This window comes from Grimontia marina (assembly GCF_900060185.1).
Classification (GTDB): Bacteria; Pseudomonadota; Gammaproteobacteria; order Enterobacterales; family Vibrionaceae; genus Enterovibrio; species Enterovibrio marinus.
Map to the genome: position 1 here is coordinate 1 of NZ_FIZY01000041.1, position 43,640 is coordinate 43,640.

The 43,640-nt window shown below is 48.4% G+C and carries 36 protein-coding genes, 2 pseudogenes and 1 riboswitch; of the genes and pseudogenes, 12 read left to right on the forward strand and 26 right to left on the reverse strand.

What is annotated here, in order from left to right; genetic code table 11:
* A partial coding sequence (locus tag GMA8713_RS18260; RefSeq protein WP_157515568.1) for an IS630 family transposase occupies window positions 1-634 on the reverse strand: 634 nt, incomplete at its 3' end.
* A 622-nt stretch (window positions 635-1,256) separates the two neighbouring features.
* Here GMA8713_RS18260 and GMA8713_RS18265 point away from each other — a divergent pair.
* Window positions 1,257-2,993 carry a hypothetical protein gene (locus tag GMA8713_RS18265; protein ID WP_062712937.1) on the forward strand — a complete coding sequence of 579 codons (1,737 nt, stop codon included), beginning with the start codon at window positions 1,257-1,259 and terminating at the stop codon, window positions 2,991-2,993.
* Between the two features lie 206 nt (window positions 2,994-3,199).
* Here the strand turns inward: GMA8713_RS18265 and GMA8713_RS18270 are convergent, their stop codons facing one another.
* On the reverse strand, window positions 3,200-3,517 hold the full coding sequence (locus GMA8713_RS18270) for a hypothetical protein (RefSeq protein WP_232314484.1): 318 nt from the start codon (window positions 3,515-3,517) through the stop codon (window positions 3,200-3,202).
* 334 nt (window positions 3,518-3,851) lie between these two features.
* On the opposite strand from GMA8713_RS18270, the gene GMA8713_RS18275 reads away from it, so the two are divergent.
* The 3 genes and pseudogenes from GMA8713_RS18275 (at window position 3,852) to GMA8713_RS28605 (ending at window position 5,858) form a co-directional block, all read left to right on the forward strand.
* Window positions 3,852-4,736 carry an FG-GAP repeat protein gene (locus GMA8713_RS18275; RefSeq protein WP_062712938.1) on the forward strand — a complete coding sequence of 295 codons (885 nt, stop codon included), beginning with the start codon at window positions 3,852-3,854 and terminating at the stop codon, window positions 4,734-4,736.
* A 12-nt stretch (window positions 4,737-4,748) separates the two neighbouring features.
* A pseudogene (locus GMA8713_RS28600) lies at window positions 4,749-5,072 on the forward strand (hypothetical protein); the annotation flags it as partial.
* Window positions 5,073-5,078: 6 nt separating this feature from the next.
* Window positions 5,079-5,858, forward strand: a complete 780-nt coding sequence (locus GMA8713_RS28605) for an FG-GAP repeat protein (protein WP_339385756.1) — start codon at window positions 5,079-5,081, stop codon at window positions 5,856-5,858.
* Window positions 5,859-6,114: 256 nt separating this feature from the next.
* Here the strand turns inward: GMA8713_RS28605 and GMA8713_RS18285 are convergent, their stop codons facing one another.
* Window positions 6,115-9,165 carry an efflux RND transporter permease subunit gene (locus GMA8713_RS18285; RefSeq protein ID WP_062712940.1) on the reverse strand — a complete coding sequence of 1,017 codons (3,051 nt, stop codon included), beginning with the start codon at window positions 9,163-9,165 and terminating at the stop codon, window positions 6,115-6,117.
* Window positions 9,166-9,167: 2 nt separating this feature from the next.
* A complete protein-coding gene (locus GMA8713_RS18290) occupies window positions 9,168-10,259 on the reverse strand; it encodes an efflux RND transporter periplasmic adaptor subunit (RefSeq protein WP_062712942.1) in 1,092 nt (363 codons plus the stop codon).
* Between the two features lie 187 nt (window positions 10,260-10,446).
* Between GMA8713_RS18290 and GMA8713_RS18295 the strand changes: the two genes are divergently transcribed.
* Complete coding sequence (locus GMA8713_RS18295; protein WP_062712943.1) at window positions 10,447-11,040, forward strand: TetR/AcrR family transcriptional regulator; 594 nt, start codon at window positions 10,447-10,449, stop codon at window positions 11,038-11,040.
* Between the two features lie 18 nt (window positions 11,041-11,058).
* On the opposite strand, the gene GMA8713_RS18300 is transcribed toward GMA8713_RS18295, so the two are convergent.
* The gene (locus tag GMA8713_RS18300; protein ID WP_198159541.1) at window positions 11,059-11,757 is read right to left on the reverse strand and encodes a class I SAM-dependent methyltransferase; all 699 of its coding nucleotides are present in this window, start codon (window positions 11,755-11,757) and stop codon (window positions 11,059-11,061) included.
* 303 nt (window positions 11,758-12,060) lie between these two features.
* Between GMA8713_RS18300 and bfr (GMA8713_RS18305) the strand changes: the two genes are divergently transcribed.
* The 4 genes from bfr (GMA8713_RS18305) to GMA8713_RS18320 all read left to right on the forward strand — a co-directional run bounded on the left by bfr (GMA8713_RS18305) (window position 12,061) and on the right by GMA8713_RS18320 (window position 15,331).
* Complete coding sequence (gene bfr, locus GMA8713_RS18305; protein WP_062712947.1) at window positions 12,061-12,531, forward strand: bacterioferritin; 471 nt, start codon at window positions 12,061-12,063, stop codon at window positions 12,529-12,531.
* Window positions 12,532-12,533: 2 nt separating this feature from the next.
* Window positions 12,534-13,007, forward strand: coding sequence for a bacterioferritin (gene bfr, locus GMA8713_RS18310; RefSeq protein ID WP_062712950.1), 474 nt, complete (start codon window positions 12,534-12,536; stop codon window positions 13,005-13,007).
* A gap of 289 nt (window positions 13,008-13,296) precedes the next feature.
* A complete protein-coding gene (locus GMA8713_RS18315; RefSeq protein ID WP_062712952.1) occupies window positions 13,297-14,670 on the forward strand; it encodes a tetratricopeptide repeat protein in 1,374 nt (457 codons plus the stop codon).
* A 28-nt stretch (window positions 14,671-14,698) separates the two neighbouring features.
* On the forward strand, window positions 14,699-15,331 hold the full coding sequence (locus GMA8713_RS18320) for a DsbA family oxidoreductase (RefSeq protein ID WP_062712954.1): 633 nt from the start codon (window positions 14,699-14,701) through the stop codon (window positions 15,329-15,331).
* Here the strand turns inward: GMA8713_RS18320 and GMA8713_RS18325 are convergent, their stop codons facing one another.
* The 11 genes from GMA8713_RS18325 to torC form a co-directional block, all read right to left on the reverse strand.
* Window positions 15,332-15,964 carry a CDP-alcohol phosphatidyltransferase family protein gene (locus GMA8713_RS18325; protein ID WP_062712956.1) on the reverse strand — a complete coding sequence of 211 codons (633 nt, stop codon included), beginning with the start codon at window positions 15,962-15,964 and terminating at the stop codon, window positions 15,332-15,334.
* Window positions 15,957-16,643 (reverse strand): ATP-binding cassette domain-containing protein, encoded by a 687-nt coding sequence (locus GMA8713_RS18330; protein WP_062712957.1) that lies wholly within the window; start codon window positions 16,641-16,643, stop codon window positions 15,957-15,959. Before GMA8713_RS18330 ends, GMA8713_RS18325 begins: the two co-directional genes overlap by 8 nt.
* Complete coding sequence (locus GMA8713_RS18335; protein WP_062712959.1) at window positions 16,606-18,312, reverse strand: ABC transporter permease; 1,707 nt, start codon at window positions 18,310-18,312, stop codon at window positions 16,606-16,608. The genes GMA8713_RS18330 and GMA8713_RS18335 overlap by 38 nt, the downstream gene beginning before the upstream one ends.
* Before the next feature lie 49 nt (window positions 18,313-18,361).
* On the reverse strand, window positions 18,362-19,495 hold the full coding sequence (locus GMA8713_RS18340) for an ABC transporter substrate-binding protein (RefSeq protein WP_062712961.1): 1,134 nt from the start codon (window positions 19,493-19,495) through the stop codon (window positions 18,362-18,364).
* A gap of 5 nt (window positions 19,496-19,500) precedes the next feature.
* Window positions 19,501-21,678 (reverse strand): dihydrolipoyl dehydrogenase family protein, encoded by a 2,178-nt coding sequence (locus GMA8713_RS18345; RefSeq protein WP_062712964.1) that lies wholly within the window; start codon window positions 21,676-21,678, stop codon window positions 19,501-19,503.
* Between the two features lie 435 nt (window positions 21,679-22,113).
* On the reverse strand, window positions 22,114-22,455 hold the full coding sequence (locus GMA8713_RS18350) for a hypothetical protein (protein ID WP_062712966.1): 342 nt from the start codon (window positions 22,453-22,455) through the stop codon (window positions 22,114-22,116).
* Window positions 22,456-22,832: 377 nt separating this feature from the next.
* Window positions 22,833-23,426 carry a TfoX/Sxy family DNA transformation protein gene (locus tag GMA8713_RS18355; protein WP_062712968.1) on the reverse strand — a complete coding sequence of 198 codons (594 nt, stop codon included), beginning with the start codon at window positions 23,424-23,426 and terminating at the stop codon, window positions 22,833-22,835.
* 115 nt (window positions 23,427-23,541) lie between these two features.
* Window positions 23,542-23,637: riboswitch (cyclic di-GMP riboswitch) on the reverse strand.
* A gap of 309 nt (window positions 23,638-23,946) precedes the next feature.
* Window positions 23,947-24,954, reverse strand: coding sequence for an HTH-type transcriptional repressor PurR (purR, locus tag GMA8713_RS18360; RefSeq protein ID WP_062712969.1), 1,008 nt, complete (start codon window positions 24,952-24,954; stop codon window positions 23,947-23,949).
* Between the two features lie 479 nt (window positions 24,955-25,433).
* Window positions 25,434-26,081, reverse strand: a complete 648-nt coding sequence (gene torD / locus GMA8713_RS18365) for a molecular chaperone TorD (protein ID WP_062712971.1) — start codon at window positions 26,079-26,081, stop codon at window positions 25,434-25,436.
* Between the two features lie 93 nt (window positions 26,082-26,174).
* Window positions 26,175-28,703: a trimethylamine-N-oxide reductase TorA gene (gene torA / locus GMA8713_RS18370; RefSeq protein ID WP_062712973.1), complete on the reverse strand. Its 2,529-nt coding sequence runs from the start codon at window positions 28,701-28,703 to the stop codon at window positions 26,175-26,177.
* Window positions 28,704-28,781: 78 nt separating this feature from the next.
* A complete protein-coding gene (gene torC / locus GMA8713_RS18375) occupies window positions 28,782-29,945 on the reverse strand; it encodes a pentaheme c-type cytochrome TorC (RefSeq protein ID WP_422615205.1) in 1,164 nt (387 codons plus the stop codon).
* Window positions 29,946-30,359: 414 nt separating this feature from the next.
* Between torC and torR the strand changes: the two genes are divergently transcribed.
* The 3 genes from torR (at window position 30,360) to GMA8713_RS18390 (ending at window position 32,118) form a co-directional block, all read left to right on the forward strand.
* Complete coding sequence (torR, locus tag GMA8713_RS18380; protein WP_062713001.1) at window positions 30,360-31,073, forward strand: two-component system response regulator TorR; 714 nt, start codon at window positions 30,360-30,362, stop codon at window positions 31,071-31,073.
* Window positions 31,074-31,096: 23 nt separating this feature from the next.
* On the forward strand, window positions 31,097-31,567 hold the full coding sequence (locus GMA8713_RS18385; RefSeq protein WP_062712976.1) for a DUF2947 domain-containing protein: 471 nt from the start codon (window positions 31,097-31,099) through the stop codon (window positions 31,565-31,567).
* Window positions 31,568-31,716: 149 nt separating this feature from the next.
* Window positions 31,717-32,118 carry a hypothetical protein gene (locus GMA8713_RS18390; protein WP_062712978.1) on the forward strand — a complete coding sequence of 134 codons (402 nt, stop codon included), beginning with the start codon at window positions 31,717-31,719 and terminating at the stop codon, window positions 32,116-32,118.
* Window positions 32,119-32,507: 389 nt separating this feature from the next.
* Here the strand turns inward: GMA8713_RS18390 and GMA8713_RS18395 are convergent, their stop codons facing one another.
* From GMA8713_RS18395 to GMA8713_RS28190, 10 genes and pseudogenes are all read right to left on the reverse strand, one after another.
* Window positions 32,508-33,563 carry a TRAP transporter substrate-binding protein gene (locus GMA8713_RS18395; RefSeq protein WP_062712980.1) on the reverse strand — a complete coding sequence of 352 codons (1,056 nt, stop codon included), beginning with the start codon at window positions 33,561-33,563 and terminating at the stop codon, window positions 32,508-32,510.
* 98 nt (window positions 33,564-33,661) lie between these two features.
* Window positions 33,662-34,984, reverse strand: coding sequence for a TRAP transporter large permease (locus tag GMA8713_RS18400; protein WP_062712982.1), 1,323 nt, complete (start codon window positions 34,982-34,984; stop codon window positions 33,662-33,664).
* Window positions 34,981-35,559, reverse strand: coding sequence for a TRAP transporter small permease subunit (locus GMA8713_RS18405; RefSeq protein ID WP_062712984.1), 579 nt, complete (start codon window positions 35,557-35,559; stop codon window positions 34,981-34,983). Before GMA8713_RS18405 ends, GMA8713_RS18400 begins: the two co-directional genes overlap by 4 nt.
* A 28-nt stretch (window positions 35,560-35,587) precedes the next feature.
* Window positions 35,588-36,343, reverse strand: coding sequence for a glutamine amidotransferase-related protein (locus GMA8713_RS18410; protein WP_062712987.1), 756 nt, complete (start codon window positions 36,341-36,343; stop codon window positions 35,588-35,590).
* Between the two features lie 8 nt (window positions 36,344-36,351).
* On the reverse strand, window positions 36,352-37,512 hold the full coding sequence (locus tag GMA8713_RS18415) for an iron-containing alcohol dehydrogenase (RefSeq protein ID WP_062712989.1): 1,161 nt from the start codon (window positions 37,510-37,512) through the stop codon (window positions 36,352-36,354).
* 8 nt (window positions 37,513-37,520) lie between these two features.
* Window positions 37,521-38,906 (reverse strand): aldehyde dehydrogenase family protein, encoded by a 1,386-nt coding sequence (locus tag GMA8713_RS18420; protein ID WP_062712993.1) that lies wholly within the window; start codon window positions 38,904-38,906, stop codon window positions 37,521-37,523.
* Window positions 38,907-38,914: 8 nt separating this feature from the next.
* On the reverse strand, window positions 38,915-40,285 hold the full coding sequence (locus GMA8713_RS18425; protein ID WP_062712995.1) for a glutamine synthetase family protein: 1,371 nt from the start codon (window positions 40,283-40,285) through the stop codon (window positions 38,915-38,917).
* A 257-nt stretch (window positions 40,286-40,542) separates the two neighbouring features.
* The gene (locus GMA8713_RS18430) at window positions 40,543-41,520 is read right to left on the reverse strand and encodes a LysR family transcriptional regulator (protein WP_002540225.1); all 978 of its coding nucleotides are present in this window, start codon (window positions 41,518-41,520) and stop codon (window positions 40,543-40,545) included.
* A gap of 123 nt (window positions 41,521-41,643) precedes the next feature.
* Window positions 41,644-43,287 (reverse strand): pyridoxal-dependent aspartate 1-decarboxylase PanP, encoded by a 1,644-nt coding sequence (panP, locus tag GMA8713_RS18435; RefSeq protein ID WP_062712997.1) that lies wholly within the window; start codon window positions 43,285-43,287, stop codon window positions 41,644-41,646.
* 148 nt (window positions 43,288-43,435) lie between these two features.
* A pseudogene (locus tag GMA8713_RS28190) lies at window positions 43,436-43,640 on the reverse strand (IS4 family transposase); the annotation flags it as partial.

Genomic DNA, 43,640 nt, shown 5'->3' on the forward strand with positions numbered 1-43,640 from the left:
TGCAGTTCTGTCCCGGTGTGACCACTTTTTTCTGCTGGCCTTTTACCGTCCAGTCAGCCCCAATTTTGGGGTTAAGGTCGATATCAACTTCGTCTTCATAAAACACCGGATGGTCAACACTGCATTTGTCCAGCGCCTCACTTATCTGAGCGAGCTTTTCTTCCTTGTCAGGGTCTCGAATATTGAGGGTAGGTGCCGCCCTACGCCAGACGATCCCGATTTTCGGTAACCAACGCCTGACCGTAGAAGCCGCCACTGTACTTTGGAATACATCATTGAGCTGCATCGTTAAAAGCTCTGTACTCCAGCGGCTTCGCTGATAACCGAAATCCTGCGGGGAAAACTGAACCAGAATAGTCAGCATCGCACACATTTCGCTAACGGGAAGCGTTGGCGGTCTGCCAACAGGCAAAGCGTGCAGGGCATCCATACCACCTTGAGTAAACCAGTCAATCCACCTACCCACTGAGGAGCGGGCTGCACTGATAATACGGCAGACATCGACAATCGTTTTGCCTTCGTGGAGTTGCATGAGAGCAATAAGTCTGCGGGCATAATCCTTGTCCTTGGTAGTCTGTATCGCTTTTTTCATCCTACGACGTTCGCCACGAGGTATCGGTGCTATGATGGCCATCACTCAGTCCTTTTGTCGGTATGTTTCGGTTTGGCGATTGATCAGATCGCACAAAGCGGACTGAGTTTCTCTTATCTTTGAGATCTACTATTAGGAACAGCTATTTAGGGAGCGTTGGCTCCCTTTTGGTTGCCACCCTCCTCAAAGAGATGCCCAATCATCGTATTTTGTATGGGCCTCTAAGTAATTGCGTCACAATCAAAAATTCCCAATCTCAATAGAATTTCTCCATCTCAATATGCAAAATATTGCGCAACATCTTTCGATGTGATCGTGTGCTGAATATCGGCGTTGTTCTATTCAAAATCGCCATATTCCAATTTATGAAGCGCGAAATATTTATGGATTTCCTATATTAAGAATAGGTGGATAGGAGTGAATGGAAACTCACATCTTCCTTTAATAAGCCGTGACATGGTCATTGAATTTCAACAATAATATTAAAATAACTTAAATAAGTTACCTTGATTTTTCTTGTGTCTATATCAGGCTTATTAGCTGATTTTCAGTTATCTAGGCTGATTTTAGAATTATTAACCAAAGGTCTCTTGTTCGATGGATAAGAACCATTCGGCATACAGATCACAAGTTCATTCAGTAATTAGCTTATTAGGACGCTGATATGAAAAATAAGTTATTAAGCATTGCTTGTTTCTCCATAGCATTTCTCGCGACTTCAATTGTTAACGCAAAAGATGGTTATGAGGTATGGGCATCAGATCAATCCAATTCAATTTCCGATGCTGCTGGCGTTGGTGTGAAAGGTAGTTATTTGTGGATCTGGGATTCAAAAGATATTGAAGCACAACTTTCTGGATATGGTGATGCAAAACCAATTGGTTGTGGAAAAAATAATAATGGTCAATCAGTAAATAATGCCGGACCGTGTGATTTATTAGATATATTCCCTCAAGATCTCATGGAATTTAACGCTTTCGGTAATCCTACTGGTAATCGCTTGTCAGATCTTAATGGATTTGGACGACTGCATGGTGTAATCGCTGATCCGCAAAACCGGTATGTAACGGCGAATATTTTCGCGCCTAGCGGTGGCTATGTTGGCATTATTGATACACGTACCAAAGGTGCGGTGGCGTTGTTTCGCGTAACAGGGACAAATGACGGTGGTAATGTCGGCACTCGCTCAGTGCATATGTCATTTTGGGATGCCTCTGGCTCTGCGATCATCATTGCCAATCTTAATGGTAAGGTATTGGAAAGAATAAATATTATTCGTAATGAATCAGGTAAGATTAAACAAGCTTTGTTTAATCGTTCTGCTAGTTTGGGTGTGGGTAAGTCAATGTCAGTGACGGTGCCTGCTACCTATTTTTCTGGCAAAAATCAGCAAGGGAATAAGTTGATTGGTGGTATTGTAGGGGATTATTCGGAAGCTGATTTTGGTGATTTAACGCCAAATGGCTATTGTAAAGAAAATGGTTGTTTATCTGGCTTTGATGGCACATTTGGAGGCAGGCCGAATAACGTCATTATTTGCCCGATAACTTCAAAGAATAACAATCTATATATTACATTGGGCGGGGGTGGATTATTAATAGCAAAAGCTAACACGACGCCAATGATGATTGTTGGTGAGTACGGCAATGAAGCCGTTAATGGTGCTGGTTGCGGTGGAGTAGGAGTGGGTACCGATATGTGGATCAACGGTGGGGTGTCTGCATCAAATGCTGGAGCGACTCAATCAACATTTTCGATGTACACCATTGATGATACTGAATTTAGTGCTTCGGCTAACTCTGAAAATACACCAATGCCTACTGAGGTATTTAAAGATCCTACTAACACCAAAACCAATGGCAATGTAAATGGCATTAATTTGGTTAATCAAACGGGTCAGTTGCCTGATGTAACTACACGAAGAGACGCACACGGCGCTGTGGCGACAACGGATGGAAATTATGTTCATAACGTTGACCGTATTCAAAATGTGGTCGAGGTTTTTAACGCAACGACTTTTGAGCGGACGACCTATGATTTGACCTCTTACGATGGCCAAGGGTCTGGCATTGGCCCATGTGCAGCTAAATCTGTTGATGATGACGAAGGACTTCCAATTAACGACCCAACACCAGATCTTTTAGATGCGACGCCGGATGGAAAATACTTAATGGTAGCCCTAAGAGGTCCTAGACCTGTCTCGGTGGGGCACTCTGCTCAGGGCTCTTGTCCAGGAGTGGGTATTATTGAAGTGCTCAATGATGGAGAAAGCGGCAGATTACTTGGCGTGCTGCGTTCAACGAATACCGTCGATAACTCGATGGCTCCGGCTCCGGGGGGATATCCTTATTCAGGCAGAGAGCATTCTGATGTTCATGGGGCAATCGTAGTGAGAAAGTAACCTTAGCTAATTCGTGCTTGCAGAATCGGCGAGTATTTGCGGTTTGTAAGCATGAAACTGACAAATTTGACCTACCCTCAGGTGTTTGCCCTGTATAACGCTACCAATCATCACTCAAGTGTTTCAAAGTAAAACTTGTATTCACTGACACCATCTATGCGAACGCCTTTTTCTCTTAACTCAAGGTACTGCTTCATTTTAATGGTTCAGAAGTCCATTGCCTTCAGCGCAAGGATGATCCGCAGTTCATCCATTGAATGTGATTTTGCCTCAGAGCTGCACGTACCGCAGACAACATGGGTCTTCGGCTTAAAACCAATCTGATTAAGCCAGTGCAAGTCTTTGGGTTCTTTACGTGTACCGCAGAAGTTGCATTGATTCTCTTGTTTCAATGCCGCTTTTTCCCTCAATTCCTTCGGACTAGGTGAATTGGCTGATGGGGAATTTTCAGCCTTCTTATTACCACCGAACTGAGAAAACTGAACGACATTAGACATTGGGTTTGGACTTATTAATTGAGTCATACCCAAACAACCTGAATCCTGTATCTTCAGGTTGTTTAGTTATTTATTGAAGTGCACCGCATTCTTTAAAGGAGTGACGTGTCTCATCCGTGAAACTTTCTTTCTATATTCCCCCAGATTTATCTCAGTAACTGTCTGCTTTAACAATTAATCTGATTTCTACAGTGTCTCAGTCTTATTTTTAAATCAATATTCTCATAATTGAATTTACCTCAATCTTTTCTAGCTTATTTTTCGATACGAAATTTTATTTGCGCCTGATTTGTGATTTGGGTGTGCTGATTAGGCTTAACACGCTTTACAACCATTAGACGTAATTTATCGAGGAGATAAGATGTATTTCTTTAAGAAAGCGATATGGGTGCTGCCGGTATTCTCACTCGGACTCACCGCTTGTGGGGGGGATGACGCGAATACGTCAGCCTCCGTACCGGGGGACGCGAATAGTCTCCCTTTACCGGGCGCGCCGGTTTTAGCACAACCGACGGTGGGGGCGCTCACAGATGATGCTTATTCTGTCACTTTCAGCTGGAGTAGCGCTGCGAATGCGACGGGATATACCCTGTGTAGAAAAGATGAATCACAAGACGGTAACTGTGCAAAGTTGGGCGAACCAACGACCGATACATCGCTGACTCTGCCTCTGAGTTTGGACACGCCGGCTAACTATTTTGTATTGGCCAAAAACAGTATGGGCTCAACAGCGTCTGCTGAGATAGCCTTATTTCCCAAACCAGAGCAATTTACTCTTGTTGAAACGGAAGTGAAAACGTTCCAAGATCGCTCTCTTCAAGTCAGATTCAGTTGGAATGATGTCAAGTACGCGCAGAGCTATACCCTTTGTAGAAAAGATGAATCACAAGACGGTAACTGTGCAAAGCTGGGCGAAACGACTAACGATACATCGCTTACTCTGAGTTTGGCCCCACTGGAAAATTATTTGTCTGAATTTTTTGTGCTAGCCGAAAACAGTACGGACAAAACACCGTCTGTTGACCAACCCTTACCGCCAGAACAACTGACTAAGATGATAAACTACATCAAGGCCTCGAATACCGGGGTAAATGACAATTTTGGTTACTCGGTATCTTTGTCAAAGGATGGCAACACCCTTGCGGTGGGGGCTTACGGTGAAAGCTCTAACGGTACTAGCGAGGAAAACGACGATATGCCGACGGCCGGCGCGGTGTATGTGTACCGCTTTGACGGCAGCCGTTAGACGCAGGAGGGCTACATCAAGGCCTCGAATCCCGGGCAAAATGACAGCTTTGGCAGAACGGTATCGGTGTCAGGGGATGGCAACACCCTCGCGGTGGGGGTGCCATGGGAAGATACACAATCCGCAGGCATCGATCCATCACATGATGATACTGATACTTCTTTTAATTCCGGCGCGGTGTATGTGTACCGCGTTGACAATGGGAATTGGACGGAGGAGGCCTTCATCAAGGCCTCAGATCCCGCGAAAGGTGACTACTTTGGTAACGTATCTTTGTCTTCGGATGGCGATACCCTCGCGGTGGGCGTTTCTAACAGAGAGCACGGTGCCGGCGCGGTGTATGTGTACCATTTTAACGGTACCGATTGGGCGGAGAAGGCCTTAATCGAGGCCTTGAATAAGGAAACAGGTGACCACTTTGGCACATCAGTATCTTGGTCAGAGAATGGAAAAACCCTCGCGGTGGGGGCTAATACGGAAGGATCTGACGGTACTGACAAGGGAAACAACAGTATAAGCCTTGCCGACGCGGTGTATGTATACCGCTTTACCGACAGTTGGACGTACGATGAGGCCTACATCAAAGCCTCGAGTCCCGCGACGATTGACAAATTTGGTCACTCGGTATCTTTGTCATCGGATGGCGCTACCCTTGCGGTGGGCGCTATAGGGAAAGATACCTATACCGGCGCTGTTTATGTGTACCACTTTGACGGTAGCAGTTGGACGAGGGAACAATACATCCAGGCTTCAAATAAAGGGGCAGATCACTACTTTGGCTACTCGGTATCTTTGTCATCGGATGGCAACACCCTCGCTGTGGGGGCTTATAAGGAAAAGTCCAATGCCCAAGGCATTAACGGAGAGGAGATCAACGATGAATTAGACAGTGCGGGCGCGGCGTATGTGTACCACTTTGACGGTAGCAACTGGACGCAGCAGGCCTATATCAAGGCCTCTAATACCGGGGCAGGTGACGAATTTGGCAAAGTGGTATCTGTGTCAGGGGATGGCAACACTCTCGCGGTGGGGGCTAATAGGGAAGATTCCAGTGCCACTGGCATTAACGGTGACGGAAACATTGGCGGTGGAGGTGATAGCGGCGCAGTGTACATCTACTAGCCCATACCAGTAGTCACAATAGACGCGCCCAAACACGGTGTTGCACCAGACCGAGAGGTGAAATCCGTGAATCGGGCGCGTCCATATCTATCCCAATGGCTCGGTTTCTTTTTGTAGGCTCAACCGCCAATGCGCTAAAATAACAAAGTGAATGCGACACTTTTTGTAAATAGAGCTAAGTCAGAATTGTCCAAAAATCATTTCCAAAACAAAAAGGGAGCCACTTGGCTCCCTTGGCATTTCCTTTCAGCCTGCTTTAAGCAGCCTCCACCTTCACCCTGAAGAAAATCGCATAGAACAGCGGGATCACTACCAAGGTCAGGATGGTTGCGAACAGCAGACCAAACATAATGGTCACTGCCATGCTCTTGAAGAAGGGGTCTATTAAGAGCGGGGCAACGCCCAGAATGGTGGTGAATGCGCCAAGCAATACCGGACGGGCGCGGCTGAGGGCGGCGTCGATAATCGCATAGCAGGGCGCTTTACCATCGCGGATTTCTACGTCTGCCTGATCAACCAATACAATGGCGTTTTTCACCATCATACCAATCAAGCTCAGGAAGCCGAGGATTGCCATAAACTCAAACGGCGTCTGGAAAACAATCAAACCGACCGTCACACTTACCACTGCCAGTGGGGCAGTCAGCCAAATCACCAGTGGTTGGCGCAGGGCGTTGAACATAAAGACAACGGCCAGAATCATGGCTGCGAAACCGTAAGGTGCAGAAATCACCAGACCTTCGTTGGCATCTTTCGAGGCTTTGTATTCTCCGTACCACTTGAGCTCGTAGCCCGCTGGCAGGTCAATGGCTTCAATCTTGTTACGGACATCGTTGAACGCATCCGCTGTCAACACACCCGGTGCAGGGTCAGCCTGAACCAGAATGGTTGGTACGCGGTTGATTCGGCGAAGAATCGCATCCTGATACACCACGTCGACTGAATCCACCAACTGGCTTACCGGAATAAAGGTGCCTACTGCAGGGCTGAATACTTCGGTGTTTTCAATCGCACGCTGGTGGTTGCGTTCGCTTTCAGGAGCGCGCACCACAATCGGGATCAAGTCATCACCTTCACGGTAAACTCCCACGTTACGCCCGGTCAGGGTTTGGGCAATCGCCTGGTTAATCTCCTGCGTGGTCAGGCCAAATCGCTGTGCTTCTTCGGAAGAATAAACAGGGCGAAGTACGGGCACTTGCTGACGCCAATCGTCTTGCACCGCAATCAGGTTATCGTCGGCCAACATGATGGCTTTTGCCTGCTCTGCCAGTTGACGCAGCACCGCGCTGTCAGGGCCTTTAAAGCCAGCTTCGATTTTCTTACCGCCGCCACGGCCAAGCATGAACTTCCATACCTTGATAGAAGCGTCAGGGTATTTCGCATCCAGTTCACTTTGCAGTTCGCCGAGAAGCGGAGCGATTTTGGTGTAATCGTCGATATCAATCAGCAACTGACCATAGCTCGGGTTTCGTGCTTCTGGTGCGTACGTCAGCATAAAGCGAAGGCCACCACCGCCAATCAAGCTGGTGATATTGGTAATGCCTTCTTTGGCTTTCACGTCTTTCTCGATGTCTGCGACCACGGCTTCGGTGCGCTTGATGTCTGAGCCTTGCGGCAAGTAGACATCAACCACGAACTGAGGACGTTGAGATTCCGGCATAAAGCCCGGTGGAACGAACTGCACACCCCAAATCGCGGCGGCCATTGTACCGAACAGCAAGGCACAACTGATGATGCGGCGATTCAACACCCAGGTCAGCAAAGCTTTGTAACCTGTCACTATACGACCCGGTTTCTTATCGGCTTTTACCGGCTTCACTTTGAGGAAGTCATGGCACAGCATTGGCGTGACAGTAACGGCAAACACCCAGCTCAGGAACATGGAATAGAGGATCACCCAAAACAGGGAGCCCGCGTATTCGCCCATGTCTGATGGTGACAAACCAATCGCACTGAATGCGCAGATACCGACGACTGTGCCGCCAAGCAGAGGCCATTTGGTGGCGTTCACCACGTCTGAAACCACAACCTTGCGGTCTGCATCCGGTTCTTGCTGCAATCGCACCAGAATACCGTCTGTCACCACGATGGCATTATCCACCAACATGCCAAGCGCGATGATCAACGCACCCAACGAAATACGCTGCATGGCGATATCTTCAATCAGCATGATGCAGAGCGTGCCTGCGACAGTCAGCAGCAAGACAAAGCCGATAATCACACCGGAACGGACACCCATAAACAGCAGCAGTACCACAAATACGATGGCAACCGCAGCAATCAGGTTGTCGATAAAGTTGGAAACAGAATCACGCACCGAGTCAGACTGCATGGAGATAACATTCAGCTCCATGCCGAGCGGACGCTGACTTTCCAGTTCTGCCAGACGCACTTTGACCGCATCACCCATATCCACGACGTTACCGCCAGTGACATTCGAGATACCAAAGCCGATCGCGCGCTCGCCGTTGTATCGCATCAGCATGGTGGAAGGTTCTTTGTAGCCTCGCACGATGTTGGCGATATCGCCCAGACGCAGCACGGTGTTGCTATCACCAACGGCGACTTGCAGGTTTTTCAGGTCGGCAACGGAATCAATGCTGGAGCTTGGGATCACCGGAATACGCATCGCTTGGGTTTCGATGCTGCCCGCAACTGTCACCAGATTTTGCTTTTGCAGCACCTGAAAGACTCTCTCTGCAGACACACCAAACTCTGCCAGACGTTCGCTGGAGATCTCGACGAAGATGGTTTCCTGCTGTTCCGCCAAGGTCGCGGTTTTCGCCACGCCCGGTACCAGCACGATTTCACGGCGAAGGGTATCGACATAATCCTGCAGCTGCTTATCGCTGAACCCTTCTCCGGTCACGGCAAAGAACAGGGCGTATACATCCGCAAAATCGTCGTTAACAATTGATGGGCCAGCGCCTGGAGGCAGCTGTCTTTGGGCGTCAGAAACCTTGCGGCGCAGCTTGTCCCATACCTGCTGGAGGTCAGCATTGGTATTGGCGAACTCAAGTTTGATTTCAACCGTCACCTCAGACATGCCTTGCATGGAGACGGATTTCACCTCTTTGAGCTCCTGAAGTGATTGCACCGCGCCTTCGATCACGTCGGTCACTTCGTCAGAGACTTCCTGTGCTGTTGCGCCGGAATACGGAGTGACAATCACCGCCTGACGGATAACAAATTCCGGATCTTCAAAACGACCGAGTTTGAGGTAGCTGATGTAGCCGCCAATCAGGGTGAGGGCAATTAGCACCCAAACACTGGTGCGTTTGGCAATGGTATAACGTGCGATATCCATTGTTATGCTCCAGTGCGTTCGTCAGTGTAAGGGCGGACTTCCATGCCTTCTCTCACGCTGGAAACTCCCGCGATGATGACACGTTCGCCAAGGGCCAAGTTCTGTTTCACGACAATGCGGTCTTTGACCAGCGCGCCCACGTCCACGTAACGTTTTTCAGCCTTGTTATCTTCACCGACTACCCAGACGAACTGCTTGCCTTGGTTATCAGGAACCACGGCGGTCAGCGGCAGGGTGATAAGGGTGTTTTCGTCAGTAATAGCATTAGTGTCTGGTATGACTTTCACAGCCATGCCCGGCAAAACGCGGAAGCCCACCTGCTCCAGCCCAAGCACGACAGCATAGGTTTGGGACACTGAATCTGCCTGCGTAGCAAAAGTGCGCAGTGTCAGCGGGAACGCTTGCCCCGGAATCGAAGAAATTTCTGCGATGGCTTTAGTGCGGTTACCACCAGACAACATGACTTGATGAGGAATGTTAATCACCACTTCCAAATCGTTGAGATCATGCACGGTAAGCACAGGTTCATTGGCTTGAACCTGAATATGGTTATCCATCATTTTGCGGCCAACAATGCCATCAAACGGTGCGTGAAGTTCGGTGTATTCAAGCTGGCGTTTTGCCTCAGCAACACGGTTCTTTGCCAGATCAAAGCGCGTAGTAATCGCATCTAAGTCGGCTTTGGAGATCGCCTGGCTTTTCTTATAAATCGCCTGTGCACGCTCGTATTCTAACGTGGTGTTTTTCAGTTCAAGTTCTGCTGATTCCAAAGCTGTTTTGGCATCGCGAGAATCCAGCGTTGCCAGTAATTGGCCTTTTTTCACTTCATCACCTTCATTGACGAAGATTTTGGTCAGTCGGCCGCCAATGCGGAAGGCCATGTCTGCGCGTTCAGCCGCGCGCACGACACCGTTAAAGCTGAGATCTGCGGCTTGTTGTGTATAGACGATTTCAGTTAAGGCAGGCTGGATGACAGGCGCAGTGACTAGCTGAACCGCTTTCTCGCCACAACCTGACAGAAGAAAAGAAGAGATGATCAAAGTAGCAATCGCGCCGCGCTTGAATGACGGTTTGCCGAACGTGTTGACGGCCATGTAGTTCCACTCCACAAAGAGACCGGCCTGCAAAGTCGGTCTGATCAGACAATTTTGGGGTTGGTGTTAAAACCAAAAGTAAACTCTGGAGTTTATCTTAAGCGTGTTTTGTGTTGAGGTAAACTCAAAAGTATACTTTTTGATTTCAACTTGCTAGATTTGTCGTGTTGAGGAAAGGAGAACGCTTATGACACGCTCAGAGCAAAAGCGCCTGGCGATTATTACTGCAGCCAAAGAAGAGTTTATCCAGCATGGATTTGCGGCTGCGAATATGGACCGCGTCTGCACAATCGCAGAAGTATCAAAGCGCACGCTTTACCGTCATTTTGAAAGTAAGGAAGTACTGTTTGAATCTGTGCTGACCATCATTCAGTCTTCGATTGATGAAAGCCTGAGATATGAATTTGACGCCGACAAAAGCCTGAGTGAGCAACTCACCGCGATTACACGCCAAGAAGTGGATATTCTTTATGGGACGTACGGGATTCCTTTCACCCGGACCATCTTGATGGAGTTCTTGCGTCAACCCGATATGGCTAGCCAGATCATTTCAAAAATCTATAACAATAAATCGTTGAACCATTGGTTTGATAAAGCGCAGAAGGCCGGGAAAATCAAAGCCATCAAGCTTGAATTACTCACCCAAACCTATTCAAGCCTGTTTAACGGCATGTTCGTGTGGCCCCAGGTATTCGATATGCAGCCAATTCCGGAAGGGGAAGATCTGGATCAGAAGATTGAGCATGTGGTGAGCGTAGTGGTGGGGTGTTGTGCAGCCTAACACTCCACGTTGTACTTTCTACTTCTGACACTTGATAAAGATGAAATTAGGGTGTTTTCTCAAGCGTTCATAGGTCTCTGGTGATGCTTGTTTAATGGCTCCTGAAACCTGTCCTTCTGAAATCTGGGTGATAGACAGCCCTGCATTGGTGACTGCATTTGTGATTTCAACCAGTGGTCGGCGGTAGAAGGTTACTTGAACCGGGGTGCCGACTGTGTCCCATTCCTCTTGTACCAACTCGGTGTCGAAGTAGTTACCCGATGCAGAACATTCAAAGTCTGCAAACGGATGGTGGGTTGATAATGCCATGGATCCGCCAGGTTTTAGCACTCGGTAGACGTCACTAAACAGGGCGGTGATGTCTTTCAGGTAATGGATAACCAAAGGACACACGATGACATCGTATTGCCTTTCAGCTTCTTTGGGTAAGCCTTCTGATAAGTCCTGAACATAGGTCGAAACACGGTCGCTAAATTTGTTTTTCACGATATCGACCATCTCTACAGAAAAATCGAGACAAGTAATAGATTCAGCGCCTTTACGGAGGAAGTAATCTGCGTATACGCCTGGCCCACAGCCTAAATCCAACACTTTTTTCCCTTCGATATCACCAAGCATGGCTTGTAGGTTAGGGCGCTCAAAAAGCGCGTTGTAGATATTGTCTTGAACGGCTAGGTCATATTGCTGGGCATATCTTGAATACATGTCGGATTTCATGATTTTTCTTCGGACTCGATAGGGACAAAAAAACAACGGCATTTTGAGGTCGAGTGGACTGAAATACAATCCTTCGCACAAGGGAAATCACAATAAGGTCAGTATTTCCACACACTTGTTTGTAAATCCATGGGCTTTTAAGGTTTTTGAAAAACAGTAACCTAAAACTGAATAAAAATAGGAATGGTTATCATTGGCTAATATTATGAAAATTAAGCATTTTTCTGGTTGTTGTTTACCTTGGTTTCACTTAGGATGTAGCACATCTTTTGGGATTACCAGCGTTATAAAAGGATCATCACGATGAAAGGTCACCAAGACGTTGTCGTTGAGCTGAATAAGATTCTCACCTCCGAGCTCACCGCAATTAACCAGTACTTCCTCCATGCAAGAATGCTGGGCAATTGGGGTTTTGAAGCGCTCAATAAAGCCGAATACAAGAAATCTATTCAGGATATGAAGCACGCCGACAAACTGATCGAGCGCATCCTATTTCTGGAAGGTTTGCCTAACCTGCAACACCTTGAGCGCCTTCGCATTGGCGAGGAAGTTCAGGAGATGATCGAGTGCGACAAAGTGATGCTGGAAGAGCAGTTGGTTCAGTTGAAAGAAGCCATTGCTATCTGTGAAGAGAAACAAGACTACGTCACTCGTGAGCTGCTAAACGACATCCTCGAAGACGAAGAAGAACATCTTGACTGGATTGAATCACAACTTGAACTGATTAGCCTGACCGGTCTGCAAAACTACCTGCAAGCGAAAATGGAGAAATAAAAATGAAAGGTAATCAAGAAATTATTGATGGTCTAAACCGCTTGCTGACGAATGAGTTGTCTGCCATGGATCAGTACTTCGTTCATGCGCGTATGTACGAAGACTGGGGTATGGATGAGCTGTATGAGCGCATTAACCACGAGTCTGAAGACGAGCGTGAGCATGCATCCATTCTGATCAACCGCATCCTTTTCCTGGAAGGTACGCCGGATGTTCAGTCTCGTGAAAAGCTTCTGATCGGTGCTGATGTCGAAGAGATGATGCAGAACGATCTGAAATACGAGTACATGGTGGCTGCAGAGCTGCGTACCGTGATTGCGCTGTGTGAAGAAAAGCAGGATTACCAGACCCGCGAAATCCTGTTGAAGCTTCTTGACGATACTGAGTCAGACCATATGTACTGGCTTGAGAAGCAACTTCGCTTGATCAATATGGTTGGTTTGCAGAACTACATTCAGTCCAAGATGGGCAAATAAACCAACATCTACTCCAATCAAAGGCCGCTTCACACAGCGGCCTTTTTTATTGTCGAGGGTATACCCATATGTGGGTGTAGGTGTTGTTTCGATAGGCGTAACCAAAAACGCTTGGTATTGCAATGAATTATGCGTTGAGACGCTGGATTTACCCGCCGAATATTTTGTTTCGCGTTGACCTTAAGCAGAAGCGACAACAAATCGTTTCCCGCCAGACAAAATATCCTAGTTTGTCACCCAATATTGACCTCGTTAAGCTCTCCTGACAGTTCGCTAAGGAGAATAAAAAATGGGAACAGACAAACGTGGGTTGGTTTTTACGGGTACTGACGATGCCGGTGTAGAACAATTTGAAGCCGCATTGGAATGGATATTCGACTATCGCCCTAATGCCATGGAGAAAATAGAGACTATCCTGGAAGCTTACCCTGAGTTTGTTATGGCTCACATTTTAAAGGGATACAGCATTGCCAGTGAAGGACGACACTCTTCTTTGGTAAAGGTGGTCGGCGTACTCAACGCTATTGAATCACTCCATGTAAAGGCAAATAGCCGCGAACGACAACACATTTCAGCTCTCCAAGCTTATCAGCGGGGAGATATTAAAGCTGCCTTGGAGGTATGGGCGGGTATTTTGAATGAGTGGCCGCTGGATTTGGTCGCTTTCCGACAGTCTACAGGTAATCTTTTCTGGCTCGGTGAAAGACAGCGATTGGTTGATACAGCTGCTAAAATAGCGCCTCATTGGCGTGAAGACACCCCTGGATATGGTTACTTTATTGGGGCCTTTAGCTTCGCCTTAGAGGAAATTGGGGAGTATGGTAAAGCTGAAGAGTATGCCCGCAGAGCGGTTGAGCTAAACCCCGCAGATGTATGGGCCATTCACTCACTTGCTCATGTGCTGGAAATGAATGCACGCACTGACGAAGGCATAGACTGGATAGAGTCACGTCGAGAACAGTTACCTACCCATAACGCTTTTGTCGGCCATATCTGGTGGCACCTTGCGCTGTTCCATCTTGAGCAGGGTAACATCGATGAAGTGTTCTCCCTTCTTGACGAGCACATTTACCCTGAACCTTCTAATTTCTACTTGAGTGTTCAAAACGGGGCTTCACTGCTCAAGCGTTTGGAGTTTCTAGGTATTAATGTCGGTGATCGTTGGCAGCGGCTCTACGAAGGTGTGAAGGATTCCTATGGGGACTATATCTACCTGTTTACTGAGCTTCACTCTGCTATGGTGCTCCATCGAGCGGGTGATAAAGAGGCAATCTCTTCATTGAAGCATGGGCTGAGTAACCCAAATGCTCTGCGCTATCCTTTCGAAAATGGGATTTCTCAACAGCTGGTTACGGGTATTGAGGCCTTTGAAAATGGCAATTTTGCCCACGCGGCAAGTTTGATAACGCCAATTCGATACGATATGGCAAGGCTGGGTGGAAGCCATGCCCAGCAAGATATTCTGCATCAATACCTGATCAACGCTGAGGTTCAGCAAGGCCATTTGGAAACAGCAAAAGGCTTCCTCAAAGAAAGGGTATCCCGGAGAACCCACTGGGACTTGGCTCCTGAAATCTATCTGAAAAAGCATGCCGAAATTGAAAGGCTTACGTTGAGTGGTGAAAAACAAGCGTTGAATCAATTACTCAGACGCGTTTTCTAATATTCCACAGTAACAGGATTGGTTTTCAATGACAGTAAAGGTTAACTTCTATAGCGATGTGCTTTGTTTTTGGGGTTGGGTTGGTCAGCATTACAACGACAAAATCATGCATCTCTGGGATAGCTCTCATGTGGAATGGCAGCATCATCATTTGGCTTTGTATGCGAATGTCCCCGAACGGATGAATTCCATTGGTGAGGGGGAACGTGGATACATGAAGTATGCCGAAATCACCGAAAGGTTAATGGCGAAATTTGACGGTTTGGATGTTAATCCAGATTTGTGGCGTAAAGTCAGACCGTCCAGTTCATTAATGCCACACCAAGCGGTGAAGGCAGTACAGTATGTTGCTGGTAATGATGTTGCGGTTGAACTCGAACATGCACTCCGAGAAGCGTTTTTCCGTGATGCACGGGATATCAGCCACTATGGTGTGCTAAAAGATGTGCTTGAGGAATGTCACCTTGCTACGCCAGACATCATGGAGCGCTTTTTGACGGGGAAAGCTCTGGCGGATGTCTATAGTGATATCAAACATGCAGAGGAAGACAAAATCCCGGGTAGTCCAGCGTGGGTTTTTGACTCTGGCCGTTATCGATTCTTCGGTCAAGTTGATATCGATGTACTGGCATTTGCCATCAATAATTTGGCGCGGGATTGATTATCCCGCGTTATCTTGAAGTGGATTATCTTTCAGTGTTTGATAGCCCGCCCAAATACGCGTTGCTGTGGTAATCCAGCAAAGTGCACCAAATGTCCAGGCAATTTCTGCAAAGTAACCAGGGAACAAGCAAAACAGTACAAAGCACGCAATGGTTTCAGTTCCCTCGGTTAACCCGCCAATGTAGTAGAGCGATTTGCTTTGATAAACCGGGTTTTCAATGTTTCGTTTACTGGCCATGATGGCAAACGCGAGGAAACTGGAACCTGTCCCCATAAACGAAAAAACAAGAAATGTGGCGGCGACTGCGTTTTGTTCGGGATTCGCTAAAGCAAAGGCAAACGGGATCATCGAATAGAACAGGAAATCCAGCGTGATATCCAAAAATCCACCTGCATCGGTAATTCCTTGTCTGCGAGCCAGAGCACCGTCTAACCCATCAAAAATACGGTTCAGGGCAATAAAAAGTAGTCCGAACCAATAATACTCGTAAGCAATTGCAGGCAGCGCTAACAAACCAATCAGGAAACCAATCACAGTGACTTGGTTGGCAGTGAGGCCGATTTTGTCAGGTATCTTGGCGGCTTGCTTTAAGGGCCAACGGATAACGGCGATGGAATAGCGATCAAGCATTGTTTTGCTCCGTATTCATAAAGCCCACTTTCGAGGTCGTTTTCCTTTCTTTGTTTGGCCAATGCAACAAAGTGCTTTCCATTGGCACGTCATCTTCATCGTGCGTGACCATGACAGCGGCGATATTTCGATTTTTGATTTGCTTGAAAACGAATGCGCGGAAGGACTTTCGAAGTGGTTTATCCAGCTTGCTGAAAGGCTCATCCAGCAAGATGACTTTGGGGTGCGAGAGAAGAGTGCGCATCAAACTGATGCGGGCTCGCTGGCCACCGGAGATTTGGTCGGGCGCTTTAAAAGCGATATCTGCCAGCTCAATTTCTTGCAACGTCGCCAATGCACGTTCCTTTTTCTCGGTGGCGCTCATGGTGTCTGGCAGACCAAACGCGAGGTTTTGCCAAACATTAAGATGCGGGAAGAGTAAATCATCCTGAAACAGAATGCCTACCGCCCGTTTTTCTGCTGGAAGCGATTGGATGTTTTGGCCATTAACCAGAATATCGCCATCACAACTAAATTCGGGGGCAAGGTGTCCGGCAATTGCACTGAGCAGCGTGGATTTACCACAGCCGCTTGGCCCCATGATCGACAGTACATCCCCTTTTTCGATAAGGAATGACATGCCATCGACCAAGGTGGCTTGATTAGATTTTATAGTCAGGTTTTGTACGGACAAACTCATTCACAGACTCTCTGGATTCATCATGTCGGGCGAGGCGACGGCGCGGGTCAGCCAATCGGCTCGAAGCAAGCGCAAGGGCAAAGAAAATAAGTGGCAGGAAGGCTTGTATCAGACCATACACAGCACTGATACGTCTGTCCTGACCACTGGCAAGGCTGACCGCTTCGGTGGTTAATGTTGTAATGCGTCCTGCGCCTAAAAGCTGTGTTGGCAGATATTGTGCAAAACTGACACTGAGACCAACAGCCCAAGCCAGCAATATAGCGGGAATCACAATCGGTAGCTTGACCTGCCACCAGGCCTTCAACGGACTGTGCCCCAAGCTGCGCGCGGTTTGTGTAAGGCGCTGGTCGAACGATTTCCAAGGCCCATCCAACGCAAGATAGACATAAGGGAAGGCAAACAGAATATGCGCCCAGATAGTCGCCGGGACGTGCCATTGCCCCGGCAACATGTATATCGCGACTTGAATACCGAAAAGAATGGATAACTGTGGGATCAGCATGGGGACGGCAATGACCAACTGCGGGAGTGATTTGTGGTACTTGTCGCGATACTCCAGACAGCCTACAGCAAATATCAACGCAATCGTTGCGGATATCAGACCAAGAATCAGGCTGTTGGTCGCAAGCTCAATCAGATGACTGGATTCCTGTTCCCAAAACCGCGTACTGGTGCGTGTCGGCCAGATATCAGGAAAGCGCCAGCGGAGAGCGAACGACCAAACCAGCAGCAGGGGTATCATCATAAAAGGGAGTATAGCGATGAGTTTAAACAGGTGTCGTCCCGGCAGAGAATAGGTTTTGCTGCCGCTGAACTGCCAGTTCTGCCAAACGTTAATCAGTACATATTCGAACAGGCGATACAAAAGCAGTGTGCCGAAACAGAGGACGAATAACGAAATTGCTCCTGCTGCCGCACGTGGCAACATCGACAGATCAGGGTCGTTGAACCACTGCCACACCAGTACCGCAAAAGTCGTTGGTGAAGTTGGCCCGAGAATCATTGCCACATCGACCACTGACAACCCATAAGCAATCACAGCGTAAACTGGGAAGCGCATTTTCGGCAGCCATTGCGGAAACACTACTTTTAACCAAGCCGCGGTGCGGTTGTAGCCCAGACTTTGTGAGGCTGCGAGTAAACGGTCTACTTGCATTTGCTTCAGCACAGAAAGGCTCATCAAAAGTAGGAAAGGGGTTTCCTTCACCGCCAGAGCCAGAATTAAACCAATGCCATTGCTGTCCTGAACCAGCGACCAGTGGTAGGGCTGCTCTTGTCCGGTAAAAAGCGTGATAAAACGGAATAACCAGCCTGATGGCGCAAAGGTGAGGGCAAAGCCGATCGCAAAGGCAACGTGAGGCATCGCCAGCAAAGGTGAAAGCCACTGCTCGATGCGCTTCCAGAATCGGGTTCCCCAGCAGGATTGAAGGATCAGAAACGTAAACAGTACAGCAACAAAAGAGGCGGTAATGCCAGTAAATAGGGTGAGCTGAATAGCTTTGTGAGTGCCGGGCCACTCTTGCATCGCTCGCCAACCTTCGAGGCTGGGTTCACTTAGTCCAAGAACGGGAAGATAACTGACAGCTGAAAGTAACACGCCGCCAAGTCCGGGAAGAAGAGGTAAACAGCACACGACTAATGTCATCAAATACAGCAGGCGTAACATGTTTACCTCATTTCACTTGAAGCGCCCGTGGCTTCAACATTTATTCTAATTATTGACCATAACGCTTGAGCCATTCCTGCTCTAACGCACCTTGCCAGCTTGGATGCGGCTCAGGTTGAGATTTGAACAGAGGCTTGCTGTCAGACAGTTTGACGACAGCTGGGTCACCCCAGTAATCGCTGTTTGCTTTACGCGCCTGCGCTTCTTCGCTCATCAGGAAATTGATCGCAATAAGTGCGCCTTCTTTCGCATTAGCGTTCCACGGAATGCCCATAAAGTGAATGTTGGACAGTGCACCTTTTTCAAAAGCAAAGGCTTTTGCGGAAGGCGCAAGTGTACCGTTTTTCACTGCCGTTTCAGCCGCATTGGGGTTAAATGTGATAGCGAGCAGCAATTCTCCGTCATCCAACAGCTGCATGGTTTCCGCGCTGGCCGCTGGGAACTTTTTTCCCTTGCGCCAAGCCACAGCATGCAGCTCATCCAAATATTTCCAAAGTGGTGCTGTCACTGCATTGAAATCAGCTTGATCAGCAGGCTTGTAGAACGGAGCGGTATCCATGCTTAATTCCAGCAAAGCGGCTTTCAGGAAGCTGGTGCCGTGGAATGCTGGTGGTTTCGGGTAGGTGATTTTCCCCGGAAACGCTTTTGCCAGACTCAGCATTTCATTAAAAGAGGCGGGTGGGTTTGCCAATGTCTTCTCATCATAAATGAAAACCAACTGGCCAACACCCCAAGGTGCTTCGAGGCCGTTAGTTGGTTCTGTGAAATCTTCGCTCACTGGCAGGGACTTATCGACAATCGACCAGCTTGGTAGGCTTTCGACAAACGGTCCAAACAACAGACCATTTGATTTCATTGATTTGAAGTTTTCACCATTAATCCAAACCATGTCTACACTACCGCCTTCATTCTTGCCAGCGGCTTTCTCGGCGACTAAGCGGTTTACGGTTTCAGCGATATCTGACACTTTGACATGTTGAAGAGTGACGCCGTAACGATCTTTTAGTTCGTCGCCCGCCCAACGCAGGTAGGCATTGATTTCCGGGCTACCGCCCCAAGCATTGAAGTAAACCGTTTGGCCTTGAGCGCCTTCTTCAATTTTCTCCCAGTTGGACAGATCAGCCGCCGAAACGGCTGATGTGAAGGCGAGGGCACAAGCTGCGACGATAGATTTCAAATTCATGGTGATCAATCTTCCTTAATCATGGTTTGAGATTTGTTTGCATTGGATTCGTTACGCATCCAGGTGTGGAACTTCTCTACCCAAGCCAACAGTCCTTGAGGAGCATTGTTCTGCTTCCAAACACCCGCTGTGTATTTGGTTGCCTCACTCATGGTTGGGTAAGGGTGCACTGTACCGAGGATCTTGTTTAATCCAAGGCCGTGTCGCATTGCCAAGGTGAATTCTGCGAGCAGGTCGCCAGCATGTGAACCCACAATGGTCGCACCCAGGATCTTATCTTTGCCTTTCGGTGTGATGACTTTGATAAAGCCATGGTCTTCCCCGTCCGCAATCGCACGGTCCAAGTCGTCGATACCATAGTGAGCCACTTCGTATTCGATACCTTGTGCAATCGCCTCTTTCTCGTTGATCCCGACACGGGCGACTTCCGGCGCAGTGTAGGTGGCTGCTGGCATCACAGAGTAATCTGCTTTGAATTTCTTAAAGTCACCAAACAAAGCATTCACTGCGGCATACCAAGCTTGATGGCCTGCAGCGTGGGTTAATTGAAATGGCCCCGCCACGTCACCAACGGCGAAGATATTCGGATAGTTCGATTGCAAATACTCATTCACTTTGACAGTACCGCGCTCTGTCAACTCAACGCCGATTTCCTCAAGGCCAAAGCCTTTGGTGTTGGCTACGCGGCCAAGCGCCAGCATCACATAGTCAAACTCGACGACAACTTCTTCGCCGTTGTGCTCAAGGTAGGCGCGCTGAACATCGCCATCTTTCTCAAAGCGTGTTGCTTTGTGGCCAAGCAGAATGTTCACGCCGTCTTCTTTGAGGCCGTTTACAACCAGTTCGGCAGCATCGGCGTCTTCACGGATCAGTAGTTGGTCTGCCATTTCCACCAAGGTAACATCTGTACCAAGGCGAGAGAAGCTTTGCGCTAATTCGCTACCGATTGGACCACCACCCAGTACCAAGAGCTTCTTAGGCTGCTCCTGAAGCTCCCAAACGTTGTCTGAGGTGAGGTAATTCACTTCCTGAAGACCGGGTATACCAGGAACCAAAGGACGTGCACCGGTTGCGATAACAATGTTGCGGGTGGTCAGGCGCTGACCATTTACTTCGACTTCCCAAGGAGACAGGATCTTCGCTTCGCCTTGAATGCATTCCACACCAAGCTTGGTGTAACGCTCGACAGAATCGTGCGGCTCAATGCCAGCGATGACTTTGTGTACGCGACCCATTACCTGTCGGAAGTCAACGCTGGGCTCACCAGCAGTTACCCCAAACTCTTGTGAACGCTTGATTTCATGCATTGCGTGACCTGCGCGAATCAGTGCTTTTGATGGCACACAGCCAGTATTCAGGCAATCGCCGCCCATTTTGTGTTTTTCAATCAGGGTCACTTTCGCTTTTACAGCAGCACCAATGTAGGTGGTGACCAAACCGCCCGCACCCGCACCAATCGCAATCAGGTTGCGGTCAAACGTGGCTGGCTTTTGCCATTTTGCGTAAACGCGGCGCTTTTGAATCACGTTCATGATCATCTTGGCGATGATTGGGAAAACACCCAACAGAACCAGTGATAACAATACGCCCGGTGAAACGATGCCGCTCAGGGAATCGATTTGTGCCAGTTGAGTACCCGCATTGATGTATACCGCAGTACCTGGCAGCATGCCGATTTGACTCACGATGTAGAAAGTGGCGGTGCGGATTGGCGTTAAGCCCATCAGCAGGTTAATCAGGAAAAACGGAAAAACAGGGATGAGACGCAGAGTCAGCAGATAGAAAGGCCCATTTTTCTCTACACCTTGGTTAATCGTGGCTAAGCGGTCACCAAATTTACTTTGCACTGAGTCTTTCAGAAGGAAACGGCTGACCAGGAAAGCAAGCGTTGCACCAATAGAGCTGGCAAACGAAACCAGAAGCAGTGCCCACCAGAAGCCAAATAAGGCGGCACCGAGCAGTGTAGCAATCGCTGCTCCCGGCAATGAAAGTGCGGTCATGGCGATGTAAACGATAAAGTAAATCACGCTGGCACTGACAAAGTTGCTAGCAATGGTGTCTTTTAGTGCTTCATGCTGCGCTTTTGCGTTTTCAAGTGTAAACAGCGCTCCGAGGTCGAAGGCAACCCAGGTGACGAATATGGCTGCAATGACAATGAGAACAGCTAACTTCTTTGTGTTCATTTCGGGTCCTTTTTTGTTGACGTTGTTCCACGAATCTGTCTACTCGAAAACGGGATAACTTCAAGTGATTTGGCACACCTCTAATTATGTCAAAAGTTTCCTTTTGTCTTAGCGGAATGCACTTCGTTACCAATGAGTTAAACAGGTTTATTGTCAAAACTGTGACCGAGGGAGTTGTTAAACCTCGGCTTGACGAAAGCAATACGTGGAGTTGCGCGCGATTCCTCTTCTTTTTTGCTTGCTGGATATGACCGAGGGGTTTTGGGAAAAATTACAAACTTATTCAAATTTTTCGATGTTATTCGCGGGGGTATGAAGAGTGAGTGCATGTATATCAAAGCTAACTTTCTGAAGTAATTGATAAAATTTTTACGCAAAGAGTGGGTCGTTGGATTACTTCAGTGTCTTTTAAAGATGAGAGAGTGGAAATCAAGTTTACAGGCAGTACGTGGTGTATTGGAGAACTAAAAGCCCAAGAGGAATCAGCGCAAGTGTCGTTGCGCCACCAATATGGTAGTTACGGTACCAATAGCTGCGTTGTGCGAAGCTGTTCAACCTCAAACCCCAAATCACTACCAGTGCGTTGATACTACAAAAAAGAATAACAATGATGGTAAGAAAAGACGGGTCAACGGTGCCATGTGTGTTTGTCGCATAGGAAACCGCAGGGAAGGAGAAACAGAAAAATACCGTCCACTTGAACCTGCGCGGCCACTTTCTGAAATGGTCGCGGAAAATTCTATCAATTTGGTCAGGAAACGGCTTTGTGTAGTGCATTTATTTGTCGCCATTTATGTATCTTCTCTTTTGGCATAGTTCAGATTTGGATGCACTGATAAAAGTTATGTACCACTATGTCTCATATATGTGATATATGTCACACATGTGACTTAACTGTGGCTTTGGCTAGGTTGATCGTCCTTCACAGCAAATCTCTTCCTTTTTACCACTTTACTTAGACAAACCCTTCTCATGTAAGCAATGGGTCATCGTATTACTTTCCATTATTAAGGCCAAGATTGTCTATCAAGAGGGAAGTTAATTACTTTTATCGTGGCTCTTTACAGTACAGAGTATCTTCATATCGTTGCTCAATAACAAAACAGCCAATGGCCGAGAGGGCACATTGGCTGTATATGAGAGAGGTTTTTCGGTTACTGGCGAAGGGTTTCGAGTAACTCGTTTCTGCGCTGAGGTGTAATCACAGACCAATGCTTTCCTTCAATCGCACCTTCTAGTGCCCAAAGCAACTCAAGACTTAGCGCATCATTGTGTGATTTCTGTAATGCCTGATAAGCACCTACCGCGCCTGCACGTTGCAACTCCTCGACGGATTCGATGCCCGCTTTTTTCAGCATGCGTTCCGTCGCAAGGCGAAGGTTTGGAAGATCTTTGATACGTGAAGGCGCAGCAGTCTTCTTTTCTTTCTGGTCTTCCCTTGCAATGGTCAATGCTTTAAATGCATGGTCCATGAGAAGATCTGATTGCTCCCACCATTCCTGCGGCACGGAGTAGTATTTGGTGACAACAGGGAATCCACGTTTCTTGTATACGTAGGGTTTCATACTAAGCGTTTTGAATTCAGATTCATTGGCTGTACCAGCGCGAAGATGAAGCTGGTCATTGACAACGAGTGCAAACATCGTCTCGTCGCAAAATACACCGAAACCGCCAAACATCGAGCGTGATTTCATTTTGCCCAGACATTCAAAGAACTTCAGTGTGTTTTTTAGAGTAGGTTTGTCCATGTGACTTATTCTCAATCAATACGTTCCTGGATGAATGGTCAAGGAGTAACGTAGCAAAGCTAATTCAGAGAATTGTCAACGCACCGGGTGAGCCGGAATGTGAAATGCTAACGTCATCGGTAACTCCGCTACCAACATCTGAGAGTCACTCTCGATGTGAGGCCGGAAGCTTTGCGTCCCAGGCTTTCGCCTTGGTTTGCCTTTTTCTTGACGAGATTTAGCTTAACCGAATCGCGTCATTTTGTCGTTATTGCTAGTCTAACAAAGTGTGATCTTAGTTCAGAATGGGCTTTATTGATGCCTTTATAATTATTCCGTTCCCTTTGTTATTGAAGAAATTTCGACTTTCGCACCCCTTATTCAATATGAAATAAGGGTAGCACTAGAAATCTAGGCATTTTATTGATTTTGAGGTTTGTCGCAATAATAGGATCAGTTTATCTAACAAACTTGTCACTAATAGAAAAGCCTGAACGTAAACGCTCAGGCTTTTAGGTTTAATAGAAGTAGTAATTTGCTGTTAATTGTTCAAGTTCTTTACAGAACGTCGCACGATCAACTCAGGCTGCATTTCGAAAATCTGTTGCTGGTTTTCTTTGTTTGCCAGACGTTCCATCAGTAGTTTGATTGCCGTTTTACCCAAACGGTTTTTAGGCTGATGAATCGTAGTCAATGGCGGAGAGAAAAAGCCTGCTAAATCGATGTTGTCGTAACCAATGATTGAAATGTCATTGGGCACATCCAAACCTGCTTGGCGGAATGTACTGATAGCAGCAAGCGCCATGATATCGTTAAAGCAGAATATGGCTGTAGGGCGTTCTTCAAGCGCCACAAGTTTGTTGGCGGCTTCTTCAGCAGAGTCACATTCGAAATCGGCTTCTACAATCCAGTCTGGGTTATAAGTTAATCCCGCTTCTTCCAGCGCTTTACGGAAACCGTCTAAGCGCTCGCGACACGTTAATTTATCCATCTGGCCTGAGATACAGCCAATTTTGGTGTGACCGTTTTCAATAAAGTGTTTGGTCGCAATATAGCCGCCAAGCTCTGCATTGTCCTGAATACAGTCTGTGTTGATGTGCTCAGTGCCCCAGTCCATCACTACCATCGGCAGATCTTGTTTCTTCTCAAGCAGCGAGAGTAGCTCCTCATTAAGGTCAGAGCACATTACAAGCAGACCATCAACGCGTTTTTCTGCCAGCATTCGCAAGTAATCGCGCTGCTTGGAAAGGTTACCTTCGGTATTGCACAGGATTAGCGTGTAGCCTTCTTTGTAGCAGTATTCTTCTACGCCATGCACCACTTCTGCGAAGAACGGGTTGGTTGATTTGGTGACCAGCATGCCAATAGTGCGGGTGGAGTTGCACTTCAAGCTTCGAGCCACTGCGCTTGGTGCGTAATTCAGTTCATCGACTGCTGCCCATACTTTCTTTGTTGTGTTCTCTGCAACAAAACGTGTCTTATTGATCACGTGCGAAACTGTTGTTGTAGAAACACCGGCGAGTCGAGCGACGTCTTTAATTGTTGCCATTCGGTAATCTTCTTGTCGTTTTCATTGGCAGTCTCTGTCATTTCGGACTGCACAAGTTTACGCCGCTCAACCTATCAGAATGTTTTCGATTCAATCCGACGGTATAAGCAGCGTATTAGGTTCTTTCAATTTATGTGTGTGCTTTTTTCTCTTGTTGGTGCGTAAGCGAACGCAATGCCCAAACAGTCTGACTGTTATCGACGCAGAGGAGAAAAAACGCGCGAGGCATTTACATGAGTTTGTTGTAAGATTTCAGAAAATTCTCAATGCCAATCGCTTGCGTTCACAGTTTAATGTCAATGGTCCTACGCCGCAATTATTGTGTCTTAGAGACGTGCATAAGGTTGATGCGCATCATGCTAACCACACAGTGCGTACTTTCAGTTTCAGCTAACTGAGCGCTAGCTTGGTGATTTTGAACGGCTATAAATACAAAAAGCCGGGAACAAGCCCGGCTTTTGAACACTGTGCTTGTCCGCTTATTCGCCGTTAAGGAAGGCTTGGTCCAACTTGATAAAGGACACCAACAAGTTCGCTGCGGCTTTATAGAAACCGAATTTTTCGAACTGCTGCACGGTTTGTTGGAACTGCTCAATCCAAGGCAGCATCATGGTTTCAAGAAAACGTTGCTGCTCTTGCATCATTGCTTCCTGCTTTTCCTCGTCTGTTTCTTTGTTCGCGAGGATCGCCAGGTTACCCATAAAGTCGAGTTCTACCGCCAAATGATCAAACGGCTCGTTAAAGTCTTTCCGTTGAGCAATACCGTACTTGTCCATCCACTGGCCCATTTCAACCGCTGGCTTGTCGTTCAATAAGCCGGTTTCGCCAATGTACATAGAGGCGTAAGGCAGGGCGCCAGACTTCGGTGTGCTTAGAAAAAGGCCACAGAAATCTGCAGCAAGCTCTAGTTGCGCATCTTCTCTGACTTTCAGTTTCGCCAGCGCGTAACGAAATTCCGCAATCGGGGCTTTCAATTCGTCGGTCATCGCCAACACGGAGTAGTAGTTATCCATGTCGCCGCCGTGGTAGTTGTCCAGATCTTGCTGGGTCAACTCCGTCGAGAAGAGTGAAGACATCCACCAGTAAAATTCGGCGCGTTGCTCGTTGATGGCGATAAATTCTTGCATTGTCATTCCGTAAGTAAGGGATGTTTTTCGTTAATTCTAACCAGCTTAAAGTAAAAAAGGGCAGCCAAGCTGCCCTTTTCCTCACACTGTCTCTTATGCGATATCCATCGCCGGGAACAGTGGGTTAACGTCGTCAACCGCGATAGGGCCGCTGAAGCCTGTCACTACCGGTACTTTGCCAGTGTATTTCTCAATTTCAACTAATGCTGTGTGTGCTGAGGTAGCCTGAGCCAGCTTAGAGGTACCAATATCAACGGTCAGCACGTTTGGATCGCCGTAAGTACACAGGGTTCCTGGTTTGCCACCTTCCAGCGGCGCATACCATGCACCTTCGTGGATACGACATACGCCAGACATGTAATCGTCAGTCACCACTGCACCAGCCAGGACCTGACCACGGTCGTTAAATACACGAACGATGTCGCCAGATTGGATACCACGTGCTTTTGCATCAGCGGTGCTGATGTAGCAAGGCTCGCGACCTGCTACCGCATAAGTGCCGCGGTGGTCGTCAGACGAACACAGCTGCGAGTGCAGACGGTGGTTCGGGTGACAGCTTTGCAGGTGGATAGGGTACTGCTTCGACTTAGGACCACCGTGGCTACGTTCTACTTTTTCGAACCACATTGGGTGACCCTGACAGTCGTCGTAACCCATGTCAGCGATAGTCTTACAGTAGATCTCGATAAGACCAGACGCTGTGCCCAGTGGCTCCAAATCAGGTTCTTTACGGAATGCTGCGTGACGAACCCACTCTGAACCTTCAGGGAAGCTGATGAATTGCTCTTCTTCCCAGAATTTCACGAAGTTCGGCATACGCACACCGATTCCACGGCCTTGCAGGCGGGCACCGTTGTAGATTTCTTCAATCCATTCCATCTTGGTCTTGCCGCCAGTGAAGGCTTCTTCACGGTCAAAGCGCGTACACAATTCACGGAAGATGTCGAAGTCATCTTTTGATTCAAACATAGGCTCAACGATTTGTTTCATCGCGATGATGCCTTTGTTCGAGTGGTTACCAAACTGCTCGATGTCGTTACGTTCGTAAGTGGTGGTCGCAGGCAGAACGATATCCGCGAAGCGACACGTTGCAGTCCACTGATGTTCAACGCTAACCACGGTTTCCAGATTACGCCACGCTTTGATCATGCGGTTACGATCTTGGTGGTGGTGGAACGGGTTGTTACCACAGAAGATAGCCATCTTCATGTGTGGGAATTTCACGCTGTGACCGTTGAACTGGATGGTGGTACCCGGGTTCTCGATACAATCAACGAAACGCGCAACAGGGATGTAGCTTGAGTAGCCGTTGTAGCTGCCGCTGTGGATTGGGTCAACGCCAGTCACTGAGCTGAAACCAGACATCAGAGGGCCCGCAGAAGTAATAGTACCTGCGTCGTTGTAGTGCCAACCAAAGCCAAAGCCACCGCCTGGCAGGCCGATTTGACCCAGCATGGCAGCCAGAACAACGATCATCCACGCGTATTGTTCGCCGTGCTGCATACGTTGCAGGCACCAGCCAGCGATGATCTGGGTGCGGCCATTTGCCATGGTACGCGCCAGTTCGCGGATTTGATCAGCTGGGATGCCACAGATTTCTGCCGCCCACTCTGGCGTCTTTGCCACACCATCTTTCTCACCGGTCAGGTAAGGAACGAACTTGTCAAAACCCGTGGTGTAGTCAGCCAGGAACTGCTCGTCGTAAAGCTTCTCAGTGTAGAGAGTGTGCGCGATAGCCAGCATCAGAGGCACGTCAGTTTGTGGGTTAACCGCAACCTGAGAGCCGCCGAAGAACTTGTATGATTCGTTCTTAACCGGATCAACGTGAATCACGTTGATTTCGCCTGCTTTTACTTTCTCAGCCAGTTGCTGGTAGTAACCGTAGACGCTGTGGTCTGGAACCAGCCAGCCCACTTGCAGGTTCTTGATTGGGTCTGAACCCCAGATCACGATGTTTTTCGCGTTTTCCAGAACCAGAGGCCAAGAGGTTTGCTGCTCGTAAACTTCCATTGCGCCTGCAACGTAAGGGAGAACAACTTGCGCAGAACCAGTCGAGTAATCGCCTACTTTTGCTAGGTAAGTACCGTGCAGGCTAATAGCGCGCTGCATCATCGTACCTGCGGTGTTGAACTTACCGCATGACTGCCAGCCAGAGTGGCCTGCGTAAAGTGCGCTTGGGCCGTAAGTGTTTTGAACACGTTCCAGTTCGTGGTGGAAGAAGTCCAGCGCCTGTGACCATGGCACACGCACAAAGCGGTTGTCGCCACGTTGTGAAGTGTCTGATTTCCAACCGTGCTTCAGCCAGTCGATGCGTACCATTGGGTACTTAACGCGAGATGGGTTGTAGACCACTTCGCGCACACCGTTCAACATTGAGGTTGGGTGTGGGTCGTTTTCAAACGCTACTGTGTTAACCCAGATACCGTTTTCAACTTTCGCGCGGAATGCACCCCAGTGTGAACCGTGGATAACTTCACCAGAGAAGGTGTTTTTCGCTTCAGTCGCGGCCATTGCTTTGCGTGGTGCCAGCAGGCTGGAACCAATCACAACACCCGCACTGGCGGTTAACATGCCAGAGAGAAAACGACGGCGGGAAATGCCTTGTTGTTTTTCAGTCGCCATGTAGAAGTCCTTATAGTTTTTAATTCATCAGGGCAGATGCACGAGGGCGCATCTGCCGCTTAGTATTCTTTTTGCCGATTAGTGGGCGCCTACACCGCCGGTATCACTACCGTGGTTCTGCAGATACTTCAGCAGTGTGCGCTCTTCGGTCTTGCTCAGACGGTAGTACGCACTCATCGCTTTCAGGCTTGAAATCCAGCCATTTGCAGTGAAGTGGCCAGGTGCCGGTGCTGCGTGACAAGAGTTACAGGTAGATGCGAACATTTCTGATGCATAGTCCCAGACTGGATCAATGCTCTGAACCAGGTGATCCTTGGTGATGTAGGCATTCACAGCCACTTGTTTCCAAGCGATGTTGGTTGCTGGATCCACTTCTTCAGAAATCACAGTCTCAGTCGCTTTCACGTCGCCACGAACGGTCGCCTTGAATACACGTTTACCCATGTACTCTGTCATTACACGGCCTTTACCGTTGGTTTCGATCCAACCTTGAACACGCACTTTAAGCATTTCGCCTTCTTCGCCAATGACTTCTACTTCAGAAGCTGGCAGCAATTGGCCTTCAACTTTGCCGTTTGCATCAGCGGTAGCGAACAGGCTCTTCTCTTCGATAGAGAACAGTTTCTTGGCACCAGCAGGTGCGATCGCAGAAGCTGTCAGGGTTTCGAATGTCTTACGGAAGCCACCCGCCATATTTGGCAGTTCGTGCGCGATACCTTTGTGACACTCGATACATGCCATGTTTTCTTTCGCCGCAGGGATCATTTCTTTCATCGCCTGAACAGACTGCTTGTCATGGTCCATAGCTTCATATGAGTGGCAGGTGGTACAGGTCTTGTAGTTCTCGTCAGCCATGCGGTCCCAGACTTTCTGGGCGAGTTCGAGTCGGTGTTCCTCAAACTTCTCAGGGGTATCAATTTTGCCCGTCACAAAGTGGTGGTAAACGTCTTTATAAGCGCCCATTTTGCGCCAGATTTTGCCGACGAAATCTTTGGGCTGGTGACAGTCTACACACTCAGCTCGGATGCCTTTTGCGTTGCTGTAGTGAATCGACTGCTTATATTCCTCGTAGTTTTGCTTCATTGTGTGGCACGACACACAGAACTCTGTTTGAGAGAAATAGTGGAGAGACTTATTCATCACGACCACGCCGGCAACCGTGATGACAGCACCGATCAGAACCAGCGCAAGGATGGAGTACTTCGCGCTAGGTTTGTTCAGCTTCTGCAGTAGCTTTTTCATAAAAGTGGATACACCCATAAAGTTTTTGTAGTTAGTGTTTGGGCCCATTTCGGTAGCGTGTTTGGAAGCAAGCCAGCGCACTATAGCTACATGTTTTTGATGCGTTATTTTGTTGCGGGCATAGTAGCGATTGGATATGAATATGGTTCAACCAGAAAATGAACAGGCAAGCGGCAAATATGAACAGATATGAACAGAATCGATTGTTAACGTGAAATGTGGGCTTTATGTGCTTCTAAATGTACCAAAAATGACTTAATTGTCGCCTATCTCGCAAAATGACCCCTGGGTTTGTTAAAAAACATGATTGATTTGTCGTACATAAAACTGCAATAACCATGAGGTAAATCAAGTTTGTTCGCAATTTAGGTGGTAAAGTGCGGCTCCTCATGACGATATGTGAACAGGGTAAATGTGACACATCACATCTTGGTTGTAGATGATGAAGCAGTGACTCGCACTATGGTGAGCGCATACTTCGAAAAACAGGGATATCACGTCAGTCAGGCCGCTGATGGCAAGGAAATGCACCAGATTATGAACGAATGGCACATTGATTTAGTGCTGCTTGATATCAACCTCCCGGGTGAGGATGGGTTGATGCTGACGCGCCAACTGCGCAGCAAATGCGATGTGGGTATTATTCTCATTACCGCTCGAACTGACACTATTGACCGTATCGTCGGTTTGGAAATGGGTGCGGACGACTACTGTACCAAGCCGCTTGAATTGCGTGAACTTCTTGTTCGCGTGCGTAATTTACTCTGGCGCATTTCCAAAGCGAATACTCAGCCTGAAATGCAGAGTTCAGTAAAAGAAAGTGATAACATCGTGAACTTCAATGGATGGACATTCGACATTGAACGTCGCGCACTGAGCAAAGGCAACAACGCAGTTAAACTCACCAAAGCAGAATATGAAATGCTGGTGGCGTTCACAGCGAACCGTAACCGGGTATTGAGCCGGGAGCGTATCCTGAATTTGATCAGCCATCGGGTCGATGCGCCAAATGACAGAACCATTGATGTATTAGTTCGACGTTTACGCAACAAAATCGAGGTCGAACCCAAAAAACCGCAAATGTTCATTACGGTCCATGGCGAAGGTTACATGTTCGCGGGGAAATAACATCCGCGAATTCTGAGAGAACTATGAATTACATTCCCTTTGAAGAATACAAACGTAAGTGGATTTTTACGCATCAGTCTATGCCTGTTGCCGAAGAAGACCGCGAACACATCAAGCCGATGACGGAAGAGCGCGGTGGCCAGCTATGGCGTGATTTTATTAGCCAGCAAAGCCCAACTCCAGATCACTTTGGTAAAGGTGACTGGGCGATCATGCGTGATGCGTGGTCGCAGGAATCTGACTGGCAACATCCTTGGGAAGAAGAAGACGATTTGCCGGAGGACGTATTGGCGTTTTTCCCATGGGAAGACAATGCTGTCGTTTACTTCTGCTATGACAAAGGCAATGTCGTTGAAACCCGCTGGGGAATGTTCAAGAAGTACTGGAAAAACTTCCTGTTCTACGATGACAAGCCTTTGCTTATTGGCAGAAAACGCAAAGAAACTGCGATGTTTGAACAAAATGGCACAGTGAAGCTGGGCAAGCGCCCTTAGATAAACGACATCGTTTCAGTGAGTTAGAAAGCCGGGATTGACTCCCGGCTTTTTTTGTTTATACCCAAGCATTGGGTATATAGGCTTGGTTTTTGCTAGTTTTTTAACCAAAGACAAAATGTTGCCGCTTCAATTGGAAAGGATTTTTCATGAAAAAGTTACTGCTGGGTTTGATGGCTGTGAGTTTGGTGTCGGGATGCAGTTATGTGTCTAATTATGGTGTGCACGGAAAACTATTGGGAGCCGAACAACAGATAGTCCAATGTGAGTACGAGGCGGCATTGGATACCTTGCAGCAATTTACCGTGGTCGGCAGTAACAAAGAGAAATCCCAAGCTTTTAAATATATGGGTGTGGTATATCAGGAAAAAATGGATTTGGAAGCGTTTAATCATACAGTTGACCGCTTTTTGTTTAGTGAAATGGGCAGGGGGGGAATACGTGCCCAGATAATCGAGGAGTGGAACGAAGCACGCCGTACAATCCGTGAAAAGCGACTTTATGAACTAGGACGAGCAGAATGTGCTACGAACTTTGCGACCACATCGTGAAACATGGTTTCACTACAAATGTGACTATCTTTCCAGAGTAGTATCTGGCTCGCAAAATTGCTGCATCTTCATAAAATATAAGGAAACTTTCATGTTTACCTCACAGTTTTCTTATTCATCAAGTACTAAATTACTCCTGAGTTCAAAATCAGTCAGTAATGCAAGGCCGCCAATTACAGACTGATTCTGAACCAAAAGACTTTCATTTCTTTCATTTGGTCCTATCAGCTGAAGGAAATTAATGAGAGGGCAGAACTCTAAATCTGCCAACGTAAAAACTCGAGGAAAACCAGCGTCGATATTGGCCTATCAACGCTGGTTTTTTTCATTTATAGCCCTGCAAAAAAACGACCTCTATCAGCCGCTTATTAAACATATTTCCGCATTGGTTAGGAATACCGGTATGGCTTACCTGCTTTCTCCATTACCCCAGCATATTCTTTAAATATCTCGATCACCCGAGCATTTCGTGAGCTGGTTTTGGCGATCTCATCCCAGAACTTATAAGCCTCGACCTCAACCTGACGCCACTCTTCATCCGGAATGGTAGTAAGTTTCATATTGGTGCCGCTTGTTCTGAGTTTAGCTTCACCGCCCCAATACCAATGCTGACGATAATAGTGTGAAGAGTCCATCATGAGGTTAAACAGCACTTTCAAGTGTTCCGGCAGTGCATTCCAACGCTCAGTGTTGGCAAAGAAGGAACCACACCAGGCACCGGAGATATTATTCGTCAGGAAGTAGTTGGTTACATCAGCCCAACCAACGGTGTAATCCTCGGTAATCCCTGACCATGCGATGCCATCCAGTTCGCCGGTCTGCACTGCCACTTCCACATCTTCCCAAGGCAGGGTGACGGGGATAACGCCGAAACGGGAAAGGAATCGGCCAGCGGTTGGGAAGGTAAAGATACGTTTCCCTTTCAAGTCCGCCAAGCTACGAATTGGGTCTACCGTCGCGAAGTGGCAAGGATCCCAAGAACCCGCACTTAGCCAAGTGACACCTTTGACTTCACCATAGGCTTCCTGCCAGATTTCTTTGAGGCCATATTCTTCAAACAGCACCGGTACATCCAGGCTGTAGCGTGTGGCAAAGGGGAAATAGCCGCCAAATACGGAGATATCGACAGGTGCAGCGATGGAGTCGTCATCACTTTGTACAGCGTCAATCGTTCCCTTCTGCATTGCGCGGAACAACTCGCCTGTTGGGACAAGCTGGTCGGCGAAATACAGCTCTATGATCATTTCACCATTAGCTGCAGCGTTGAACGCATCTACGGCAGGCTTGATGACATGCTCAGCGAGCGCTGGGCCAGCATAAGTTTGTAGTCTCCAGCGAATAGGTTCCTTGGCGGAGACAACAGCTGGTGCACCCAGAATCGCCGTTGAACTAGCAGCGCCGACGATACCTGCCTTTTTCAGAAAATCACGTCTGTTGTTACTCATAATGGTGTCCTTATTACGTCATTAATTCGATAAACACACTTTTCCATTGCTTTGAGTGTAGTTGCATATTTGAGATCGATTGCTGTCGTCATTTCCTCCTATCGGCTGTAATGCCATTCTGGCAGCCAGAGCGCGATCTGAGGAAATGCCATGACAATGGCAAGCGCACAGATCATGATGAGAACAAACGGCACGATAGAACGATAAATATCGGTCAGTGATACCTCCGGCGGTGCCATAGCACGCATCAGGAACAGGTTGTAGCCAAATGGCGGCGTCATATAGGCAATCTGACAGGTAATGGTGTAGAGCACGCCATACCAGATAAGATCAAAGCCGAGTATCTTCACTAATGGAACGTAGAGAGGCGCGACGATAACCAGCATGGCAGTGTCGTCGAGGAAGGTACCCATAATGAGGTAGGACAGCTGCATCAGGATTAACACTTCCCAAGGTGTGAGACCAAGCCTGTCGATAAACAGTGCTTCTATCGCTTTGACTGCGCCTAAACCGTCAAACACCGCGCCGAAGCAAAGAGCAGCAAGAATGATCCACATAAACATGCAGCTGATGGCAAGGGTTTTGCGAAGCGTGTTCTCCATCACCTCTTTGGTCATACGTCGCTTGACGATGGCAGCAATGGTCGCTGCCAGTGCGCCAACAGCCGAGCTTTCCACCAAGCTGGTGACACCCATCAGAAACAGGCCTGTCATCGAGAAGAAAATGGCGAGTGGAAGAATGCCGGCGCGCAACAGTTTGAGCTTTTCACTCATCGGGACGTTACGTTCCTCTTTGGAAAGCGCTGGACCGAGATGCGGTTGTATTTTACAGCGAACAACGATGTATATGATGAACATGCTTGCCATCAGCAGACCGGGCAAGACGCCGGCAAGCCAAAGTTGTCCCACAGGCTGGCGCGCAATCATGCCGTAAAGCACCAGTACCACGCTGGGCGGCACGAGTATCCCGAGCGAACTGCCTGCCTGTATCACCCCGGTGACCATGATCTTGTCGTACCCCCGCCTGAGCAGTTCGGGAAGGGCGATACTTGCACCGATAGCCATGCCAGCAACGCTGAGACCATTCATGGCAGAAATCGCAACCATCAACAAGATCGTTCCGATAGCTAAACCACCGTGAATCGGCCCCATCCAGACATGAAACATTTTGTAGAGGTCTTCCGCGATACCAGACTCTGAGAGCATGTAACCCATGTAGATAAACAGCGGCAAGGTCAGCAGTGGATACCACTTCATCAACTTCATGGCTGCGCCGAAGGCGATTTCAGATCCGCCATCACCCCAAAGCAGTAGAGAAGCAATCACAGCGACAGAGCCAATGGCAGCAAAAACCCGTTGCCCCGTTAGCAGCATCAGCATCATGGAAGAAAACATTAGGAGGGCGATCAGTTCATAACTCATTGCACGCCTCCTTCTGATTCTTCCTCAGAGACTTTTGGAGCACGCAATTTGGCAATGTCTTTCAGCATCACAGCTGTTGCCTGCAGCAGCATCAGGAAAATACTGAGGCACATGATGAGTTTGATTGGTGCCATGTAAGGTCGCCAAGCCGAGTAACTACGCTCACCATATTCCAACGCATAGGAGGTGCTGGAAATGCCGCCATAAAGCAAAATCACGAGATAAACGATAAGAAAAATCACCGTGAAACTGTCGACCATCGCTTTGGTGCGCGGTGACCAGTTGCCGTAAACCAAGTCCATACGTACATGGCTGTTGAGCTGCATTGAGTAGGGGCCGCCAAGCATGTAGTAAGCGACCATGGCAAACTGCGCCATTTCAAGCGTCCAAAGCGAAGGCAGGAAAAAGGTTTTGGTGATCGATGAGTAGACGAGAATGCCTAACATCAGGAATATCAAATACATCGCAAATCGGCCGATGTAGAAATTTATTGATTCAACAAACCTGACATACGCAGCGAGGGTGGATGGCAAATAAGCCAGATTTTTGTCCTCGGGTAAACGTGATGACTCCATAAATACTTCCTTCCTTGAATGGGGTCGTTTAAGTCTTCGTAGACAGCGAAGGGGTACTGGGTGACGACTGGCTAAACTTCAAAAAATCCAGCAACCATCGCGTGACAAGTTCGGCGTCCGGACTTTGGCTCAGTGAAGCTTGCCCGCGGGAAATTACCTCTTCTGGTATGCGATCCCTGCGTGATTCCATCAAATCGAAGGAGTACGCACGACTGAACTCGGGATGCCCCTGAATCGCCAGAAAGTGGCTGCCAACGGTAAACATGCCAATAGGGCAGAAGTCACTGCTGGCGAGGGTTATGCTGTCTGGTGGGAGTTGGCAGACTTGATCCTGATGGCTGACGACAAGCGAAAAGTCAGGTTTGAGGCTTTGAAGCCAAGGCTGCGAAGCTTTTTCTTCTGCCGCCAAGTTGCTGGTGGCAATGCCGACACCCCAGCCTTTTTCTGAACGTTCGACTTTGCCACCCAATGCCTGCGCCATCATTTGATGACCAAAACAAATACCTACCGTGGGCTTGCCTTTTTCATACAGAGTCCTGACGAAATCCTCGAACTGCCTAATCCAGGGGAGACCGTCATAGACAGAGTAACGGCTGCCGGAAATGACATACCCGTCGCAATCATCGACATCAGCTGGATATTCACCGTCTATGACCCGATAACACTGCAGGGATAATGATGGTTCGACCTTTTTCAATGTCGCCTCGAACATATCAGGATAGTTTCGGTGCGCGCTTTGAAGCTCTTGCTTCACATCATCACATAGCAGAAGACCGATACGCATAGTGCCTCTCAGAGTCCTTTTCCATGGACAGCGCTGACAAAGAGTTGGCTGTATTCATCGGCTGAAAACGGAATCGGATTGCCTCCTGCAGATGGGTCATTAATAGACATCAATCCAACCTTTTCTGCGTCAGAATCGTTAATCCCAATTTCAGCCAGTGTGTGTGGAATGCCCAAAGATGCCCGTAACGCCAGAACCCAATTCAAAACAGCATCGGTGCTTGATCCTTCCAGCGCCAGATAACGAGCTAATCGCTCCATTTTCTCGTCGATATCGCTGCGATTCGCTTCCAATACGTATGGCATCAGGATGGCATTCAGCAGGCCATGGTGAGCGTTGTACAAAGCGCCAAGTGTGTGGGCGATGGCATGCATAGCCCCCAAGCCTTTTTGGAATGCCGTGGCGCCCATACTGGAAGCAACCAACATCTGCATTCTGGCTTGTTTGTCTGCCCCGTTTTCAAAAACGATGGGCAGGTTTTGCTGCACTAAACGGATACCTTCAATGGCGATACCTTCTGCCATAGGGTGGTAGCCCGGGGCACATAGCGATTCAAGAGAGTGTGACAACGCATCCATCCCGGTAGCAGCAGTGATATGAGCGGGTAAACCAAGCGTTAGTTCAGGGTCTAAAATCACTTTTCCCGGCAGCATTTTCGGGTGAAAGATAATGAGCTTCCGCTTTTCATCTTCTTTGGTGATGACAGATGCACGACCCACTTCTGAACCTGTACCTGCCGTGGTTGGAATGGCAACGATGGGGGCAATGAGCTCTGGATCTGCTTTTGCCCAGTTGTCGCCAACATCTTCAAAAGCCCAAAGTGGTTGAGACTGTTCTGCTGATAGCGCGATGGCTTTCGCGCAATCTAAGGCTGAGCCTCCACCTAGTGCAATCACGCCATCATGGGAGCCTTCTTTGAAAGCCGTGTTTCCCGATTCGACGTTCTGGCCTGTTGGGTTGCCTTGCAGATCACAGAACAACGCGACAGACAGCCCTTGCTGCTCGCAAAGATCTCTCGCCTGTTGCGTCATCGACAGCGCCGCAATGCCGGGGTCAGTGACCAGCAGTGGCCGATGCATTCCCAGGCTTTTACACGCATCTGGCAAAGTCTCTAACGCGCCGATACCGGCTGTCATTGCAGTAGGGTAATTCCAGTTTGATAATGACATGTCCGCTCCTAAACGCGTTTGAAGTGATAAGACTTGGGTCGTGTTAGATGCTCAAACCCAATTTTTGAAAGGGTGCATCCCCGCCCACTGTTCTTGACGCCAACCCACGCAAGACCGGGGTCGAGATAGTCACAGCGGTTAAGAAACACAGTGCCGGATTCAACGTGGTCCGCGAGTTGTTCGCCGCGCTCTTCGTCTTGGGTGAAAATCGCCGCAGTGAGACCGAATTCACTCTCATTCATCAAACGCAAGGCTTCTTCGTCGCTGCTGACACGTTGAACACCTAAAACGGGGCCGAAGGTTTCTTCCGTCATCACCCGCATACTGTGGTCAACGTTCACGAGAAGCTGAGGGGCAAGGTATGGGCTACTCACCTGACTGGCAGGGAAGTTGGAGGCATCAATCAAGGGTTTTGCGCCTTGAAGTATCGCTTCTTCCGTTTGTCCCCTCACAAAATCAGCGGAAGCAGTCCGAACCAAAGGCCCAAGTGTTGTGCTTGCTACATCAGGTCTACCGAGTTGGTATTGGTTCACGAGTTTTATCGCGGCATCGACAACATCATCAAAAACCGACTCATGGACATAAAGACGTTCCATCCCACAACAAGACTGGCCAGAGTTAAAAAAAGCGCCGTCGATGACAGTGTCAACAGCATTGGGAACATTGGCGTCGTGGCGTATATAGGCTGGGTCTTTGCCGCCAAGCTCCAAACCTGCGCTGATAAAGCGACCAGCAATGGCCTTCTCAACGACTCTGCCGCCAGGTACTGAACCCGTGAATGCAACATGCCGGATTGAATCGTGTTGCATGACGGATTCGGTATCAGCATGAGAAAGGTGAAGATATTGGAAAACGCCTTCGGGTAACCCCGCCTCTGCAAATGCTTCTGCCATTCTTTCTGCGCAGAGTGGCGTTTGGGCAGAGTGCTTGAGCAACACCGTATTTCCTGCTAACAAAGCGGGAACAATGGCATTAACCGCAGTCAGGTAAGGATAATTCCATGGTGCAACAACGAACACTGTACCAAGCGGAACGCGTTTGATGTAGCGACGAAAGCCCGCTTTATCGGGTAAAGGCATGGGAGAAAGGGCTTCTGGGGCGATGTCTATCATGTGCAGCGCACGCTCTTCGAAACCAGCCACTTCGCCTTTGGTGTGGGCAATGGGACGACCCATCATCCAAGTGATTTCTTCTGCGATTTCCTCGCCTTTAGCGACAAAGTATTCAACGGCTTTTCGACAAAGGCTCTGGCGCACCTCGAGGGGCGTACTTTTCCATAATGGATAGGCTTTTGCTGCACTTTCCAACGCCGCGCTAATTTCGCTCGCGGTAGCAAAAGGGCGCTCGACGTAAACCGAGCCATCTACGGGTGTAATTGTCTGAAAACGCTCCATGTCTTCACCTATATAATTTCAAAATAACGGTCGAGTTCCCAGTCGGTCACATGCTTGCGGAATTCTCTTTCTTCCCACTCACGTGACGCGGCAAAGTGTTCCACGAAGGCTTCACCCAGCATGGCTTTGGCTGCTTCCGATTGTTTGAAAGACTGTGCGGCCTCCCAGAGTGTGCGGGGTAGTTGGAGTTCTTCGGGATGATCTACTTCATAGGCGTTGCCTACGATGCGATCTGTGGGCTCCATCTTGTGCTCGATGCCATAAAGACCAGAGGCCAACGCAGCAGCGAGGGCGAGATAAGGATTGGCATCTGCAGCGCCCAGACGGTACTCAATGCGTTGTGATTTATCAGAGCCGGGAATAACACGAAGTGATGTGGTGCGGTTCTCAACGCCCCAGGTTGCATCTGTTGGTGCCCAATAGCCGGGGATCATTCGGGTGTAGCTATTAACGGTTGGAGCAATCATGCAAAGGAATTGCGGCATCAAAAGTTGCTGGCCTGCGAGGAAATGGCGTTGGACATCGCTCATGTTGAGCTCTGCATCTGGCGCATAAAAGGCACTTTTCCCCGAATCACGGTCACGAAGGGAAATGTGAATGTGTCCGCTTTGGCCGGGGTAATCATTGGTCCACTTGGCCATGAAGGTCGCCATCATGTCGTTTTTCTGCGCCAGCACTTTCATGTAGGTTTTGAACAGCGCGGCTTTGTCTGCAGCCTCTTTGGCGCTGTCGACAGTGAGTGCGGCTTCGATAACGCCAGGGCCGGTTTCGGAATGGATGCCTTCAATAGGAAAATCCATTGCTTCACCCATGGCGAGAATCGCTTTATACAAACCTGAGTAAGTAGAGTTACGAATCATCGAGTAACCGAACCAGTCTGGCGTGATCGTTTTCAGGTTACGGAAGCCTTTCTCGCGGGCGGAGTGAGGCGTTTCATCGAAAATGAAGAATTCGTATTCAAGCGCAGCGTAAGCGTCAAACCCCATGTCTGACGCTTTTTTAAGCACACGGCGAAGTGTGGCGCGAGGACAAACCGCTTCAGCATCGCCAGAAAATTCCGCGATGAAAAGTAGCATGCCATCTTCATCAAGCACGTCGCGACAGGTATCGGGAAGAATGCGGACTGGGGCGTCTGGATAGCCTGTGTGCCAGCCGGTGTATTTAGCGTTGTCGTAGAGTTGGTCTTTAACATCCCACCCTAACACCACATCGCAGAAAGCAAATCCACCATCCAGCGAAGAGAAGAATTTCTCTTTCGACATGTACTTGCCACGCATCACGCCATCGTTATCAAACAAACCCACTTTGACGTGGGAGAGCTTCCTTTCTTCAACAATCTTTTTGGCGTCTGCCGCCGTTTTTACTTCACGCGCTTCCATACCCGCTCCTGTTATTTTCGTTACTGGACCGAAAGAAAAACTGCATGCTCCACGTGCTTCTGATGTTTCAGAAACCCATGAACCTCTATCAACGATAGTTGAAGCATGGGTAAGCAGTAGGTGACTCATCAGTCACTTACGGTTGGTAACGGACTGTAAATTTAACGTAGGCGAGGTATAAAAATTTTGACCACCACAATCACACAGGGTGGGATAACACTATTAGGAATTTTAATAGTGTGAATTTGAACGGCTTGTTAGGTGTACTTTCCAATGCGGATTTTTCCATCCAGCCAGGGGTAATGTTGGCGGATTTTGGCAAGGAAATGTTGGCGTAGGATTTTGCAACTTCCGTCGGCGAGTTTTTCCGGTAAATCTCCCAACTCATTGCGTCTCGCAATTAGGGTTAAGTACCTGAAAAAAGAATCCTTTTCAGGTAGGGGAATACAGCTTATCTGGTTGCGAAAAACTTCACCCTGAAGAAGGCATAATGGGGTGGTCAATGCCCAGCCAAGTCCTTGAGCTACTGCGGAAAGTACGGCAAATGTGTTATCGAGCTGCATACGGTCTGGTACGGTCAGTCCTTGGTGATGCAGGTAGGTTTCGATGGATTGGCTGATAAGGCTTTGTTCACTGTAGCGAATCATATCCAAATGTTGACTCAATGCGACAAGTGAGTGACAGGTGTCGGGGTACTTTTGCTGAAACTGTTTGGGAACAACCAGAACAAAGGGTTCTTTAAGAATCTGTAAACGGCGAAGGTCGTCCTGCCTTTCTAAGACATCATCAGAAATAATAATATCAATGCTACGACTGAGTAGGCCTTGCTGATGAAGGTGAGAATAGCCTGTCATCATGGTCCAGTTTTCGGTGTGCGCTTTTATCACTTCAATCAGTGGTTGTCCCACGGTGGCGGCGAGTGAATCCACCATCGCGATTCTCACTAAATGCAGACTATTGAAGCTGCCTTTGGTGATGACTTGCTGGGTTTTATAGGCCTGTTCGAGCAGATGAACGGATTGGTCGTAGAAATAGCGTCCGGCGACAGTTAGCTCTACGGGGCGCACACTGCGATCAAGCAGCTTCACGCCGAGGCTACTTTCCAGATTGGCGAGGATTTGTGAGACCGAAGATTGGGATATATCCAGATGCTGAGAAGCCGCGGTCATGTTGCCGGTTTTAGCGGTTGCCACAAACACTTCCAGCGATTTCAGCTCAAACCCTAATGTTCCCATCAGCAAATCCTTTTCATATCCTAATTTCAGCTTAGCCAAGCGATTTGAAATCAGCATGTTGCAGCAATGAGGCGTGAGCTGTGAGAAACGAAAAAGCCGCTTTGGCGGCTTTTTTCATGAAGGTTAATTCAGGATTTGTTCGGCAAGTTCGAGAAGCTTGGGATACGCGATGGTGCTTTGTTTCGCCAGTGCTCTCTGTTCTTCTAACACTTCTTGTAGGATGTTTTTGGTAGTAAGCGGGTTGGCTAAAACCACACGGAATACGATAGTCGCGCGATTGTCCAAATGGACTGGCGTTAACGTGGTTCGGGAGACGAAAGTGTTTCCGGCTTCGCGTTGGTGCTTCTGAATGAAAACCGTCAGATCGTTGAGGTGCTGGTGGAGTAGTCCACGTTGGGCGTCATTGGCAACGTCGAACGCTTTCTTGACTGATTCAGGGACAAATCGGTAGGTGAGCAGGCAAAGCTCTGGCTTGCTCACCACCTCAAAATCAGGCTGCTCAGCAATCAATGAAGCGAAGTATTCGGCCTTGTCGACGCTTTGATCAATCAGCAGTTCGTAGCCTTCGCGTCCGATGATGTTCAGGCTGGCGTATAGCAACATCGCCATGCCACTGCGAGATCCTTCAAGTGTGTGGCTGCCGAGGTCTTTAGAGCCTTTGCGCAGAATGTAGTTGGCGTGATGTTCAATCGCAGAGACCATAGAAGGGTCTTTGAAAATCACCATGCCTGCACCCATTGGCACGTACAGCTGCTTGTGAGCATCAATGGTCACCGAATCTGCTCGTTCAATGCCTTTGAGTTTGTGTCGCTGGTTGCTGGACATCAAACTCGCACCGCCCCAGGCAGCATCCACATGAAAATGAATGCCTTCACGCTCAGCAATTTCTGCCATGGCGTCAAGCGGGTCGATATTCCCGGTCTCGGTTGTGCCAGCGACGCCAACCAGTGCAAATACCTTGGTGTTTTTCGCTTTCAGCTCAGCAACTTTCTCTTCGAGCTTATCGATGCGGATGCGGTTGTTTTCGTCAGTTGGGATAGCAATCAAGGATTGTCGGCCAATGCCAAGGACGTCAGCGGATTTTTTAAGAGAGTAATGGCCGCGATCGGAGACGAGAATGGCTAAGTCGTCATAGCCGTAATGGCGCATGGCGCGGAACAGGCCTTCTTCCGCCACGCCTTTGAAATCGCCATCCGCTTTCAGTGCAGCATTGCGCGCTACCCACAAAGCCGTGATATTGGCGATTGTCCCGCCGGAGCAAAATGCCCCAAGGGAGTGTTCAGCGCTGTGCATCCAGCTTTCATAAAACGGGTCATCACGGTCGTAAATCAGGTTGTGGAGCATGCCCAGCACCTGACGCTCGAGTGGCGTGAAGGCCTTTGAGGTTTCAATTTTGACCGTGTTCTGGTTCAGGCCAATCATGATTTTTGAAAGCGGCATCAGGAAATAGGGAAGCGCTGATGTCATGTGACCAATAAAGCGTGGCGATGAAGTATGAACCGATTGGGCAACCAGTTTATCCAGCAAAAACTCGGTGTGTTCGGAAACGAAAGTCGGTTTTTCGGGGATCAACGGGTTGCTGAAATCTTTTTCGATATCAGTGAGAGATGAATCTGTCGCAGCAATATGATTCTGCAAAAAGCGATTCAGGTTTTGGGAAATTTCCTGCTCGATTTTGCCCAAGGTGGAATCGGGCGCTTCGGGCACGGTAAAAATACGGTGGAGGCTTTCCAGGGACGCTTCCGCCGTCTTAGTTTCTGTAACCATCCGAGGTTCTTTATTTTCTAATAATGGGCTTTTCTACACGATGTTCGCCGAAGTTACAACACAGGAAAAACGTGGGCTTGGTCGATGTCAAAGGGTAGAAATCTTGGGGGTTGAGACAAAAGCCACCATTTAGGTTAACACCTATCACTTAAGGTTTAAGGTGCTTAGAGCGAACAGGGTAGCGAGTTTTATTAATACGAACGGTCCTCGCTTTGGGCCGTTTTCTTTTTTTGGGGAGTATGTAGCGTTTCACTCTCTCCCGCATGGCTCTTAGCTTTCTCGGGATTGAGCCGGGGGCTGCTATCGCACACCACATCAGCTCATCCTGAATATCTCTCAATGCCATCATAAAA

What these genes read in the sequence shown, in the direction of transcription:
- GMA8713_RS18265 (WP_062712937.1), top strand. Translation starts at nt 1,257, where the DNA reads ATGAAAAATAAGTTATTAAGCATTGCTTGTTTCTCCATAGCATTTCTC.
- GMA8713_RS18270 (WP_232314484.1), bottom strand. Translation starts at nt 3,517, where the DNA reads ATGACTCAATTAATAAGTCCAAACCCAATGTCTAATGTCGTTCAGTTT.
- GMA8713_RS18275 (WP_062712938.1), top strand. Translation starts at nt 3,852, where the DNA reads ATGTATTTCTTTAAGAAAGCGATATGGGTGCTGCCGGTATTCTCACTC.
- GMA8713_RS18285 (WP_062712940.1), bottom strand. Translation starts at nt 9,165, where the DNA reads ATGGATATCGCACGTTATACCATTGCCAAACGCACCAGTGTTTGGGTG.
- GMA8713_RS18290 (WP_062712942.1), bottom strand. Translation starts at nt 10,259, where the DNA reads ATGGCCGTCAACACGTTCGGCAAACCGTCATTCAAGCGCGGCGCGATT.
- GMA8713_RS18295 (WP_062712943.1), top strand. Translation starts at nt 10,447, where the DNA reads ATGACACGCTCAGAGCAAAAGCGCCTGGCGATTATTACTGCAGCCAAA.
- GMA8713_RS18300 (WP_198159541.1), bottom strand. Translation starts at nt 11,757, where the DNA reads ATGAAATCCGACATGTATTCAAGATATGCCCAGCAATATGACCTAGCC.
- bfr (WP_062712947.1), top strand. Translation starts at nt 12,061, where the DNA reads ATGAAAGGTCACCAAGACGTTGTCGTTGAGCTGAATAAGATTCTCACC.
- bfr (WP_062712950.1), top strand. Translation starts at nt 12,534, where the DNA reads ATGAAAGGTAATCAAGAAATTATTGATGGTCTAAACCGCTTGCTGACG.
- GMA8713_RS18315 (WP_062712952.1), top strand. Translation starts at nt 13,297, where the DNA reads ATGGGAACAGACAAACGTGGGTTGGTTTTTACGGGTACTGACGATGCC.
- GMA8713_RS18320 (WP_062712954.1), top strand. Translation starts at nt 14,699, where the DNA reads ATGACAGTAAAGGTTAACTTCTATAGCGATGTGCTTTGTTTTTGGGGT.
- GMA8713_RS18325 (WP_062712956.1), bottom strand. Translation starts at nt 15,964, where the DNA reads ATGCTTGATCGCTATTCCATCGCCGTTATCCGTTGGCCCTTAAAGCAA.
- GMA8713_RS18330 (WP_062712957.1), bottom strand. Translation starts at nt 16,643, where the DNA reads ATGAGTTTGTCCGTACAAAACCTGACTATAAAATCTAATCAAGCCACC.
- GMA8713_RS18335 (WP_062712959.1), bottom strand. Translation starts at nt 18,312, where the DNA reads ATGTTACGCCTGCTGTATTTGATGACATTAGTCGTGTGCTGTTTACCT.
- GMA8713_RS18340 (WP_062712961.1), bottom strand. Translation starts at nt 19,495, where the DNA reads ATGAATTTGAAATCTATCGTCGCAGCTTGTGCCCTCGCCTTCACATCA.
- GMA8713_RS18345 (WP_062712964.1), bottom strand. Translation starts at nt 21,678, where the DNA reads ATGAACACAAAGAAGTTAGCTGTTCTCATTGTCATTGCAGCCATATTC.
- GMA8713_RS18350 (WP_062712966.1), bottom strand. Translation starts at nt 22,455, where the DNA reads ATGCACTACACAAAGCCGTTTCCTGACCAAATTGATAGAATTTTCCGC.
- GMA8713_RS18355 (WP_062712968.1), bottom strand. Translation starts at nt 23,426, where the DNA reads ATGGACAAACCTACTCTAAAAAACACACTGAAGTTCTTTGAATGTCTG.
- purR (WP_062712969.1), bottom strand. Translation starts at nt 24,954, where the DNA reads ATGGCAACAATTAAAGACGTCGCTCGACTCGCCGGTGTTTCTACAACA.
- torD (WP_062712971.1), bottom strand. Translation starts at nt 26,081, where the DNA reads ATGCAAGAATTTATCGCCATCAACGAGCAACGCGCCGAATTTTACTGG.
- torA (WP_062712973.1), bottom strand. Translation starts at nt 28,703, where the DNA reads ATGGCGACTGAAAAACAACAAGGCATTTCCCGCCGTCGTTTTCTCTCT.
- torC (WP_422615205.1), bottom strand. Translation starts at nt 29,945, where the DNA reads ATGAAAAAGCTACTGCAGAAGCTGAACAAACCTAGCGCGAAGTACTCC.
- GMA8713_RS18385 (WP_062712976.1), top strand. Translation starts at nt 31,097, where the DNA reads ATGAATTACATTCCCTTTGAAGAATACAAACGTAAGTGGATTTTTACG.
- GMA8713_RS18390 (WP_062712978.1), top strand. Translation starts at nt 31,717, where the DNA reads ATGAAAAAGTTACTGCTGGGTTTGATGGCTGTGAGTTTGGTGTCGGGA.
- GMA8713_RS18395 (WP_062712980.1), bottom strand. Translation starts at nt 33,563, where the DNA reads ATGAGTAACAACAGACGTGATTTTCTGAAAAAGGCAGGTATCGTCGGC.
- GMA8713_RS18400 (WP_062712982.1), bottom strand. Translation starts at nt 34,984, where the DNA reads ATGAGTTATGAACTGATCGCCCTCCTAATGTTTTCTTCCATGATGCTG.
- GMA8713_RS18405 (WP_062712984.1), bottom strand. Translation starts at nt 35,559, where the DNA reads ATGGAGTCATCACGTTTACCCGAGGACAAAAATCTGGCTTATTTGCCA.
- GMA8713_RS18410 (WP_062712987.1), bottom strand. Translation starts at nt 36,343, where the DNA reads ATGCGTATCGGTCTTCTGCTATGTGATGATGTGAAGCAAGAGCTTCAA.
- GMA8713_RS18415 (WP_062712989.1), bottom strand. Translation starts at nt 37,512, where the DNA reads ATGTCATTATCAAACTGGAATTACCCTACTGCAATGACAGCCGGTATC.
- GMA8713_RS18420 (WP_062712993.1), bottom strand. Translation starts at nt 38,906, where the DNA reads ATGGAGCGTTTTCAGACAATTACACCCGTAGATGGCTCGGTTTACGTC.
- GMA8713_RS18425 (WP_062712995.1), bottom strand. Translation starts at nt 40,285, where the DNA reads ATGGAAGCGCGTGAAGTAAAAACGGCGGCAGACGCCAAAAAGATTGTT.
- GMA8713_RS18430 (WP_002540225.1), bottom strand. Translation starts at nt 41,520, where the DNA reads ATGGGAACATTAGGGTTTGAGCTGAAATCGCTGGAAGTGTTTGTGGCA.
- panP (WP_062712997.1), bottom strand. Translation starts at nt 43,287, where the DNA reads ATGGTTACAGAAACTAAGACGGCGGAAGCGTCCCTGGAAAGCCTCCAC.